Origin of the sequence: Kitasatospora sp. SC0581 (genome assembly GCF_048159585.1) — a bacterium.
In the GTDB taxonomy this organism is placed as follows: Bacteria; Actinomycetota; Actinomycetes; order Streptomycetales; family Streptomycetaceae; genus Kitasatospora.
Map to the genome: position 1 here is coordinate 1 of NZ_JBLRWA010000045.1, position 42,380 is coordinate 42,380.

37 protein-coding genes are annotated in these 42,380 nt (G+C 74.7%); 14 read left to right on the forward strand and 23 right to left on the reverse strand.

Annotation, left to right across the window (positions count from 1 at the left end; genetic code table 11):
• Positions 1 to 253 (forward strand): hypothetical protein (locus ACLWS4_RS35630; RefSeq protein ID WP_416876307.1); only part of this gene is annotated, 253 nt, incomplete at its 5' end.
• Between the two features lie 135 nt (positions 254 to 388).
• On the opposite strand, the gene ACLWS4_RS35635 is transcribed toward ACLWS4_RS35630, so the two are convergent.
• On the reverse strand, positions 389 to 1,393 hold the full coding sequence (locus ACLWS4_RS35635; protein ID WP_049660346.1) for a stage II sporulation protein M: 1,005 nt from the start codon (positions 1,391 to 1,393) through the stop codon (positions 389 to 391).
• Positions 1,394 to 1,713: 320 nt separating this feature from the next.
• Here ACLWS4_RS35635 and ACLWS4_RS35640 point away from each other — a divergent pair, with 320 nt between their 5' ends.
• Positions 1,714 to 2,754, forward strand: a complete 1,041-nt coding sequence (locus ACLWS4_RS35640; RefSeq protein ID WP_416876308.1) for an RDD family protein — start codon at positions 1,714 to 1,716, stop codon at positions 2,752 to 2,754.
• 57 nt (positions 2,755 to 2,811) lie between these two features.
• Here the strand turns inward: ACLWS4_RS35640 and ACLWS4_RS35645 are convergent, their stop codons facing one another.
• Positions 2,812 to 3,450 carry a hypothetical protein gene (locus tag ACLWS4_RS35645; protein ID WP_416876309.1) on the reverse strand — a complete coding sequence of 213 codons (639 nt, stop codon included), beginning with the start codon at positions 3,448 to 3,450 and terminating at the stop codon, positions 2,812 to 2,814.
• A 108-nt stretch (positions 3,451 to 3,558) separates the two neighbouring features.
• On the opposite strand from ACLWS4_RS35645, the gene ACLWS4_RS35650 reads away from it, so the two are divergent.
• Complete coding sequence (locus tag ACLWS4_RS35650) at positions 3,559 to 4,071, forward strand: SigE family RNA polymerase sigma factor (RefSeq protein ID WP_049661338.1); 513 nt, start codon at positions 3,559 to 3,561, stop codon at positions 4,069 to 4,071.
• A complete protein-coding gene (locus ACLWS4_RS35655; RefSeq protein ID WP_416876310.1) occupies positions 4,068 to 5,093 on the forward strand; it encodes a hypothetical protein in 1,026 nt (341 codons plus the stop codon). The genes ACLWS4_RS35650 and ACLWS4_RS35655 overlap by 4 nt, the downstream gene beginning before the upstream one ends.
• Positions 5,094 to 5,165: 72 nt before the next feature.
• On the opposite strand, the gene ahcY is transcribed toward ACLWS4_RS35655, so the two are convergent.
• The 6 genes from ahcY to ACLWS4_RS35685 all read right to left on the reverse strand — a co-directional run bounded on the left by ahcY (position 5,166) and on the right by ACLWS4_RS35685 (position 11,611).
• Entirely contained in the window at positions 5,166 to 6,614 is a 1,449-nt protein-coding gene (gene ahcY, locus ACLWS4_RS35660; protein ID WP_049659437.1) for an adenosylhomocysteinase, read from the reverse strand.
• Positions 6,615 to 6,970: 356 nt separating this feature from the next.
• Entirely contained in the window at positions 6,971 to 7,948 is a 978-nt protein-coding gene (locus ACLWS4_RS35665) for a cation diffusion facilitator family transporter (protein WP_416876311.1), read from the reverse strand.
• Positions 7,949 to 8,027: 79 nt separating this feature from the next.
• Positions 8,028 to 9,278, reverse strand: coding sequence for an SIS domain-containing protein (locus ACLWS4_RS35670; RefSeq protein WP_375877529.1), 1,251 nt, complete (start codon positions 9,276 to 9,278; stop codon positions 8,028 to 8,030).
• 104 nt (positions 9,279 to 9,382) lie between these two features.
• The gene (locus ACLWS4_RS35675) at positions 9,383 to 9,565 is read right to left on the reverse strand and encodes a Trm112 family protein (protein WP_049659271.1); all 183 of its coding nucleotides are present in this window, start codon (positions 9,563 to 9,565) and stop codon (positions 9,383 to 9,385) included.
• Between the two features lie 144 nt (positions 9,566 to 9,709).
• On the reverse strand, positions 9,710 to 11,095 hold the full coding sequence (locus tag ACLWS4_RS35680; protein WP_416876312.1) for a phosphomannomutase/phosphoglucomutase: 1,386 nt from the start codon (positions 11,093 to 11,095) through the stop codon (positions 9,710 to 9,712).
• A gap of 150 nt (positions 11,096 to 11,245) precedes the next feature.
• Positions 11,246 to 11,611: a DUF3499 domain-containing protein gene (locus ACLWS4_RS35685; RefSeq protein WP_049659269.1), complete on the reverse strand. Its 366-nt coding sequence runs from the start codon at positions 11,609 to 11,611 to the stop codon at positions 11,246 to 11,248.
• Between the two features lie 164 nt (positions 11,612 to 11,775).
• Here ACLWS4_RS35685 and ACLWS4_RS35690 point away from each other — a divergent pair, with 164 nt between their 5' ends.
• Positions 11,776 to 12,228 carry a metallopeptidase family protein gene (locus ACLWS4_RS35690; RefSeq protein WP_049659268.1) on the forward strand — a complete coding sequence of 151 codons (453 nt, stop codon included), beginning with the start codon at positions 11,776 to 11,778 and terminating at the stop codon, positions 12,226 to 12,228.
• Between the two features lie 51 nt (positions 12,229 to 12,279).
• Here the strand turns inward: ACLWS4_RS35690 and ACLWS4_RS35695 are convergent, their stop codons facing one another.
• From ACLWS4_RS35695 to ACLWS4_RS35705, 3 genes are all read right to left on the reverse strand, one after another.
• The gene (locus tag ACLWS4_RS35695; RefSeq protein ID WP_416876313.1) at positions 12,280 to 14,043 is read right to left on the reverse strand and encodes a DUF5719 family protein; all 1,764 of its coding nucleotides are present in this window, start codon (positions 14,041 to 14,043) and stop codon (positions 12,280 to 12,282) included.
• A gap of 6 nt (positions 14,044 to 14,049) precedes the next feature.
• Positions 14,050 to 17,907, reverse strand: a complete 3,858-nt coding sequence (locus ACLWS4_RS35700) for a glycosyltransferase (RefSeq protein ID WP_416876314.1) — start codon at positions 17,905 to 17,907, stop codon at positions 14,050 to 14,052.
• A 225-nt stretch (positions 17,908 to 18,132) separates the two neighbouring features.
• On the reverse strand, positions 18,133 to 18,405 hold the full coding sequence (locus ACLWS4_RS35705) for a WhiB family transcriptional regulator (RefSeq protein ID WP_030062195.1): 273 nt from the start codon (positions 18,403 to 18,405) through the stop codon (positions 18,133 to 18,135).
• Between the two features lie 623 nt (positions 18,406 to 19,028).
• Between ACLWS4_RS35705 and ACLWS4_RS35710 the strand changes: the two genes are divergently transcribed.
• The 3 genes from ACLWS4_RS35710 to ACLWS4_RS35720 are packed head-to-tail and all read left to right on the forward strand — an operon-like array spanning position 19,029 to position 21,999.
• A complete protein-coding gene (locus ACLWS4_RS35710; RefSeq protein ID WP_234348590.1) occupies positions 19,029 to 19,709 on the forward strand; it encodes a cysteine dioxygenase in 681 nt (226 codons plus the stop codon).
• Positions 19,710 to 19,750: 41 nt separating this feature from the next.
• Positions 19,751 to 20,710, forward strand: a complete 960-nt coding sequence (gene cofD, locus ACLWS4_RS35715) for a 2-phospho-L-lactate transferase (protein WP_416876315.1) — start codon at positions 19,751 to 19,753, stop codon at positions 20,708 to 20,710.
• A complete protein-coding gene (locus ACLWS4_RS35720; protein WP_388052208.1) occupies positions 20,707 to 21,999 on the forward strand; it encodes a coenzyme F420-0:L-glutamate ligase in 1,293 nt (430 codons plus the stop codon). Before cofD ends, ACLWS4_RS35720 begins: the two co-directional genes overlap by 4 nt.
• A 15-nt stretch (positions 22,000 to 22,014) precedes the next feature.
• Here ACLWS4_RS35720 and ACLWS4_RS35725 read toward each other — a convergent pair whose 3' ends face one another.
• Both ACLWS4_RS35725 and ACLWS4_RS35730 read right to left on the reverse strand, forming a co-directional pair.
• The gene (locus ACLWS4_RS35725; protein WP_117488087.1) at positions 22,015 to 22,926 is read right to left on the reverse strand and encodes a DNA-3-methyladenine glycosylase family protein; all 912 of its coding nucleotides are present in this window, start codon (positions 22,924 to 22,926) and stop codon (positions 22,015 to 22,017) included.
• Positions 22,927 to 23,011: 85 nt separating this feature from the next.
• The gene (locus tag ACLWS4_RS35730; protein WP_416876316.1) at positions 23,012 to 24,139 is read right to left on the reverse strand and encodes a peptidoglycan recognition protein; all 1,128 of its coding nucleotides are present in this window, start codon (positions 24,137 to 24,139) and stop codon (positions 23,012 to 23,014) included.
• Between the two features lie 104 nt (positions 24,140 to 24,243).
• Here ACLWS4_RS35730 and ACLWS4_RS35735 point away from each other — a divergent pair, with 104 nt between their 5' ends.
• From ACLWS4_RS35735 to ACLWS4_RS35745, 3 genes are all read left to right on the forward strand, one after another.
• Complete coding sequence (locus ACLWS4_RS35735; RefSeq protein ID WP_049660500.1) at positions 24,244 to 25,035, forward strand: TIGR03089 family protein; 792 nt, start codon at positions 24,244 to 24,246, stop codon at positions 25,033 to 25,035.
• A gap of 36 nt (positions 25,036 to 25,071) precedes the next feature.
• Positions 25,072 to 26,370, forward strand: a complete 1,299-nt coding sequence (locus ACLWS4_RS35740; protein WP_416876317.1) for an LCP family protein — start codon at positions 25,072 to 25,074, stop codon at positions 26,368 to 26,370.
• A gap of 224 nt (positions 26,371 to 26,594) precedes the next feature.
• Entirely contained in the window at positions 26,595 to 28,211 is a 1,617-nt protein-coding gene (locus ACLWS4_RS35745; protein ID WP_117488092.1) for an LCP family protein, read from the forward strand.
• Here ACLWS4_RS35745 and ACLWS4_RS35750 read toward each other — a convergent pair whose 3' ends face one another.
• The 6 genes from ACLWS4_RS35750 to ssuE all read right to left on the reverse strand — a co-directional run bounded on the left by ACLWS4_RS35750 (position 28,212) and on the right by ssuE (position 36,644).
• Entirely contained in the window at positions 28,212 to 28,826 is a 615-nt protein-coding gene (locus ACLWS4_RS35750; RefSeq protein ID WP_416876318.1) for an acyltransferase, read from the reverse strand.
• 127 nt (positions 28,827 to 28,953) lie between these two features.
• Positions 28,954 to 29,994 carry a glycosyltransferase family 2 protein gene (locus ACLWS4_RS35755; protein WP_049659498.1) on the reverse strand — a complete coding sequence of 347 codons (1,041 nt, stop codon included), beginning with the start codon at positions 29,992 to 29,994 and terminating at the stop codon, positions 28,954 to 28,956.
• 161 nt (positions 29,995 to 30,155) lie between these two features.
• On the reverse strand, positions 30,156 to 32,147 hold the full coding sequence (locus ACLWS4_RS35760; RefSeq protein ID WP_375877536.1) for a hypothetical protein: 1,992 nt from the start codon (positions 32,145 to 32,147) through the stop codon (positions 30,156 to 30,158).
• A 241-nt stretch (positions 32,148 to 32,388) separates the two neighbouring features.
• Complete coding sequence (locus ACLWS4_RS35765; protein WP_416876322.1) at positions 32,389 to 34,959, reverse strand: ABC transporter permease; 2,571 nt, start codon at positions 34,957 to 34,959, stop codon at positions 32,389 to 32,391.
• A gap of 16 nt (positions 34,960 to 34,975) precedes the next feature.
• Positions 34,976 to 35,764 (reverse strand): ABC transporter ATP-binding protein, encoded by a 789-nt coding sequence (locus tag ACLWS4_RS35770; protein ID WP_049658694.1) that lies wholly within the window; start codon positions 35,762 to 35,764, stop codon positions 34,976 to 34,978.
• Between the two features lie 325 nt (positions 35,765 to 36,089).
• On the reverse strand, positions 36,090 to 36,644 hold the full coding sequence (ssuE, locus tag ACLWS4_RS35775; protein WP_049658692.1) for an NADPH-dependent FMN reductase: 555 nt from the start codon (positions 36,642 to 36,644) through the stop codon (positions 36,090 to 36,092).
• 450 nt (positions 36,645 to 37,094) lie between these two features.
• On the opposite strand from ssuE, the gene ACLWS4_RS35780 reads away from it, so the two are divergent.
• A complete protein-coding gene (locus ACLWS4_RS35780; protein ID WP_416876319.1) occupies positions 37,095 to 38,453 on the forward strand; it encodes an LCP family protein in 1,359 nt (452 codons plus the stop codon).
• A gap of 38 nt (positions 38,454 to 38,491) precedes the next feature.
• On the forward strand, positions 38,492 to 38,977 hold the full coding sequence (locus ACLWS4_RS35785; protein ID WP_049650010.1) for a hypothetical protein: 486 nt from the start codon (positions 38,492 to 38,494) through the stop codon (positions 38,975 to 38,977).
• A gap of 31 nt (positions 38,978 to 39,008) precedes the next feature.
• Here ACLWS4_RS35785 and ACLWS4_RS35790 read toward each other — a convergent pair whose 3' ends face one another.
• Together ACLWS4_RS35790 and ACLWS4_RS35795 are read right to left on the reverse strand one after the other, a co-directional pair.
• Complete coding sequence (locus ACLWS4_RS35790) at positions 39,009 to 39,590, reverse strand: hypothetical protein (protein WP_049650011.1); 582 nt, start codon at positions 39,588 to 39,590, stop codon at positions 39,009 to 39,011.
• 295 nt (positions 39,591 to 39,885) lie between these two features.
• Positions 39,886 to 40,380 (reverse strand): peptidylprolyl isomerase, encoded by a 495-nt coding sequence (locus tag ACLWS4_RS35795; protein ID WP_049650012.1) that lies wholly within the window; start codon positions 40,378 to 40,380, stop codon positions 39,886 to 39,888.
• A 214-nt stretch (positions 40,381 to 40,594) separates the two neighbouring features.
• Between ACLWS4_RS35795 and ACLWS4_RS35800 the strand changes: the two genes are divergently transcribed.
• Positions 40,595 to 40,972, forward strand: coding sequence for a MerR family transcriptional regulator (locus ACLWS4_RS35800; protein ID WP_049650041.1), 378 nt, complete (start codon positions 40,595 to 40,597; stop codon positions 40,970 to 40,972).
• A 36-nt stretch (positions 40,973 to 41,008) separates the two neighbouring features.
• On the opposite strand, the gene ACLWS4_RS35805 is transcribed toward ACLWS4_RS35800, so the two are convergent.
• Together ACLWS4_RS35805 and ACLWS4_RS35810 are read right to left on the reverse strand one after the other, a co-directional pair.
• The gene (locus ACLWS4_RS35805; protein ID WP_416876320.1) at positions 41,009 to 41,668 is read right to left on the reverse strand and encodes a class I SAM-dependent DNA methyltransferase; all 660 of its coding nucleotides are present in this window, start codon (positions 41,666 to 41,668) and stop codon (positions 41,009 to 41,011) included.
• A gap of 51 nt (positions 41,669 to 41,719) precedes the next feature.
• The gene (locus tag ACLWS4_RS35810; protein ID WP_416876321.1) at positions 41,720 to 42,226 is read right to left on the reverse strand and encodes a GNAT family N-acetyltransferase; all 507 of its coding nucleotides are present in this window, start codon (positions 42,224 to 42,226) and stop codon (positions 41,720 to 41,722) included.
• Positions 42,227 to 42,380 lie beyond the last annotated feature (154 nt).

Here is a 42,380-nt window from a genome sequence, read left to right on the forward strand (position 1 = left end):
AGGAACGGACGCTTCCTTCGGACCGCCTTCCAGCGGACCCTCCGGGCTTCGTTCTTTCGTGTTTCCAGCTTACCAGACGTTTTCCGCTCCGTTTACCGGCGCTTCATTCATCCGATTCCCGCTGGGGGGATTTCCTGCGAACTTCGTTCCGAAGCCTATCAAGGCTTTCGGAGTGATCCGTCCGTGGGATTTTGCTTCGTCAGAGGACGCGTATTCCGTGGAACACGCTCGCCTCGATTCGGCGGTGTCGTAGACACTAACGCCCGGGACCGACCGTTGTCCAGTCAGTCCCAACCGTTCAAACCTACTAGCCCACCCTCACCACGTCAATGGTTTTGGCCGGACGAGTAGAAGACTAGCAGGTCAGAGACCTGTCGATCACATCGGCTCAGGCCGCGACGGGCTGGAGGTCCGCCCGGTCGGCCGCGTCCAGATCGCCGAACTCCCCGTCCCCGGCGGCCCGCCGGCCCAGCACCAGGGCATAGAGGAGGAAGGCCGCCTCGGCCAGCACACCGATGGAGATGCGGGCCCAGGTCGGCAGGCCGGACGGGGTCACGAAGGCTTCGAGGACGCCGGAGACCGCCAGGACCGTCGCCAGGCCGATCGACATGCCGATGATCGCGCGGCCCTGTTCCGCCAGGGCCACCGAGCGGGTGCGCGGGCCGGGGTCGATGACGGTCCAGCCGAGGCGCAGCCCGAGGCCGCCGGCCACGAAGACCGCGGTCAGCTCCAGCAGGCCGTGCGGGATGAGCAGGCCGAGGAAGACGTCGAGGCGACCGGCGGAGGCCATCAGCCCGACGCCGATGCCGAGGTTGAGCACGTTGGTCCACATCACGTAGAGCACCGGAATGCCCAACGCGATCCCGAACAGCAGGCACTGCACGGCGATCCAGGCGTTGTTCGTCCAGACCTGTGCCGCGAAGGAGCTGGCCGGCCGGTCCGAGTAGTACGTCTCGTACTGGCCGCCGGGGCGGGTCAGCTCCTGGAGGTGTTCGGGCGCGACCAGGCTGTTGCGGACCTCGGGGTGGGTGGCCATCCACCAGGCGAGCAGTGCGGTGGCGACCATCGAGACCACCGCCACCGGCACCCACCAGCGGCGCGAGCGGTAGAGCGCGGCCGGGAAGCTCACCGTGTAGTAGCGGGCGACGTCCTGCCAGCCGTTGGTCCGGGCGCCGGTCACCGCGCTGCGGGCGCGGGAGACCAGGCCGGTCAGCCGGCTCACCAGGGCCGGGTCCGGCGCGGCGGCCTGGACCTTGGCGAGGTGTCCGGTGGCGCGCTGGTAGAGCGTGACCAGCTCGTCGGCCTCCTCCCCGCCGAGCCGGCGCCGGCGGGCGAGGGCGTCCAGTCGGGCCCACTCCCCCTGGTGGGTGGCGACGAAGACGTCCAGGTCCATTTCGGCGGCTCCATAGATCGGCGGCGGGCGCGGACGTGCGTGCGCGGGCGGGTCCGCGGGCGGGCGGGTCCGGGCTGGCGGGTCCGGGCGGACACGCGCGGCCCAGCATGCCAGCAGCGGCCGCCGCCCCGGCCGTCGGGATCTCACTTCCCGTGCGCCCACCGGGCCCCGTATGTTTGCGGCTGCGGATCAGACTGCGGAGAGCGCGTCACGGGGAGCCGGTCCGGGGTGGTTCCCTCCCCCGGCACCGCCGCCCTCCCAGGCGCCGGATCCCCATGGGCGAGCCGTACCGGCTCCAAGAACGTGAACGGACAGGTGTCTTGAGCGACCTGGTGACGGGTGAGGCGGTCGTCCTCGGCCTGCAGACGGCGAAGCTTCCGAGCAGGGCCCTGGCGATCGTGATCGACCTGCTGGTGGAGTTCGCCGCCCTGCTGGTGTTCACGCTGCTGCTGAGCCTCGCGCTGATCGGGCTCGACGGCGCGGCCCTGGCCGCCACGATGATCGGCCTGATGGTGTTCTTCCTGGTCGCCGTGCCCGTGATGGTCGAGACCCTCACCCGCGGCCGCTCGCTCGGCAAGGCCGCGCTCGGCCTGCGCGTGGTGCGCACCGACGGCGGGCCTGTGCGCTTCCGGCACTCGCTGGTGCGCGGGCTGGTCGGCTTCTTCGAGATGATCGTGCTGACCGGCGCCCCGGCCGTGATCACCTCGGCGGTGCACTCGGACGGCAAGCGGCTCGGCGACATCTTCGCCGGGACGGTGGTCGTCCGCGAGCGCACCCCGGGTGCGGGCGGCTCCGCCACCCCGCTGCCGCCGGTGCACCCGCACCTGCTCCAGTCGATGGGCCACGAGCTGGTCGCGATGGACCTGTCCGCGGTACCTGAGCCGCTCTGGCTGGCCGTCCGCCAACTGCTCGGCCGGACGAGCCAGTTGGACCCGGCGGTGATGCACCGGATGTCCACCCGGCTGGCGGAGGACCTGTCCGCCCTGATCGGCCACCCGATCGCGCCGGGGCTGCACCCGGCGGCGTACCTGGGCGCGGTGCTCACCGAGCGCCAGCGGCGGGAGTGGACGCGGGCCCAGCAGCAGCTGTGGGCGGCCGGGCCGATACCCGGCCGACCGGTACCCGCCCAGGTGCCCGCCCAGGTGCCCGCTCCCCGCCCGGCCTCCGGTCCGCTCCCCGCGCCGGCTCCGACCGGCCCGGCCGACGGACGGCCCGTCCGGGTCCTCGGCCTGCCGACCCAGCAGCCCGCGCCCACGGCTCCCCCGGCCCCCGCCGCAGCCCCGGCAGCCGCACCGACCGCCCCGACGGCCCCGTCCTTCGACAAGCCCGCCGCCGGCAGCGGCTTCGCCCCGCCCGCCTGAGGCGAACCGCCCTGGCCGCAGCAGCCCTGCCGCACGGGCCCCGGCCGCGAAGGCCCGCTACTCCTCCTCCGCCCCCACCCGCCAGGCGTTCGGCGGCGACTCCAGCTCCTCCAGCTCGATCCCCTCCGCCGCCAGCACCACGTCGCCCGCCAGGTGCACGACCTGCTGCTCGCCCGTCTCCAGGTCCGCCACCTGGTACCGCTCGACCAGCAGCGGCCCCGAATCCGTCTCGTGGGTGTCGACGCCCTCCAGCAGCCACCCCTGGTCGAGGGTGCGCGGCGCCAGCACCGGCTCGGTGAAGGCCACCAGCCGCACCCGCGCGCTCGCCCCCTCCCGCAGCCGCAGCAGCCGGGCGGTGGCGACCAGGAAGCCCGGCGAGCGGCCGGTGAAGGCGTGCGCCCGGTCGTGGCCCTCCGCCGCGAGCTCGCCGCCGGGGTCGGCCGCGTCGGTCCGGACCCAGGCCACCCCGTCCACCGCCCCGCCGCGCACCTGCCAGCCGCCGGCCCGCAGCTCCAGCCGCAGCGGCCGGGCGCGCGAGTCCAGCGTCAGGTCGGTGCTGCCGAGCACCCGGCCGTCCGGCGCGTAGGTCTTGGAGACGTACCGCCACCCGGCCGCCCCGGGGGCGCAACTGAAGCGTTCCTCCCCGAGCGGGACGTGGTCGTGCGGGTCGTGGAGCGAGTACCGGCCGTTGGGCATGCCGGAAAGCCTACGTGCGCGGTTCGCGTGCAACGTTCCGGCCGGTGCCCGCATTAGAGGGGCGGACGGCGCGCCGGTGCGCCGCCACCACGACGAGAGGGGGTGCGGATGGCGAAGCAGACGCGCGACGTGGAGTTCACGGAGTACGTGGCCTCCAGGAGCGGCTGGCTGCGCAAGGTCGCCTATCTGCTGTGCGGGGACTGGCACCGGGCCGACGACCTGGTGCAGGAGTGCGCGACCAAGCTGTACGTGAACTGGTCGCGGGCCGGCCGGGTCGAGAACCTGGACGGCTACGCCCGCAGGGTGCTGGTCAACACCTTCCTCGCCGAGCAGCGCTCGTCCTGGTGGCGGCGGACGTCACGGACCGCGGCGCCGGTGGACGTGGCGTCGGTGGCCGCCGACCTCGACGCCCGGCTCGACCTGCGCAAGGCGCTGGCCGCGCTGCCGCCCAAGCAGCGGGCCACCGTGGTGCTCCGGTACTACTGCGACCTCACGGTCGATCAGACCGCCGATGCGATGAGCTGCTCCTCGGGCAACGTGAAGAGCCAGACCTCACGGGCGCTCGCCACCCTCCGGACGACGCTCTCCCCCCGTCCCACCACCGCCGAGAGGACGTCATGAGGTCGCACGAGCAGCGTGATCTGACCGCCCGGCTGAGCGCCCTCGCCGAGGCCCCGGCGCCGCCCGCCGCACTCGACACCTCGGCGGTGATCGCCCGCGGCCGGGTCCGGCTGCGCCGCCGCCGGCAGGCCCTGGTCGGTGTGGTGGCCGGGTCGACCGCCGCCGTCCTGGCCGGCGTCCTGCTGCTGCGCCCGGCCGGGGCGCCGCCCGCGCCGGCCGTCCCCGCGCCCACCGCCCCGGTCTCGCTCGCGCCGTCACCGACGGCCGCACCGACCCCGGCGGCGAAGACCGGTCCGCTGAGCGCCGAGGCCCGCTTCGGCTGGCTGCCGTCGTGGCTGGCCCGGCCGGCCGTCGGCTACGCGAACAGCGACAGCCGTTCCGTCGCCACCGCGGCCACCACCACCGCCGTCCTCAACGCGACCCCCGCCCTGAAGCTGGAGCTGCTGCGCGGCCCCGGCGAGTCCCCCGCCCCCGGACAGCACATCGCCCCCGCGCCCCCGGTCGCCGGCCGGGAGGCCCAGTGGCTGCTCACCGACGCGTCGGGATCCCTGGGCGGGCTGCGCTGGCTGACCGCCTCCGGCCGCTGGGCCCAGCTGACCGCCACCCTGTGGCTGGACGCGAAGGTCCAGGACGACCTGCTCCGGGTCGCGGCCGGCGCCGAGTTCGGCGACCGGGACGTCCCGTTCCCGGTGCGCCCGACCGGCCTGCCCGCCGACCTCGGGCTGCGGAACGCCGAGGTCCACCGGCCCACCAGGGACTCCGAGCCCCCGTGGAGCGCCATCCTGTCGTACACCGTCGGCGACAAGTGGCTGAGCGTCACGGTCCAGCCGGACGGCTTCGGGAAGTTCGCGGACGGCCGGCCGAACGGCGGCACCCCGGTGTGCCGGGTCGAGAAGGGCGTCCAGCTCTGCGCCAACGGCACCGCGGCGGGGCTCCCGTCCGTCCAGGGGGCCGGCGGACTGGCGGGTCTGCTCGAGCGGTTCGAGGTGCTCGGCGCGGACGAGGCCTCCTGGACCCGCTGAACCGCCCCGGCGGAACGCCGACGGCCGGCGCCCCCGGAGGGGAGGGCGCCGGCCGTCGGATCCGCTGATCGGTCAGTAGCGGTACTGCTCCGACTTGAACGGGCCCTCGACCGGGACGCCGATGTAGTCGGCCTGCTCCTGGCTCAGGGTGGTCAGCTTCACGCCCAGCGCGTCGAGGTGCAGGCGGGCGACCTTCTCGTCCAGGTGCTTCGGCAGCACGTAGACGCCGATCGGGTACTGCTCGGTCTTCGTGAACAGCTCGATCTGGGCGATCGTCTGGTTGGCGAAGGAGTTGGACATCACGAAGGACGGGTGGCCGGTCGCGTTGCCCAGGTTCAGCAGGCGGCCCTCGGAGAGGACGATGATGGTGCGGCCGTCGGCCTTGCGCCACTCGTGGACCTGCGGCTTGACCTCGGTCTTCACGACGCCGTCGAGCTTGGCCAGGCCGGCCATGTCGATCTCGTTGTCGAAGTGGCCGATGTTGCCGACGATGGCCTGGTGCTTCATCCGGGCCATGTGCGAGGCCATGATGATGTCCTTGTTGCCGGTCGTGGTGATGAAGATGTCGGCGATCTCCACGACCTCCTCCAGGGTGGTGACCTGGTAGCCGTCCATCGCCGCCTGCAGCGCGCAGATCGGGTCGATCTCGGTGACGATCACGCGGGCGCCCTGGCCGCGCAGCGACTCGGCGCAGCCCTTGCCGACGTCGCCGTAGCCGCAGACGACCGCGACCTTGCCGCCGATCAGGACGTCGGTGGCGCGGTTGATGCCGTCGATCAGCGAGTGGCGGCAGCCGTACTTGTTGTCGAACTTCGACTTGGTGACCGAGTCGTTGACGTTGATGGCCGGGAACAGCAGCTGGCCGTCACGGTGCATCTCGTACAGGCGGTGGACACCGGTGGTGGTCTCCTCGGTCACGCCCTTGATCGTGGAGGCGACCTCGGTCCACTTGTTCGGGGTGTCCTTGAGGGTGCGGTTGAGCAGCTCCAGGATGATCCGGAACTCGTCGTTGTCCGCGGTGGACGGGTCCGGCGCGACGCCGGCCTTCTCGAACTCGACGCCCTTGTGGATCAGCAGGGTGGCGTCGCCGCCGTCGTCCAGGATCATGTTCGGGGTCTTGCCGTCAGGCCAGGTCAGGGCCTGCTCGGTGCACCACCAGTACTCCTCCAGGGTCTCGCCCTTCCAGGCGAAGACCGGCACGCCCTGCGGGTTCTCCGGGGTGCCCTCCGGGCCGACGGCGATGGCGGCGGCCGCGTGGTCCTGGGTGGAGAAGATGTTGCAGGAGCACCAGCGGACCTCGGCACCGAGCGCCGTCAGGGTCTCGATCAGCACGGCGGTCTGGATGGTCATGTGCAGCGAGCCGGTGATGCGGGCGCCGGCCAGCGGCTGCGCCTCGGCGTACTCGGCGCGGATCGCCATCAGACCGGGCATCTCGTGCTCGGCCAGCTGGATCTCCTTGCGGCCGAACGGCGCCAGGGAAAGGTCGGCGACCTTGAAGTCACCGGTGATGTCGGTCGACATGCGTCTGCTCCTCGCTGATGGGGGTGGGGCCATAGGTCCGGGCGTGCGTCGCGTGCGTCAGGCCGTACGGGTGCACGGCCACGCCGGGACCGCCGGGTCCGTGGTGGTGGACCGGCTTCCCGTTGCGCAGCACAAACCGTCGGAGGACCTCTCTCCCTCGACCGGCGCGCGCCCCGCGGGGTGCGGACCGCCGATCGACCGCCATCAGCAGCGACGTTCTGGCTCTGGTGACGAATCTACACCGATGGCCCCGCCGGCCGTCCGCCGATGACCGATTTCGGCCCCCGGTCCGACCCGCTCTCAAGCCGGGCCCCAGGACGGGCCGGTGTGCGGGACAGGTCGGTGCGCGGGAGGGGTCAGTGCGCGCCGCCCGGGCCGGGGCCGCCGGGCGTGGCGGCCGGGTCGTCGCCCGCCGCGGCCTTCTCGGCGCTGTACACGTCGGGCTCCAGGTAGATCGCCCGGGCGATCGGGACGACCGCGCGGACCCGCGACTCGGCGGCGTCGATCGCCTCCGCGACCCGGGCGGCGCTGTCCTCCGCGTTGACGGCGATCTTGGCCGCGACCAGCAGCTCCTCCGGACCGAGGTGCAGGGTGCGCATGTGGATCACCCGGGTGACCGCCTCGCCGTCCACCAGCGCCTCCCGGATCCGGCGCACCGAGTCCTTGTCGGCCGACTCGCCGAGCAGCAGCGACTTGGTCTCCAGGGCGAGCACCACGGCGATCACCACCAGCAGGAGGCCGATGCACAGGGTGCCGATGCCGTCCCAGACGCCGTCGCCGGTGATCACGGTGAGCCCGACGCCGAACAGCGCGAGCACCAGGCCGATCAGCGCGCCGGTGTCCTCCAGCAGCACCACCGGCAGCTCCGGCGCCTTGGCGGTGCGGATGAACTGGGTCCAGCTCTGCTTGCCCTTGGCCTTCTCCGACTCCCGCATCGCGGTCAGGAAGGACCAGCCCTCCATGCCGATGGCGAAGACCAGCACGCCGACCGCCCAGCCCCAGGCGTCCAGCGCCTCCGGGTGGCTGATCTTGTGCCAGCCCTCGTAGACCGCGAACAGGCCGCCGACGCTGAACAGCACGATGGCCACCAGGAAGCCGTACACGTAGCGCTCGCGGCCGTACCCGAAGGGGTGCTCCTCGTCGGCCGCCCGGCGCGCCCGCTTGCCGCCGATCAGCAGCAGCACCTGGTTGCCGGAGTCGGCCACCGAGTGCACGCCCTCGGCCAGCATCGAGGAGGAGCCGGTGAAGCCGAAGGCGGTGAACTTGGCCACGGCGATCGCCAGGTTCGCGGACAGCGCCGCGATCAGTGCCTTGGTACCGCCTTCGGTGCTCATGCTTCCAGGTCCTCACGGGTCGGTCGGCGTCGTCGAGCGCTTACCGTACCGGCCCCGGGGGCCCGATCGGCCGACCGTCTCAGGACTGCGCGGCGGCGAGCCCCAGGTAGACGGCGGCGAAGTCGGTCAGCGCGACCAGGTCGGCCAGCGCGTGCAGCGCGTCCGGCCGGGTGCTCGCGTACTCGGTCAGCCGGACGTCGTGCGCGGCGGCCAGCCGGTGCGCCCGGGAGACGCCGAAGCTGCGCGGCCCGGCGTCCTCCTCCGGCACCTCGGCCGGGCCGTCCTGCTCGTCCGGCGCCGCCGGGCCGGCCGCGCCGGGGGCGTGCCGCAGCAGCAGGACCTGGAGGTGCAGCGGGTCCGGCTCCTCGACCCGGTCGCGGAAGAAGTCGTCCGGATCGGCGCCCGCGCCCAACTGCCCGGTGAACATGCCGCGGTGGGCGGTGAGCACCTGCGGCAGCGGCCCGGCCAGCGCCGGACGCCCGGCCCGGTCGGCCAGCTGGGCGGCGAACCGGGTGGCGGCCGCCCCGGCGATCGGGCCCTCGGCCCACAGCAGCGGGACCGTCCCGGCCAGCCGGGCGGCCAGGCCCTTCGCCGGGTTGGTGTACGCGGCGGCGTCCGGGCGGCAGCGCACCGCGGCGGCGTCCAGCAGGTCGGCGAGGGCCGGCAGCGCGTCGTACGGGAGCTGGGTGAGGCCGATCTTCTGGGCGAGCGCCAGCAGCGGGGCGAGGTGGGACCAGAGCGCCGCCGGGTCCTCGGCCGGCAGGTCCGGCTCGACGGCCGTCACGGGCGCGAGGTCCTCGGGCAGCACCGAGGCCACGAACGGCAGCGGCAGCGCGCGCACCTGCAGCGCGGCCTCGGCCAGCGCGCTGCCGGCCGGGGCGGTCACCACGATCGCGCAGCCGCGCGCGTACGCCTGCTCGGCGAGGGCGACCAGGCCCTGCTCGCCGCCGTCGGCGGAGCTGATCACCAGCAGGTCCAGCGGGCCGGCCCAGCCGGGCAGCTGCCAGCCGAGCCCGGCGGTGAAGGCGGGCGGGGCGCCGGCCCGGTCGGCGCGCGGGGCGGCGGCCTCGGTCGGCGGCAGCGGGGTGACCAGGGAGCTCGTACCGGCCAGCGCCGAGAGCATCTCGGCGGCGGTCAGCGCGCTGCCGTGCCCGGCGACCAGGACGGCACGCGGGCGGCCGTCCGGACGCAGCCGGTCGAGGCCGGCCGCCTCGGCCTGCCGCAGCGCGGTGCGGACCCGCGCACCGGCGCCGGCCAGGGCCAGCAGGGCGCGGTCGTGGTCGGCGCGCTGGAGGGCGGCCGGGTCGTCGAGCAGGGTGTCGTCGAGCATGCGGCGAACCTCCGGCTGCGGTCCTGGACGGGCGGTCGGGGCGGTCGGGGCGGCTTCGTCCCGGGGCTTCCGCCCGGGCTTCGTCCCGGGCGTCGCCCCCAGGATCAGGCCGGGCGGCGGGCCTCGTCCACCAGGAGGACCGGAATGCCCTCGCGGACCGGGTACGCGAGGCCGCAGTCCGCGCCGGTGCAGACCAGCTCGGGCTGCTCCTCGGTGCCGCCCTCGACGAGCGCGGCCCGGCACTGCGGGCAGACCAGGATCTCCAGCAGGAAGGATTCGAGCTTCATGGGGCTCTCCAAGGTTCGGGGGTGGCACGGAGGTGCCCCGGCCGATAGGAAACCCTACCGGCCGGGGCACCGGGGCCCGTGTTCAGGCGCTCCGCGCGGGCGCGAGCCCGGTCGGGGGCTCGGGCGGGGCGTCGGGCGAGGGGCTCAGCCGCGGACGACGGCGAGCACGCCGTCGCGCAGCTCGGCCATCTTCGCCGGGTCCTTGGCCTCGACGTTCAGGCGCAGCAGCGGCTCGGTGTTGGAGGCGCGCAGGTTGAACCACCAGTCCGGGCCGGCCACGGTCAGGCCGTCCAGCTCGTCCACCGTGGCGCCCTCCCCGCCCGCGTAGGCGGCGCGGACGGCGGCGGTGCTGGCGGCCTGGTCGGCCACGGTGCTGTTGATCTCGCCGGAGGCGGCGTAGCGGTCGTACTCGGCGGTGAGCCCGGACAGCGCGGACGGCTGCCCGCCGAGCGCGGCCAGCACGTGCAGCGCGGCCAGCATGCCGGTGTCGGCGCGCCAGAAGTCGCGGAAGTAGTAGTGCGCGGAGTGCTCGCCGCCGAAGACGGCGTCGGTCTCGGCCATCTCCTGCTTGATGAAGGAGTGGCCGACCCGGGTGCGCACCGGCTTGGCGCCGAGCTCGCGGACCACCTCGGGGACGGTCCAGGAGGTGATCAGGTTGTGGATGACGGTCGGCTCGGCCTCGCCGGCGGCCCGGGCGCGGGCGATCTCGCGGACGGCGACCAGGGCGGTGATCGCCGACGGGGAGACCGGCTCGCCGCGCTCGTCCACGACGAAGCAGCGGTCGGCGTCGCCGTCGAAGGCGAGGCCCACGTCGGCGCCGACCTCGCGGACCTTGGCCTGGAGGTCGACCAGGTTCTTCGGGTCGAGCGGGTTGGCCTCGTGGTTCGGGAAGGTGCCGTCCAGCTCGAAGTACATCGGGACGAGCTCGATCGGCAGGCCGTCGAAGACGGTCGGCACGGTGTGGCCGCCCATGCCGTTGCCGGCGTCCACCACGACCTTGAGCGGGCGGATCGCGGTGAGGTCGACCAGGCCCAGCAGGTGGTCGGCGTAGCCGCGCAGGGTGTCCTGGGCGGACAGCGCGCCCGGCTTCACGTCCCTGGCCGGGACGGTGACGGTGTCGTCCTCGGCGGTCCAGGACTCGACCAGCTCGCGGATCTCGGACAGGCCGGTGTCCTGGCCGACCGGGGCCGCGCCGGCCCGGCACAGCTTGATGCCGTTGTACTGGGCCGGGTTGTGGCTGGCGGTGAACATCGCGCCGGGCAGGTCGAGCTTGCCGCTGGCGTAGTACAGCTGGTCGGTGGAGCACAGCCCGATCTGCACCACGTCGGCGCCGTAGGCCGCGGCGCCCTCGGCGAAGGCCAGGCTCAGCGACGGCGAGGAGGGCCGCATGTCGTGCCCGACCACGATCGCGGTCGCGCCGGTGACCTGCACGAATGCGGCACCGAAGGCCCGGGACAGGCTCTCGTCCCACTGGTCCGGGACAACGCCTCGGACGTCGTACGCCTTCACGAGCTGCTTGAGGTCGCGCACTGCGGCTCCACCCTGGTTTTAGGACTGATCACGAAACGTCGGGGCCACCGCGCGTCGGTCGACGGGCGCGGTGACGGTAGACGGGCAGCGTACCCGGGCCGGACGAACGCCCCGTGCCAGGACCGGGGACGCCCCGTACCGGGAGGGGTGTCAGTTGTCGGGCGAGCGCAGCACCCGGAGGTGGCCGCGGCGGCCGCCCTCGGTGGACTCGCCCTCGAAGCCGCGGCCCTGACGGGGGGTCTGCGGGCGGGCGGCCTCGCGCACGGCGTTGGCCAGCGCCTCCAGGTCGTCGCTGCTGCGGCGCAGCGGCCCGGCCTCGGCGGCGAGCCGGACGACCTCCCAGCCGCGCGGGGCGGTGAGCCGCTCGGCGTGCTCGGCGCACAGGTCGTAGCAGTGCGGCTCGGCGTAGGTGGCGAGCGGCCCGAGGACGGCGGTGGAGTCCGCGTAGACGTACGTCAGCGTCGCGACGGCCGGCCGGCCGCACGCGGTCCGCGAACAACGACGTACAGAGCTCACGAGGGTGGACGGTACCGCACTCCCCGCCGGGGAGCGAAGACCGCCTGCCCGGAGGGGGTGCCGTGTCGCCCCGCGGGCGCCGGGTCCGCGTATCCGACGCCCCGTGCGATTCCCGGTCGGAGTGGTCCACTTCCGACCGTCCAAGGACTACCCTCGGCAGTGATATGGACAGCTCCGCACCGCAGTCATCGACAGGCCCGGCGCGCCGCCCCCGGCACCGCGACCGGCACGGGCGGGGCCTGCGCGGCCCGCTGGCGCCGCCCCAGGTGCCGATCTCGCTCACCCGCTCCGAACTGTTCGACGACTACGTGCGCGAGTCGGTGGAGCGCCTCGAACGGCGTTGGCCGCAGTTGATCGAGGTGGAGTTCGCCGTCCAGGAGGTGCCGCTGCACGAGCCGGACGGCGCCGACGCCGAGGACGGCGTGCCGCTGGGGCGGGTGTCGCCGGGCCAGCAGGGGCGCAAGAGCCAGATCGTGGTGTACCGGCGGCCGGTGGAGATCCGGGCGAAGACCCGGGAGGACCGCGCGGCGCTGGTGCACGAGATCCTGATCGAACAGGTCGCGGAGCTGCTCGGGCTGTCGCCGGACGCCATCGACCCGCGCTACGACGAGGACTGAGACGGGTCGGGGCCCGCGCCGGGTGTCCGGCGCGGGCCCCGCTCGGCGCGCTCAGCGCAGGACGACACCCGGGTCCTGGCCGGCCTGCGGGACCTTGACGGTGCTGCGGTCGTCGCGCATCGCCTGGACGGTGAACATCGGCACGTCCTTGGCCGGCAGGGAGAGCATCCGGGCGGCCACCACCGGGCCGCCGGAGACGGTCTCCACGGTGAGCGCGAAGACGCCGTTCAGCCCGGCGGGCTCGGGCGCCGGGAGGGCGACCGTGCCGCCGGCCGGCAGCTGGACCTCCTTGGTGGCCGGGGTGCCGCCGCCGCTGCCGGCCGAGGCGGTGACCCGGACGGTGGCGGCCTCGCCGCTGGAGGTCAGGTAGAGCGTGGAGGCGCCGGCCCGGTTGTCGGCGACGGTGGCGCGGGCGCCGACCGGGTCGCTGCCGGTCAGCCAGGCCGCGTCGGTCTTGCCGTTGGCCGCCGCCCGGTCGACCCGCAGCCCGGCCACGACCGGGGTGCGGTGCTTGTCGTCGCTGGGCGACAGCCGCAGCCCGGCGACCTCGTCCCGGGTGAGCTTGCCGAGGTCGACGGCGGCCACCATGCCCGCCTTGACGTGGATCGACTCGTTGCCGGCCGGGCTGAACCAGCCGTTCTTGCCGGACAGCTGGATCTTCAGGTCGGCGTCGTCCTCCGGCGGCGCCCAGACCACCAGGCGGGCGGAGGCGGTGTCGGCGGGCAGGCCGGGCATCACCTGGACCGGGGCCGGGGCGTCCGAGGCGGGGACCCAGTCGGCGCCCTTGCCGCCGTCGGCGGCGTGCAGCGCGGCACCGACCCGCCCGGAGCGCACCACCACGTGCACCGCGAGGTCGGCGACCGCGCCCTTGGTGAGGGTCGACAGCAGGACGGCCTGGGAGCTGCCGGGCGAGACGGTGATCCCGTTGGCGGCGTCGTTGTCGATCAGGCCCTTGTCGCCGTACAGCTTGATGTCCACCACCGCGGCGGCGGACTCGGTGTTGACCAGGCTGAGGTAGTCGACCCGGTCGGCGGCGGTGCTGGCCCCGGCGAACCAGAAGCTGGTCGCGGCCGGGGTGCAGGTGAGGCCGGACAGGCCGAGGCCGCGCTGCTCGGTGACCACCGTGGTCTGGGTGACGGTGAAGCCGGGGGCGAGGGCGCCGGTGGCGACGGCCCCGGTGCCGGGCGCGGCGTCGCCGTTGGCGGCCGGGCCGGTGGCCGGGGTGCCGGGCTTGGGCACGGTCAGCCGGGCGTCGGCGGGCGCCGCGTTCTTGTCCTGGACCGGGGCGCCCGGGGCGCCCGAGCCGGTCGGGGCCGGGGTGGCGGCGGCCGGGGCCGCGGGGGCGGTGGTCGGCTGGGCGGCGGGCACGGCGGGCGCGGCCGCGTCGGAGAGCCAGCCGGCCCCGCCGGTGGCGGAGCCCGTCCCGGGCGGGGTGTAGGCGGTGAGCGTGGTCGAGCCGGTCAGGCCCTGGACCGGCTGCGGGCAGACCACCGAGGTCCGCTCGACCTGCGCGGTGGTCGCGGCGGCTCCGGTGCCGGCCTTGGCCGGGGCGGCCGGCGGGCGCACCTGGGCGATCCCGAACACCGCCGCGAGCACCACGGCCGCGGCGAGCAGGGACTGGGTGGTCTTCGCCGCCCCGCCGGACCCGGCTGCTCCGGCCCCCTCGGCTCCTCCGGCTCGCCCGGCGAGCGGGCCGCGGCCGCGGCCGGGGCGGGACGTCCGGGCCGGGCCGGACGGCTCCGCCGCGACGGCGGGCCCGGCCGGCTCGGCGGCCTCGCCGGCGCCGGACTTCTTCCTGAATGCGGGCTTCTTCATCGCGGGTCAGCTCCCCGATCCGTGCTGGTGCGGGTACCGGCCGGGGCCGTTGGGGTCGTTCGGGTCGTACGGGGCCTCGCCCTGGGGCTGGCCGGGCAGCCAGGGCTGCTGCTGCTCGGGCTGCTGCCCGCCGTCGTAGCCGTGGACCTCGTAGTACGGCTGCTGCTCGGGCTGGTACGGCTGCTCGTAGCCCTGCTGCCGGCCGTACCCGTGGGCGTCGTACCCCTGGGTGTCGTAGCCCTGGCCGCCGTACGGCGCGGCGACCGGCTGCTGGGCCGCGTACTGGTCGTAGCTGTACGGGTCGGCCTGCTGGTACGCCTGGTACGGGTCCGTGTACTGCTCGGCGTCCTGGATGGCGGCGGCCGCCTGGACGGCGCCGGTCACCGGCTCGGAGCTCGGCTGGGCCGGGATCGCGCCCGGCCGGTCGTACACCCCGGACTCCTCGGCACCGCCCTCGGCGCCCTCCGCGCCCTCGCCGCGCTCGGCCATCCGGCGGGCCCGGCGGCTGCCGGGGGCGGGGGCCTGCGCCTGGGCGGCGGCGGCCAGCGCGGCGGTGGCGACGGCCTCCTCCGGCAGGTCGTCGTCCTTGTGGCTGCGGCGGCCGGGCAGGGCCAGCACCAGGATGGTGAGGCCGAGCAGCACCTGGGCCCAGATCCAGCCGGTGTGGGCGGCGCCGCCCTCGCGGGTGACGGCCAGCTTGCCGCCGGCGGCCGGGAGCTTGAAGCCCTGCGCCCAGCCGTCGACCGTGGTGGGCTCCAGCGCGGTGCCGTTGACGGTGGCCTTCCACTCCGGGGCGGCGGACTCGGCGAGCCGCAGCACCCGGCCGTCCGGGCCGGCCGGGACGGTGGCGGACAGGTCGCGGGCCCCGGACGGGACGACCACCGGGGTGGCCCCCGGGGCGGTGATCACCGCGCGGACCGCGGGGGTGCCGTTGACCTGCCAGAGCGCGGCGGCGCCGTCCTGGTTGGCCTTGACCAGGCCGGGGGTGGTGTCCAGGACGTCCTTGAAGGCGTCGATCACCGGCTGCTGGACCAGCACGTAGGCGATGCCATAGCCGGCCAGGGCACTCGCCTGGTCGGCGCCGGAGCCGGCCAGCAGGCTGCCGACCATCTTGTTCAGGCCGTCCTGGGTGCCGGTCGCCGGGTCGACGGTGGACTCGGCCTGGCCGAGCGTCAGACCGGCGCCGCGCAGCACGGTGTAGCGGACCGCGCCGCCGCCCTTCTCCCCGGTGACGACCAGGGTGCGGGCCCGGTCGGTGGTGCCGGCCTCCTCGGCGATGAACGCGGGGACCTGGTCGGCCTGGCCGCGGTGCAGCGGCCCGCCGGCGCCGGTCAGCGCCCACCACAGGCCGGTGCCCAGCGGGGCCAGCACGGCCGAGGCCACCACCAGGGCGGCCACCGGCTGGCGCCAGCCGAAGGCGATCCCGGCGACGCGGGCGTTGGCGCCGTCGGCGCCGATCGCGGCGGCGGCGAGCAGGGCGAGCCCGGCGATCAGGGTCGCCGGGCCGGTCCAGGCGGGCACCGCCGGACCGCCGGAGGCCGGGGTGACGGAGGTGCCCGCCACCACGACCGAGAAGACCAGGCCGGCGCCGGCCGCGCCCCAGGCGACGAGCACCGCACGGCGGCGGTCGGCGCGCAGCAGCGCGGCCAGGGCGGCCAGCACGACACCCGCCGAGAGCCAGACCGGCGGCACCCCGGCGCCGCCCGGGTTGACCAGCAGCAGGCCGGCCGCGCTCGCGCCGGTGCCGTGCAGACCGGGCAGCCCGGCCTCCAGCAGCAGCCACTGCGGGTGCGACAGCACCTTGAGCGACCACGGGGCCAGCACCGCGACCGGCACCGCCAGGATCACCAGGACGCGCAGGCCGAGCGGCCGCAGGGCCGCACCGCCGGAGCCGAAGGCGCTGCCGCGCAGCACCCCGACGACCAGCATCGCCAGGCAGAGCGGCACCGCGAGCGCCCACGTTATCGGGACGAAGGCGGTGGCCAGGGTGAGCAGCAGGACGGTCATCCAGACCGGGCGCCAGCCCGGGCGGGCGCCCTTGGCGGCGCTCTCGGCGCGGATGCCGAGGCCGGCCGCGATGGCCGCGGCGCGGGCCAGCGGCGGCAGCAGCACGGCGAGCACGGCGGTGCCGATCCGGCCCTGGGCGAGCGCGCCGGTCGCGGCGGGCAGCAGCGCGTAGGTGGCGCTGGCCCAGGCGCGGACCAGCTTGGAGTCCAGCAGCGGCCGGGACACCAGGTAGGCGCTGACCGCGGAGAGCGGGACGGAGAGCACCACAAGCAGGGTGAGCGCGAGGTCGGCGTGGTCGAACAGGATCCAGGAGAGCACCGCGAGCACGCCGAGGTACGGCGGTGCGGCGGCGGTGGACCCGGTGCCGACCGGGTGCCAGGCGTCCGCGTACATCGACCAGAGGCCGCCGGCCCCGTCGGCCGCCGGCAGCAGGGCGCCGCCGAACAGCTCGCCGCTGCCGAGCAGGCCGCAGCAGGCGATCAGGGCGAACACCAGCAGGGCCGCGAACAGCACCGGCGCCGGGCGCCGGGCGAGCTTCTTGAGCAGGGCGAACTGCTCGACGACCAGGTCCTCGGCGTCCTCGTCGCCGCCGGCCTCGGCCGAGCCGTGCCGGCCGGTGTCGTCGCCGCCCCCTATCCCGAGCGAGCCGACGACGCCCTCGACCGCCAGCCGGGTGGTGGCGCCGGGGGCCGGGAAGAGCGTGCGGTCGTCCAGGGCGTCCGCCGACCGGGACTTGGCGCGGCGTTTACGCCCGGCCAACAGCCGTGGGAAGCGGACGAGTTCGTGGCCGAGGCCGGCGAGTTCGTCGAAGGCCTGGCGCGGGTCCTTGCCGAGCAGGTTGGTGACGGCCCGCAGCAGGGTGCCGAGCACCAGCCGCAGCAGGACGTAGGGGAAGAGCGCGCCCTTGCAGTTGGTGAGCAGGGTGTAGACGGCGCCGGCCTTGTCCATCCGGTGCGGATGGGCGGGGCCGCAGTCGATCGCCCGGCGCTCGCGGGCGGCCGCCTCGGCGTGCCGCAGCACGGCGTCGGGGGCGACCACCACGCGGTGGCCGGCGGCGTTGACCCGCCAGCAGAAGTCGGTGTCGTCCCGCATCAGCGGGAGGGCCCGGTCGAAGCCGCCGAGCTCCTCGAAGACGTCCCGGCGCACCAGCATGCCGGCGCTGGAGACGGCGAGCACCGGGCGGACCTGGTCGTGCTGGCCCTGGTCCTGCTCGCGGCGGTCGAGGCCGGTCCAGCGGCGGCCGGAGCGGGCGATGGTGACGCCGACCTCGAGGAGCTGGCGGCGGTCGTACCAGCTGCGCAGCTTGGGGCCGACCACGGCGGCGCTGGGGGTGGAGTCGGCGACCTGGAGCAGTCGGCGCAGGGCGTCGGTCTGCGGCTCGCAGTCGTCGTGCAGCAGCCAGAGCCACTCGACCGGCCGGGTCTCGCGCGGGCCGCCGCGGCCGAGGTCGTCCTCCTGGGCGAGCGGGTCGCCGAAGTCGTCCCAGCCGCCGGTGACCGGGTCGTAGCCGGAGGGGTCGAGCCGGTACGGGAGGTCCTCCGGGCGCAGGGGCGCGCTGCCCGCCACGGCCTCGTGGACGGCGGTGCCGAAGCCGGCCCGGCGGCCGAGGACCAGCGGTCCGCTCTCGGGCAGCCAGTCGGCGAGGGTGTCCGCGAGCAGTTGCGGAGAGTTGTCGGTGGATCCGGTGTCGACCGCGAGGACGCGCTGGACCTGGCGGTCCTGACCGAGCAGGCCGGCCATGGCCCGCGGGAGCCAGCGGGCGCCGTCGTGCGAGACGATCACGGCGGTGACCAGGTGGCGCGGATAGGCGGGCGGCCGGGAAGCGGTGGAGCCGCTCTGGTGGCTGTAGACGGTCATCGCGTGCGCGGGCCCCAGTTCTCGGTGGACACAGCCGGTGAACGGCAACCGGATGGCGCACCACACTAACGGCTCCGGGTGGCCGCTTCGTCCGGGGTGTGCGTGCGGGGACGGTGAAGGGGCCCCGGGAACACGAAAGCGCCCCACCACCGCGGTGAGGCGCCCGTACAGCTGTGCGGTTGTCCGTCGCTGTCGAAGGGTCAGCGGGGGGCGGGGGCCGCCCGGTCAGACCGCGCTCTTCTTGAGCCGACGGCGCTCGCGCTCGGAGAGGCCGCCCCAGATGCCGAAACGCTCGTCATTGGCGAGGGCGTACTCCAGGCACTCGGAACGGACCTCGCAGGCGAGGCAGACCTTCTTGGCCTCGCGGGTCGAGCCGCCCTTCTCGGGGAAGAAGGACTCGGGGTCGGTCTGGGCGCACAACGCGCGCTCCTGCCAGCCGAGTTCCTCCTCGTCCTCCGCGATGCCGTCCCCGATCAACAGCTCAAAGAGCTCGCTCATGTGGCGCGCCTCCTCTGCCCCTACTTGGCGTCCCCGTGGTTGCCGTTGCCTCGTGCGGCTGACGACACGAGTGAAATTACAGTTGCGTCACTCTGGCCCAGTCAAGCCGAGCTCTGGTATTGGGGCTGGGATTCACTCCCTGGCACCAAGCCGTTACGAATAGTGTACATATCCGGACACATCGGACCTTCCACCTCAAGGTCCTGAACGGTGCCGAACCATCCGCAACCATTCACCGGGTGACGCTCGGTCACCGTCACAGGCCGGTCATCGGCCTGCCTTCCCGGCGATCTTCCCATCGAAACATAGAGAGTGATGAATCACCCCATCAGGGAAAGATCCGGACCTAACCCACTCGAATGCCGCATCCTTCGGTTTGACACCGCCCCTGCGGATGCGGTGTCCTTGCTCCTATGTCAGAGTTCGCCAGCCCCCGGAGCGGTTCCACGCTCCGCCGTGCCGTGAACTCTTGTTGTCGCCTCTGTTCCTGCTGTATCTAGGCGCCCGCGTCCCACCGCGCGCCGCCCCCAGGAAGCACAGAGGCCGCCCGCGATTCCCGTCCCAGGACATCCCGGATCCGGCCGATCCCGACGAACCGGCCGACCCTTCCGAGGACGACTCCCGTGCGCATGATCCGCATCCGCAAGCGGAACCGCGACCGCAACAAGCTCTCCCGCCGTGGCCCCGCCACCGTCCGCACCGGCACCCCCGCCGACGCCCGGACCCGCCAGTGGGCCGACGGCCTCAGCGACGTCTCCATCGCCGGCGACCCGCTCGCCTTCCCGCACCTGGCGCGCACCGACCTGCCCGCCCACCCCACCACCGTCGCCGAGTACGCCCGGCTGGTGCGCGAGATCGCCGCCGACCGCTCCCGCTGGGAGCCGCTGGTCCGCTACGACGCGCTGACCCGCTGGTACGCCCGGCTGGAGACCGGCCCCGGCTACGAGGTCTGGCTGCTCAGCTGGCTGCCCGGGCAGTCCAGCGGCTTCCACGACCACGGCGAGTCCTCCGGCGTGATGAGCGTCGTCCGGGGCGAGCTGATCGAGCGCTCCCTCACCCTCCCCCAGCCCTCGGCCGGGGGCGACCCCAGCGGCGCGATCGCCCGCACCCTGCGGCCCGGCGGGCAGCGGGTGTTCTCCTCCGGCTACCTGCACGAGGTCGTCAACGGCGCGCTCGAACCCGCCGTCTCCATCCACCTCTACGCCCCCGGCCTGACCGAGATGAACCAGTACGGCGCCACCGCCGTCCCCGAGCAGCACCAGGAGCAGCACACCGGGCGGCAGGCGCAGGCCGGGTCGCACTGATCACGGCTGACGGAAAGTCGGACCGTGGCAGGATGAACCCCATGCGCATCGTGGCACTGGCAGGCGGAATCGGCGGGGCGCGCTTCCTGCGCGGACTCCTCGCGGCGGTCGGACCGCAGGACGAGATCACCGTCATCGGCAACACCGGCGACGACATCCACCTCTACGGCCTCAAGGTCTGCCCCGACCTCGACACCGTGATGTACACCCTCGGCGGCGGCATCCACGAGGAACAGGGCTGGGGCCGGACCGACGAGACCTGGTCCATCAAGGCCGAGATGAAGGAGTACGGCGTCGGCCCCGAGTGGTTCGGGCTCGGCGACCGCGACTTCGCCACCCACCTCGTGCGCAGCCAGATGCTCACCGCCGGGTACAGCCTCAGCCAGGTCACCGAGGCGCTGTGCGTGCGCTGGAAGCCGGGCGTGCGGCTGCTGCCGATGAGCGACGACCGGGTCGAGACCCACGTGCGGATCACCGACGAGCAGGGCACCCGGGCGGTCCACTTCCAGGAGTACTGGGTCCGGCTGCACGCCGAGGTGGACGCCGAGGCGATCGTCCCGGTCGGCGCGGACACCGCCAAGCCCGCGCCCGGTGTGCTGGAGGCGATCGCCGAGGCGGACGTCATCCTCTTCCCGCCGTCCAACCCGGTGGTCTCGATCGGCACCATCCTCGCCGTCCCCGGCATCCGGGAGGCGGTCGCCGCCGCGCCCGCGCCGGTGGTCGGGCTCTCCCCGATCATCGGCGGGGCGCCGGTGCGCGGTATGGCCGACAAGGTGCTCGCCGCCGTCGGCGTCGAGGCCACGGCGGAGGCGGTCGCGCTCGACTACGGCGCGGCGCTCGTCGACGGATGGCTGGTGGACACCGTGGACGAGGCCTCGGTGGCCGCCGTCGAGGCCGCCGGGATCGCCTGCCGGGCCGTCCCGCTGCTGATGACCGACGTCGAGGCCACCGCCAAGATGGCGCGGGCGGCGCTCGCGCTGGCCGAGCAGGTGCGCAAGTGACGCTGGAGGTCCTCGGCGTCGAGGGGCTGCCCGAGGTCGCGGCCGGGGCGGACCTCGGCGAGCTCATCGCCAAGGCGGGGACGTACCAGGACGGCGACATCCTGCTGGTCACCTCGAAGATCGTCAGCAAGGCCGAGGGCAGGCTGCTGCACGCCGCCGACCGCGAGGCCGCGATCGACGCCGAGACCGTCCGGGTGGTCGCCCGGCGCGGGCCGGTCCGGATCGTGGAGAACCGCAACGGCCTCGTCATGGCCGCCGCCGGGGTCGACGCCTCCAACACCGCCCCCGGCACCGTGCTGCTGCTGCCCGAGGACCCGGACGCCTCCGCCCGGGCGCTGCGGGCCCGGCTCCAGCGGCTGACCGGCCGCCGGCTCGCCGTCGTCGTCACCGACACCTTCGGCCGGCCCTGGCGCAACGGGCTGACCGACGTGGCGATCGGCGCCGCCGGCCTCTCCGTCCTGGAGGACCACCGCGGCCGCACCGACAGCCACGGCAACCGGCTGGAGATGACCGTCACCGCGACGGCCGACGAACTCGCCGCCGCCGCCGACCTGGTGAAGGGCAAGGCCAGTGGCGTCCCGGTCGCCGTCGTGCGCGGACTCGGACACCTCGTCACCGCCGAGGACGGTGAGGGCGCCCGGCCGCTGGTCCGGCCCGCCGTCGACGACATGTTCCGGCTCGGCACCTCCGAGGCGCTGCGGCAGGCCGTCACCCTGCGGCGCACCGTCCGCTCCTTCACCACCGAGCCGGTCGACCCGGCCGCCGTCCGCCGCGCCGTCGCCGCCGCCGTCACCGCGCCCGCCCCGCACCACACCACGCCCTGGCGGTTCGTGCTGCTGGAGTCGGCGGACACCCGGGTCCGGCTGCTCGACGCGATGCTCGCCGCCTGGCAGCGCGACCTGCGCGAACTCGACGGCTGGGACGAGGCGAAGATCGCCCGGCGCACCGCCCGCGGCGACGTCCTGCGCGACGCCCCGTACCTGGTGGTGCCCTGCCTGGTGACGGACGGCTCGCACGACTACCCGGACCCGCGCCGGGCCGCCGCCGAACGGGAGATGTTCACCGTCGCCGCCGGCGCCGCCGTGCAGAACCTGCTGGTCGCGCTCACCGGCGAGGGGTACGGCTCCGCCTGGGTCTCGTCCACCATGTTCTGCCGCGACACCGTGCGGGAGGCGCTGGACCTCCCGCAGGGGTGGGACCCGATGGGCGCCGTCGCCGTCGGCCGGCCGGCGGAGGCGCCGAAGGTCCGTCCGGAACGCGACGCGGGGGCCTTCATCACCGTCCGGTAGCGGCAGCCGCCGGGGTCAGCGGTGGCGGTGGTCGTTGGGAGTCAGCCGGGGGCCGTAGCGGGGGGCGTGGGCGGCCGTGGCCAGCAGGAGGCGGCAGACCCGGTGGCGCTGGGGGCGGTAGGGCTCCAGGAGCGCGAGCATCTGGGCGTCGTCGCTGCGGGGGCGGCCGGCCAGCGCCCAGCCGACCAGGTCGGGCAGGTGGAAGTCCCCGACCGAGACCGCGTCCGGGTCGCCGTTGCTGCGCTGCAGCGTCTCGGCGGCCGTCCAGGGCCCGATGCCGGGGACGGCGGTGAGGCGGGCGAAGGCCTCCTCGTGGCCCATGGCCGAGGCCTCCTCAAGTCGCGGCGCCAGGCGGACGGCGCGCACGACCGTGCCCGAGCGCTTCGGGTCCACGCCCGCCCGGTGCCACTCCCAGCTCGGCACCAGTGCCCACTCGCGGGCCGACGGCGCCACCCGCATGCCCTCGGCCGGGCCCGGCGCCGGGGTGCCGAAGTCCCGCAGCAGGAGGCGCCAGGCGCGGTACGCCTCGTCGGTGGTGACCTTCTGCTCCAGGATCGCCGGGACCAGCGACTCCAGCACCAGGCCCGTCCTGGTCAGTCGGACCCCGGCGGTACGGCGCTGGGCGTCCCGCAGCGGGCCGGGCGGCAGGACCAGCGCCTCCGGGGCGTCCTCGGCACCGAGCAGGGCGGGGAGGCGGTCGAGGAGCCACTCCGCGCCGGGGCCCCAGGCGCTCGCCTCGACCTCGCCGGCGGCCGGACGCGGCAGCACCCGCAGGGTGCCGATGCCGCCCGGGGTGCGGGAGGCGCGCCAGACGGCGCCGTCGCCGGTGCTGCGGTACGCCGGGTCGGCGGGGCCGCGGCGCAGCGGGAGCAGGGTGCGGGCGACGTCCAGCGGGAAGCCCGGGCGCCAGCGCCGTACCGCTTCCACCGCCGTCGCCTCCCGGGTCGCCTCCGGACATGAACGATACGCGGGGGGTCGGACAGCGCGGGAGGGACGGCGGAGGGCCCCGGGGTCAGCGGGTCTGGAGGCGGGCCGCCGCGGCGCGCAGGGCGGGGAGGCGGGCGTAGAGGGCGTTGCCGGGGCACTCGGTGTCGAAGGCGTCGCGGTGGCCGGAGACGGCGTCGAAGTCGACGGTGCTGCCCTTGGGGTAGCGGCTGGCGTCCGAGGAGGAGGTGAGGCGGGCGCGGCCGTCGGCGGGGCGGGCGGCGAGGCCGAGCTTCCAGGCGGCGAGGGCGGCGAGGCTGTCGAGGAGGGGGCGGGACGGCTGGTCGCCGGTGTAGGTGCCGAGGGCGGCGACGCCGGCGGAGTCGGTGTTGAAGCCGAGGGTGTGGGCGCCGTGGACGGGCTGGTCGACGCCGCCGGCCCGGCCCTCGTAGACGGTGCCGCAGCGGTCGACCAGGAAGTTGTAGCCGATGTCCCGCCAGCCGTTGGTCTTCACGTGGTACTGGTAGATCGCCCGGACCACCCGGGGCGCGTCGGCGCAGGCGTAGTCGGTGGTGGTGGCGGTGTGGTGGACGAAGACCTCGCGGACCGGGCCGGTGTACTCGAATTCCGGGTCGCGCAGCGACTCGTCGGCGCCCCAGCCGGCCCGGGTGACGATCCTCGGGCGCGGGGCCTGTCCCTTGGCCGGCCCGGCGGGCGGCGCGGTCGGCGGTTCCGCGGGCAGGGTCCGTACGGCGGCCGGGGCGGCGCCGTGTCCCGGGTCGACCAGGTCGAGCCGCAGTCCGGGCGGTGCTCCGGCGGGCCCGGGCCGGAACTCGACGGCGACGCCGTCGCTGCGGCCGGTCCAGAGCGGGGCGGTGGCGCCGTGCGCCGTGTGGTCGGGGCCGTCCTCGGCGTCGGCCTCCAGCCGGTGCCAGCCGCTCCAGCGGCCGGTGGCGGCGTCCCGGGTGCGGACCCGGAGCACCGCGCCGGCGAGTGCGTCCGCCGGGCCGTCCCAGCCGAGGCCGAGGAGTTCGAACGGTGCGGTGCCGCGCGGGGCGAGGCCGGTCCCGGCGGGCAGCGGGAGCGTGGTGGTGGAGCCGCCGCCGGCGAAGTCGTGGCGGCGCGGGGCGGACGAGGGGGTCGCACCGGCGGCGGGCTGGAGCAGGAGGGCGGCGGTGCAGCCGGCGAGCAGGGCGGCCGGAAGTGAGAGGCGCATAAACCGGATCGTCGCCGCAAACCGGACCGCCCGCCACGCCGCTCCGCGCCCGTTCGGCCGCCCCTCCCGACCTCCCACCCGAAGGCCGTAGGCTGGGGCGCACCATGACTGCGCCCTTCGCTGCCGACGCCCGCACCCCCGTCGAGCTGCTGCACGCATTCCTGCGCGGCGGCACGCCTTCGGTCGATCCCGCGGCCCCTCTGGTCACCTTCTACGACGACGCCACCGGCGAACGGGTGGAGCTGTCCGCCCGGACCTTCGACAACTGGGTGGCCAAGACGGCCAACCTCCTCCAGGACGAGCTGAACGCCGGCCCCGGCGACCGGGCGGCGCTGCTGCTGCCCGCCCACTGGCAGAGCGCCGTCTGGCTGCTGGCCTGCTGGTCGGTCGGGGTGACGGCGGTGCCGGGCGGCGACCCGGCCGCCGCCGACCTGGTGGTCAGCGGCCCGGACGGGCTGGAGGCCGCCCAGGCCTGCGAGGGCGAGCGGGTCGCGCTCGCCCTGCGTCCGCTCGGCGGCCGCTTCCCGCAGCGCCCGGACGGCTTCCTCGACTACGCCGCCGAGGTGCCCGGCCAGGGCGACCGCTTCGCCCCGTACTCCCCCGTCGCCCCGGAGGGGCCGGCGCTGGAGACCGCGGTGGACGGGCTGCCGCTGAAGCTGACGGGCGAGCAGACCGTGGCGCTGGCCCGGGAGGGGGCGGCACGGCTCGGCCTGAAGCCCGGCGACCGCGTGCTGTCCACCCTCTCGTACGACGACTGGACCGGTCTGGAGGCCGGTCTGCTGGCGCCGCTGGCGGCCGGCGCCTCGGTGGTGCTCTGCCGCAACTCGCAGGCGCTGGACGCCGGGCAGTGGGAGAAGCGGACCGAATCCGAACGGGTGACACTGCGCCTCGGCTAACCCCCGGCCCGGGCCCGGCGGGTAGGGATCGCTGCCATGGCCGAGGACGACACCGAGCACCCCCCGACCGCCACTCCCCCGACGAACGGCGCGGCCCAGGACGGCCCGCCCACGGACACCCCTCCGGACGGGAGCGGACGCCCGCGCAGGCGCCGGCGGTGGCTGATGATCACCGCCGGCGCCTGCGCGTTCCTGCTGGTCGCCACCGGGGTGCTGCTCTGGATCGCCTACCGCACGCTGGACGGCAACATCCGCGCGGACTCGGCCACCGACCGGCTGCTCGCCAAACTGGAGGCCGAGCGGCCGAACCGCACCGCCGGGGCGCGGGGCGCCGAGAACCTCCTGCTGATCGGCAGTGACGACCGCTCCGGCGCGAACGGCTCGTACGGCGGCGAGCCGGGCAGCCAGCGCTCGGACACCACGATCCTGCTGCACCTGGCCGCCGACCGCAGGCACGCGACGGCCGTCTCCGTGCCGCGGGACGTCATGGTCACCGTCCCCGCCTGCGAGAAGCCGGACGGCACCCGCAGCAGGCCCGCGCTGATGCAGTTCAACTGGGCCTTCGAGACGGGCGGTCCGGCCTGCTCGATCCGGGCCGTCGAGCAGTTGAGCGGCATCCGGATCGACCACTACGTGATCCTCGACTTCAGCGGCTTCAAGACGATGGTGGACGCGATCGGCGGGGTCGAGGTGTGCGTGCCGCAGCCGATCCACGACAAGGACGCCAAGCTCGACCTGGCCGCCGGCCGGCGGACCCTGCACGGCGAGCAGGCCCTCGGCTACGTCCGGGCCCGGGAGAGCCTGGGCGACGGCAGCGACACCCAGCGCATGGGCCGTCAGCAGCAGTTCCTGGCCGCGCTGATCCGCAAGGTGCAGTCGCAGGGCGTGCTGCTGAACCCGGCAAAGCTGTGGCCGGTGCTGGACGCCGCGACCTCCTCGGTCCGGGCGGACGGCGCGCTGTCCTCGCTCGGTGCGCTGTACGACCTCACCCAGGACCTGCGCGGCATCCCCTCGGCGGACGTGGTCTTCCTGACCGCGCCGCGCCGCCCGTACCGCTACGACTCGGACCGGGACGAGTTCGTGCAGCCGCAGACCGGCCAGCTGTTCGCGGCGCTGCGGGACGACCGGCCGGTCGCCGTCCGGGCGCCCGGGTCCACGCCGTCCCCGGGACCGGTCCCGGGGGCGGGCCGCTCGCCGGCGGCGGGGCCGGGGGCGGGCGCCGGGAGCCAGCCGACGGCCGAGGTGGCGGCGCTGGCGAACGCGTCACCCTCGGCGGGCGCCGCGCCCACCTTCGAGGGACGCACCGCCGACGTGGACGCCTGCGCCCAGCACTGAGCCGGACGCCCCTGCCGACCCCGGCCGCCCCGGGCCGGCCGCACCGACCGATCCGGACGCTTCCGCAATTGGTCGGCCACGTACGGTATTTACCTCCGCATTGCCGGAACATGGCGGAGATCACACCGGGAACGACTCCCGCGTTCGGCTCGTCTACTGTGTCCGGATCGGCCCGTCCGTACGGGCGGTCCACAGCCGTGACCGGTCGAAGGTAGGGAACCCCCGTGCACGAGGAGCAACCGGAAACCGGACGGTACCGGGTGGACCCGGCCCCCGGCGTCCCCCGGCAGCGCCGCGGGGCCGCCGCACCGACCGCCGAGGAGCCCGCCGCACCGGCCCCGGAGGGCCGCCGGGACACCCGTCGGCGGGCCGCCGCGCTCGCCAGGCGCAGCCGGCGCCGACGGGCCCTCAAGTGGACGGCCGGGGCGGGCGCCCTGGTGATGGTCGCGGGCTGCGGCGGGGCGTACTACCTGTACCGGCACTTCAACGACAACCTGACCTCGGTCAAGGTCCAGCTGGGCGACGAGTCCGAGCGCCCGCCGGCCGCCGGGGACGCGCTGAACGTCCTGGTGATCGGCACGGACAGCCGGGAGGGCCTCGGCCGGGAGTACGGCGACGAGGGCAGCACCGGGCACGCCGACACCACCCTGCTGTTCCACATCGCCAAGGACCGCACCAACGCGACGGTGATCAGCCTCCCGCGCGACCTGATGCTGCCGATCCCGGAGTGCCAGAGCACCCAGGGGAAGAAGATCCCCGGCTCGGCGCGGGAGGAGTTCAACAACAGCCTCGGCCAGGCCGGGCGCGACGCGGGCTGCACCTGGAAGACCGTCGAGAAGAACACCGGGATCCGGGTCGACCACTTCGTGCAGGTCAACTTCGAGGCGGTGAAGAGCCTGTCCACCGCCGTCGGCGGGGTCGAGGTCTGCGCGGCCAAGGACATCAACGACTCCGGCTCCCACCTCAAGATGACCAAGGGCCGGCACGTGGTCCAGGGCGAGGAGGCGCTGGCCTTCGTCCGCACCCGGCACGCGGTCGGCCAGGGCGGCGACCTCACCCGGATCCCGCTCCAGCAGCAGTTCATCAGCTCGATGATCCGCAAGATCAAGAGCGACGACACCCTGACCAGCCCGACCAAGCTCTACAAGCTCGCGGACGCCGCCACCAAGGCGCTCACCGTGGACTCCGGCATCGGCAGCGTGGACAAGCTCAAGGACCTCGCGCTGGACATCAGCAGGGTCGACACCAAGAACATCACCTTCACCACCGCGCCCGTCCTGGACGACCCCAAGGACGAGAACCGGGTGATCCTCAAGCAGCCGGACGCCGGGCAGCTGTTCGCGATGGTCGCGGCCGACCGCTCGCTGACCGAGACCGCCGCCCCGCCCGCCCCCGAGGCACCGGCCGCCGACGCCTCGGCGGCCCCGGCCGCCCCGGCCCCCGCCACGCCGGCCGCCACCCTCCCGGCGATCCACCTCAAGACCGCCCAGCTGACGGTCCGCAACGGCAGCGGCAAGCGCGGACAGTCCGGGCCGACCGTGGAGAAGCTCCGGGCGAAGGGCTTCGACCGGGCCGCGGTGGGCAGCGACGCACCGCCCGCCGACACCACCACGGTGTCCTACCCGAGCGGCATGGAGGCCGAGGCCGGCGCCCTGGCCGCCGCCCTCGGCCTGCCCGGCGACGCCGTCCGGCCGGCCGAGAAGTCCGACCCGAAGAGCGGGCTGCTGCTGGTGCTCGGCAAGGACGTGCTGACCGCCCCCGCCACCCCGGCGGTGCCCACCGAGGCGCCCGAGGACCTCCAGCGGGTGCAGGCGGACGACACCGACGTCTGCGCCAAGTAACTACAGCGGTACGAGGGTTCCGTCCCGCTCGCGGTAGCGCTCGGCGGTCCGGGGGCACTGCCAGCCGCCGTCCCCGGCGGGCCGCAGCGGCTCGCCGGCCCGGCCCACCCAGCCGATCCGGCGGGCCGGGACACCGGCGACCAGGGCGAAGTCCGGGACGTCCCGGTGCACCACGGCGCCGGCCGCGACCAGGGCCCAGCGGCCGACCGTCACCCCGGCGACCAGCACCGCCCGGCCGCCGATCGAGCAGCCATGACGGAGCGTCACCCCTTCGGCACGCCAGTCGAGTTGGCCCTTGGGGCGGCCGTCGGGGGTGACCGCGCGCGGGTACCGGTCGTTGGTGAGGACGGCGGCCGGGCCGATGAACACCCCGTCCTCGACCACCGCCGGCTCGTACACCAGCGCGTGGTTCTGCACCTTGACCCGGTCCCCGATCCGGACGCCGGGGCCGACGTACGCGCCGCGGCCGATCACGCAGTCCGCGCCGACCACCGCGTCCTCGCGGACCTGGGCGAGGTGCCAGACCGTCGTCCCGGCGCCGATCGCGGCCCGTTCGTCGACGTCCGCGCTCGGCTCGATCCGGGCCGCGCCCGACCCGTCCTCAACTGTCGCCATGCGCACCGACGATAGCGGTGCCGGGAAGGGTGCCGGACGGGTCCCGGACGGGTTCCGGGCGGTGCCGCCGAGGAGGCGTCGAGAAGGCGCCGGGGCGGCTGCCGAAACGAATCGGCGGATCCGCGGATCAGCCGGTCTTCGAGAGCACGTCCTTGGCGGCCGGGCCGACGCTGGCGATCACTCTCCGGGCCAGCGAGCGCGGTGAGGTCAGGAAGCCGAAGCCCCAGCTGAGGTGCATGGTCGCGAAGGCCACCGGCAGCAGCGCCTTGGCCTTGAACGACAGGCCGCGCCCCTCGACCGCCGCGCCGCCGAGGATGCCCAGCAGGTACGCGCCGGGCACCGCGAGGAAGGCCGGGTGGACGGCGGCGCCGAGCCCCAGCCCGAGCAGGACCGCCGCCAGCGCGGCCGGCGGGGCGAGGTAGCGCAGGTTGACCGAGCCCCGGTGGTAGCGGGTGACCACCCGGCGCCAGCGGCCGTAGTCCTTGTACTGCTTGGCCAGCGCCCGCACCGAGGGGCGGGGCCGGTACGTCACCTTGAGCTGCGGGGTGAACCAGACCAGGCCGCCGTCCTGGCGGATCCGGTAGTTCAGCTCCCAGTCCTGGGCGCGGATGAACTCCTCGTTGTAGCCGCCGAGCTTCTCCAGCACCTCGCGCCGGAACACCCCGAGGTAGACGGTGTCCGCCGGGCCGGCCAGGCCGCCGGTGTGGAAGGCGGCGTTCCCGACGCCGATCTTGGAGGTCATCGCGGCGGCGACCGCGTTCTCCCACTCGGTCTCGCCCTCGGCGTGCATGATGCCGCCGACGTTGGCCGCGTCCATCTCGCCGAGCAGCCGGACCGCCGTGGTGATGTAGCCGGGGGTGAGCAGGCCGTGGCCGTCCACGCGCACGACTATCGGGTGCCGGGAGCCCCGGATCGCGGCGTTCAGCCCGGCCGGCGTCCGGCCGGTGGGGTTCGCCACCGTCCGCACCCGCGGGTCCTCGGCCACCAGCTCGGCCGCGATCTCCGCGGTGCGGTCGGTGGAGGGGCCGAGGGCGATCACCACCTCCATCGGCCCGGGGTACTCCTGGTCCAGGATGCGCCGGACCGCCGTGCGCAGGTGACGTTCCTCGTTGAGCACCGGCATGATCACGGAAACAGCCGGCAGCTCCTCAGCAGCCTTGGTGTTCATCGGGGCCAACCGTACCGGTGCGGACGTGTCCTCGTCTTGTCCCGGTCCGGGCTGCCGGGGACGCCTCGCGGTGCCGCGCCGGTGCTGTGATCAAGAACACCGTACTCCCCCTTACGCGCAGGCCGGAAGCGGTGTGGATCCGGTGGCGGTCCGGGGTGGGTTCAGAGTGCGTAGTGGGCGACGGTGAACACCGCGTAGCCGGTCAGCGCGAGCCGGTTCACCAGGTGCTGGGGGCCGCCCAGCCGGTCCGGCAGGGCCTGTGCCGGGCGCAGGTCGGGGCGGTGGGCGGCGGTGGCGACGGTCCGGGCCACCGCGCCCGGGTCGTACCGGCCGCCGAAGAGGGCGGCCAGCCAGACCGCCGGGCGGCTGAAGAAGGAGAACTCCCGCCCGCCGTGCAGCCGGATGGTGAGCAGGTTCCGGTGCGCCGCCGCCGCCGAGATCTCCGCCCACCGGTAGCAGCGGGTGCGCAGCGCGGTGGCCACCCGCAGGCCGTTGCGGTCGGCGACCAGCTGCCAGGACAGCGTCTGGGCGCAGGCCAGGATCGCCAGCGAGCCGATCCACAGCGGGCGCAGCAGCCCCTCCCACCAGCCGTCGTCGTCGAGCAGCACCACGGCGGCGGCGACCACCAGCGCGGCCACCGGTCCGGCGGCCGCGCGCAGCGGCAGCGGCATCTCCCAGCGGCGGGCGGCCAGCGGCTCGGTGTCCGGACCGGCCGCGGGGGCGGCGGCGACGGTCTCGGCGGTCAGCGCGGCGACGGCCAGGTCGCGCTCGCGATAGCGCCCGGAGCGCCGGCCGACGCGGGGGGGCCGGGCGGCGGGGGCGACCACGGCCGCCACCCAGTGCGGGTCGCCGTCCAGCAGGCCGGGGCGGACGAGGAGCTGGTGGTCGGGCCCGTCCGGGCCGCCGTACAGCACGGCGGGCACGCTGCGGCCGGCCCGGGCCAGCCACTCGGCGGCCTCGGCCGGGGTCGCCCGGTCGAACAGCTCCCAGTGCTCCTCCTCGTCCTCGTCGTGGTCGAGCACCGGGTCGGGGTAGTCGGCGTCCTCGTCCTCGGTCTCCAGGTGTTCGGGCACCCAGGCCGGGGCCGCGCCGTCCGGGGCGGCGTTCCGGGCCCAGCGGTAGCGGTCGCGCTCGACCAGCCGCCAGAGCCCGGGGCCGTCCGGCGGGCCGTCCAGCGGCAGCACCAGCAGGTCGCCGCGGGCGTCGGCGCGCACCCGGACGGCGAGCGCGGGGCCGGCGCCGGCGAAGGCGGGCCTGCCCCGGCGGGCGCTCGCGACGGCGGCCGAGCCGAGCAGCACCAGGCCGGGCAGGGCGATCAGGCCGCCGGCGGCCAGCTGGCCGGAGACGTCGTAGTCGTCGCCCAGGGCGCGCACCGAGTCGCCGTCCACCAGCAGCGGGACGGGCTCGCCGGGCTGGGGCCGGCGCTGCCACCAGACGTCCAGGGCGGCGGTGCGCTCGGGGCCGCCGCCGGGCGGCTGGAAGCGGACGGTCAGCGCGCCGTCCCGGTCGCTCCCGTCTGCGGTGCCGGTCACCCGGGTGGCCCGCTCGGCGGCGCCGTCCGCCCGGGCCTGCGCCCAGAGGCCGTACACCGGGAAGGCCGCGGCGACCACCAGCAGCAGGACGCCGAGGGCGCGGCGCAGCACGGGCGGGCCGTCCCGGTGGACGGGCGAGGGCCCGCCGGCGGCGCTCCAGGGATAGGGGACGGGCGGGGCCATCAGCTCGTCCAGCTGCTGGCGGGCGCGGCGGCGGCCGGACTCGGCGCCGAGCAGGACGGCGGTGAGCAGCACGTGCAGCAGCACCGCCGACCAGCGGGCGACCGGGGTGACCAGGCCCTCCGGGAGGTACCAGAGCAGCGCCAGGACGACCGGCGGGACGAGCACCCGGACCCGGGCCCTGGTGGCCAGCAGGACGATCTCGGCCAGCACCGACCAGCCGGCCAGCCCCGAGCCCCAGGTGTCCCGGCAGACGTTCTGGACGTTGCACCGGCCCACGTCCGGCTCCACCGCGCCGGCCAGGACCACGAACGCGAGCGGCACCAGCGCGAGCCAGCGGCCGTCCAGCCGCCAGGCGGTCCGGGCGGCGCGCCAGCGGGCGGCGGCCGCGCTGGTGAGGGGCGCTGCGCTGGGCAGGGGCGGGGCGTCCGAGGGGAGCATCGGACGATCATCCCAGCACCCGGGAAACGGACGGTACGCCCGCCGGACCGGCCCGGACCTGCGGGGGCGGGGCACGGCGCAGGGGCCGGGCGCTGTGCGCACCCGGCCCCTGTCCCCCGTGCCCCCCGGTCCCCCGTGGGTCCCCCCGTTTCCCCCGTTCCCCCGTTCCCCCGTTCCCCCGTTCCCCCACGGGTCCCCCCGTGTCCCCCGTGGTCCGGGCCCGGCGCCCCCCGGCGCCGGGTTAGTCCGTCGCGATGGCCGCGAGGACGTTCATGCGTCCGGCCCGGAAGGCCGGGACGAGTGCGGCGAACAGGCCGATCAGCACCGAGGCGACCAGCGTGACCGCCACCGTGACGGTCGGGACGGAGAGCGTCCCGAGGCCCTGGTCCCGCAGCACCCGCTGGGCGGTGACGCCCCAGCCGAGGCCCAGTCCGGTGCCGAGGACGGCGCCGAACACCGCGATCACCACGGACTCCAGCCGGATCATCCGGCGCAGCTGGCGGCGGGAGAGCCCGATCGCCCGCAGCAGGCCGATCTCGCGGGTCCGCTCGACCACCGACAGCGCCAGGGTGTTGACCACGCCGAGCACCGCGACCGTGATCGAGAGGGCGACCAGCCCGTAGATCAGGTAGAGCAGGGTGTTGATCTGGGACTGGGCGAGCTCCTTGTAGCCGGCCCGGTCCTTGATGGTGAGCTGCGGGTACTCCTTCAGCCCGTCCTCCAGCGCGGTCAGCGTCCGGTCGACGTCGGCGCCCTGGGAGGCCTTGGCGAAGAAGGTCCACACCGGCGGCTGCTCGGCGGCCGGGACGACCTTCTCCATGGTGTCCATGGCCACGAAGGAGCCGTCGCCGAACAGCTCGCCCTTGCCGAAGACCGCGCCGACCGGCACCGTCTGGGTGCGGCCCTGGCCGTAGTCGACGGTGACCTGGTCGCCGACCTTCAGGCCGTGGTCCTTGGCGAAGGCGGCGCCGATCCCCAGCGAGCCGCGCTGGAGCGAGTCCACCGCACCGGAGTCGACGGTCGGCCGGAAGTCGGTGCCGAAGAAGGACGGCGGCACGGCGGTCAGCGGGGTCTTGGCCTTCTGCCCGTCCAGCAGCTGGACCCTGGCGGCGAAGAACCGCTGGGTGGTGACGTGGTCGATGCCCGGGGTCTTCCGGACCGCGTCCATCATCTCGGGGGTGATCGCGGTACGGCCGCCGGAGACGATGTAGTCCGCGCCCACCGACTTGTCGATCTGCGCGCTGGTCGAGGTGACGGCCGAGGAGCTGAACACCGCGGAGGCGATCACCAGCGCCAGGCCGATCATCAGCGCGGCGGCGGTGGCGCCGGTACGACGCGGGTTGCGCATCGCGTTGCGCTGGGCGAGCCTGCCGGACGGGCCGAACAGCGCCGGCAGCAGCGCGCCGAGCACCCGGACGACGGCCGAGGCCAGCAGCGGGCCGAGCACCACGAAGCCGATCAGGGTGAGCACCACGCCGAGGCCCAGGTACCGGCCGCCGGTGGCCGCCTTCTCCGCCCCCGCGCCGAGCACCAGCACCGCGCCGCCGCCCGCCGTCAGCAGCAGGCCGAGGCCGGTGCGGACGAGGTTGGCCCGGGCCTCCGCCGGGGTGCCGTGGTCGCGCAGCGCGGCCATCGGCGAGATCCGGCTCGCCCGGCGGGCCGGGAACCAGGCCGCGACCAGGGTGACCACGATGCCCAGCGCGTACCCGGCGACGAACACGTCCGGCCCGATCTGCAGGTCGGCCGCCTCCAGGTCCATGCCGATCGCCGTCATCAGCTTGATCAGGCCGACCGCCACGCCCAGGCCGGCCGCGACCCCGAGGGTCGAGCCGAGCACGCCCAGGATCAGCGCCTCGACCAGCACCGAGCGGTTGACCTGCCGCCGGCTGCCGCCGATGGCGCGCAGCAGGCCGATCTCCCGGGTGCGCTGGGCGACCAGCATCGAGAAGGTGTTGACGATCAGGAAGGCGCCGACGATCGCCGAGACGAAGGCGAAGCCGAGCATCGCGTACTTCATGAAGCCGAGGCCCTTGCCGACCTGCTCGCTGCGGTCGGCCTTCTGCTCGGCCGCCGTCTTCACCTGGTACCCGCCGCCGAGCTGGGCCAGCGCGTCGGCCTTGAGCCGGTCGTCGCCGCGGCTGCCGTCGCCGTACGCCTCGACGGTGCTGAAGGCCGGCCCGCCGAGCAGCGCCTGCTGGGCGGTCGGGGTGTCCAGGAAGCCGAGCGCCGCGCCCGGGTTGGTGGTGGTGAAGGTGCCGATGCCGACGATGGTGAAGTCGTGCCGGCCGAGGGGGTTCTCGACCCTGAGCGTGTCACCGAGGGCGAGCTTGGCCTTCTTCACGGTGTCCGCGTCCAGCAGCAGCTCGGTCGGGCCGCGCGGCGTGTGGCCGGAGGTGACCTTCAGCGGGTTGCCCGGGGTGTCGGTCCAGTTGCCGAGCAGGGTGGGCGCGCCGGTGGTCGGGCCGACCAGCTTGTTGGTGGCCGGGTTGATCATGACGGCGTTCTCGACCAGGACCTGGCCGACGGCGCTCTTCACCCCGGGCAGCGCGGCGACCTGCCGCTCCAGCGCGACCGGGACGGTCGGCGGCTTGACGGCGGCCTGCTGCTCCTCGTCCTCGGCCGGCTTGGGCGGCTGGACCGAGACGTCGGAGGAGGTCGCGGCGAAGAGCTTGTCGAAGGTGCCGGTGGCGGTGTTGGAGAACACCAGGGTGCCGGAGACGAAGGCCACCGACAGCACGACGGCGATGAGCGAGAGCGCCATCCGGCCCTTGTGGGCGAGGAAGCTCCGCAGTGAGGTCTTGAGCAGCATGATGGTGTCGTCCCGCCGCTCAGCTGGTGCGCTTGCCGTCGAAACGGCGCATGCGTTCGAGGACGGAGTCGGCGGTGGGCGCGTACATCTCGTCCACGATCACGCCGTCGGCGAGGAAGAGCACGCGGTCCGCGTAGCCGGCGGCGACCGGGTCGTGGGTGACCATCACGATGGTCTGGCCCAGCTCGTCCACCGAGCGGCGCAGGAAGGTCAGCACCTCGGCGCCGGACCGGGAGTCCAGGTTCCCGGTGGGCTCGTCGCCGAAGATGATCTCGGGGCGGGCGGCCAGTGCCCGGGCCACCGCGACGCGCTGCTGCTGGCCGCCGGAGAGCTGGGCGGGGCGGTGCTTGAGCCGGCCGGACAGGCCGACCGTCTCCACCACCTGGTCCAGCCAGGCCTGGTCGGGCCTGCGCCCGGCGATGTCCATCGGGAGCGTGATGTTCTCCAGCGCGTTCAGTGTCGGGAGCAGGTTGAAGGCCTGGAAGATGAAGCCGATCTTGTCGCGCCGGAGCCTGGTGAGCTGCTTGTCCTTCAGGCCGGTGATCTCGGTGTCGCCGATCCGGATCTGCCCGGAGGTGACCGTGTCGAGGCCCGCCAGGCAGTGCATCAGGGTGGACTTGCCGGAGCCCGACGGCCCCATGATCGCGGTGAACCGGCCGCGCTGGATGTCGACGTCGACCGCGTCGAGCGCGGTCACCCTGGTCTCGCCCGAGCCGTACGCCTTGGTGACCTGACGGGCCGACGCGGCGACGGCGGGCGCCCCGCCGGGAAGCTGGGGGTCGTACACGGCTGCTGCTGCCGTCGTCACTGGGACACTCCTAAGGAAGATGCGCTCACCCGTTGGCCCCCAGCCTCACGGGCCCGCCCGCCGCGCGACATGGCGCGGGCGGTAGTCCTCGACCGGGAGTTGTCTCCACCCTCCCGGTGGACCTGGCCACCGGACCCGGCGCAACCGGGCCGCTTCCTGGCGGGTGGGGATGTGTGAACCACGTTAGGAGTCGGCGGCGGAGCGCTCGTCATCCGCCGGAATGAAGCCTCTCAACCAAGGTTCTACGGGCCACGGAGCGGCTCCCCCTAGGGGTCGCCACGGCCCGTCTCGGGGACGCCCCGTACGGGCCGGCGGCGACGGTCCGTCAGCTCGTCAGCGCGGGTGCGGCCAGCCGCTCCAGGGCCGTGGCGAAGCCGTCCACGACCGGGGCCAGCAGCGTTTCGGTCTCGCGCTCCACCAGGGTCGTCCCGTCCTCCCGGGCGGTGATGTGGCGGTCGAGCACGAACCAGCCCTGGGTGATGTGGCCGGCGCCCATCGAGCTGAGCACCGGGCGCAGCGCGTAGTCCACCGCGAGGACGTGCGCGGGCGAGCCGCCGGTGGCGAGCGGCAGGACGGCCTTGCCGGCCAGGGCGTACTGCGGGAGCACGTCCAGCAGGGCCTTCAGCAGGCCCGAGTAGGCGGCCTTGTAGACGGGGGTGCCGACGACCACGCCGTCGGCGCGGGCGAACAGCTCGGTGACGGCGACGATCTCGGGGTGGTCGAAGTCGCCCGACAGCAGCGCGTGCGCGGGCAGGCTGCGGGCCTCGAAGGGGACGACGTGGTGGCCGCGCTCCGCCAGCCGCGCGTCGACGTGGCGCAGCAGGCGGGTGGTGCGGGAGGTGGCGGACGGGGAGCCGGAAACGGACAGGACGACGGCCATGGGTTTCACCTCTGGCTGGAAGCGGGGCGGCGCGGTGCGGCGGAGTGCGGCGGCGGGGGAAGGCGCCGCGGTGGGGGCCGGTACCGGGGGCGGTGCGGGAACGGTGCGGGGGGGGGCGTTGCGGGGCACCGGGGCGCTACGTCGGCGGACGTGCGGGGCCTGCGGGGAGTACGGGGACCCGACGGGCGCGTGTCAGCCGCGACAGAGCGAACAGGCCACACCGCGCCGCAGGTCGACGTGCCGCCGACGCGTGAGTGCCCAACGCTGATCCATGCCTGGAATGCAAACACGCTGTGTTCGAGCTGGTCAAGAAACGTTTCAGCCGCTGGAACGGCGGGTGTCCGGATGTTTCGGCGGAACGATTCGGGGCGTGCATCAAAACTGCTACAAGAGGCCTGGTGGGCCCCCCGGGGGGAGTCAGCCCGACCGGGGTCGGGCATCCTCGTCGGCATGAACACGTGGCAGGAGGGCCGCCCGGGGGGCGGCGGGAACCCGTACGGCGGCAGCGGTGGAGGCGGCTCGGCCGAGCCGCCGCTGCCGTCCTCGCTGAACCCGCGCGGGCCGGGGGCGGCCGCGCCACGGCAGCCGCGACAGCCCGGGGGGCAGCCGGGGCAACCGGGGCAGTCCCGGCTGGGCGGCGTCCCGCCGCAGGGGGCCGGCGCACCCGGCGCCCGTCCCGGCGGCCCGGGGCGCCCCGGTGGTCCCGGCGGCCCGGGCGGGCCCGGCGGTCCCGGCGGGCAGGGGGGCCAGGGTGGTCAGGGCCGCCCCGGCGGCCCCGGCGGCCCCGGCGGCACCCGCCCGCCCGGTGCCCAGGCCCGGCGCTGGCCGCGGCGGCGGATCGTGAAGTGGTCGGTCTTCGGCCTGCTGATCGCCGTCATGGTGACCGCCGTCTCCACCTGGTTCTGGGCGGACTCCAAGCTCAACCACGAGAACGTGCTCGCCGACTACCCCGGCCGCCCCGCCGCGGGCAAGGGCACCAACTGGCTGATCGTCGGCTCCGACAGCCGCCAGGGCCTCACCGACTCCGAGCAGGACGACCTGCACACCGGGCACGACACCGAGGGCAAGCGCAGCGACTCGATGATGATCCTGCACGTCGGGGACAACGGGAACACCCTGATAAGCATCCCGCGCGACTCCTGGGTGCCGATCCCCGAGCACCCGGGCAGCAACGGCAAGCCGGTCAAGGGCACCACCGCGAAGATCAACTCGGCCTTCGGCAACGGCGGCGGCCGTCTCCTGGTCCAGACCGTCGAGCAGAACACCGGCATACGGATCGACCACTACGCCGAGATCGGCTTCGGCGGTTTCGTCGGCATCGTCGACTCGATCGGCGGCGTCGAGATGAAGATCGACCAGGACGTCAAGGACAAGGACTCCGGGCTCGACCTCAAGGCCGGCGACCAGACCCTCACCGGCAAGCAGGCCCTGGCCTTCGTCCGCCAGCGCCACCAGATGGCCGACCAGGACCTCGGCCGGATGCGCAACCAGCAGAAGTTCCTCGGCGCCCTCGCCCACCAGGCCGCCTCCCCGGGCAACCTGATGAACCCGTTCACCTTCTACCCGCTGGTCGACTCCGCGCTCGGCACCCTGATCGTCGACGAGGACTGCGGGCTGACCGACCTCGGCTCGCTCTTCCTCGCCATGAAGGACGTCAACGGCGGCAGCGGCAAGTCGCTGACCGTGCCGATCGGCAACCCGGACTACCGGACCAAGACCGGCGAGTCCGCCGTGCTCTGGGACGCCGGCAAGTCCAAGCAGGTCTTCGACGCCTTCAAGAACGACACCGCGGTGCCGGAGTTCAAGTAGTCGGCCACTTCGCGTGACCACTCCACCACAATGAGTGGATGCCACTCGTCACCGCACTGATCCGCCGCCGTCGCCACCGCCTCCTGGGCCGCCTGGTCCAGGAGGCGCTCGCGCTGTACGGGATGGAGGTGCCCGCCGCCTGCGAGATCGGGCCCGGGCTGATGGTCTTCCACCGCGGCTTCGGCACCGTGCTGCACCCGTACACCACCCTCGGCGCCGGCGTGACGCTCTACAACGGCGTGACCATCGGCCGGGCCGACCCGTGGGTGCCGCAGGAGGAGAGCGCGATGCGGCGGGTGGTGGTCGAGGACGGGGCGGTGCTGTGCGCGGGCGCCAAGGTGGTGTGCAAGGAGGGCGTGCTGACCGTCGGCGCGGGCACCGTCGTCGGGGCCAACGCGGTGCTCACCCGCTCGACCGGCCCCGGCGAGATCTGGGCCGGCGCACCGGCGCGCAAGGTGGGGACGCGGGCGGGCGACTGGGGGCCCGCGGCGGCGCCGGCCCGGCCCGCTCCGAGCCCCGCCTGAACCCGCGGGGGTACGGGACGTGCCATGCGGCCTAGACGTACGGCAGCAGCCCGGTGCCGCACTCCGGGAAGCGGACCAGCCACTCCCCCTCGCCGCCGGCCGCCTCCTCGGTCGCGCCCGAGAAGCCGTAGTGGATCGGCTGCCCGTCGCCGCCCAGCCACCGCGCGTGAGTCAGCTGCACCGACAGCGAGGCCGGGCGGTGCGCGGCGGCGGCCGCCGACACGGGCGGCGCGGGCTGCTCCAGCACCAGCTCGTGCTCGGTCTCGCCCGGCCGGAAGGTCACCACGGTCTCGGTGCCCGGGCGGCGCGGGAAGGCGCCCGCCGGGTCCGTCCAGTACGCGGCGACCATCACCGCGAGGGTGCCCTCCAGGCTGCCGGTGTCCGGCCGCACGTACTCCTCGTCCGCGATCCAGCGGGAGTGGTGGCGGACCTCCTCCGGACCCCACCGCTCGTCCCAGCGCACCCAGTAGCCCGCCACCCGCTTGACGGTCATGCCCTCGCGGGCGACCCGGACGGCGAACCGCGCCGGGCCGACCGGCTCGCAGCCGGCCAGGGAGACCACCGTCACCTGTTCGTAGGTCACCTCGCCGTCGTCGGCGCCCTGCTCCATCATCGGTCAACCACCTTGCCGCAGAGTCGAGTTCGGCCGCGGCTGGGGCCGCGTCCGAATCGAGCGTAGGGCTCCGGCGCAGGCAGGCCGCACGATTGCCCGGTTCCGGCCCGGACGGCCGCGCTCCGGGCTACCCTGCCCGCCGCACGGCGGCGCCCGGCGCGAAAAGGGGGCGGGAACCGGGCGGCGTCCGGGCGCGGGCGCGGGTACGGGGGCGGACGCGAAACCGCCCCGGAGCGGGAGATCGGAAGATCCGACGTCCCGCTCCGGGGCGGTGCGTGCCAGGTGGCGGCGGTGCTTAGGCGACCACGCCGGACTTGGCGATGGTGATCTTGGCCGAGGTGCGGCCGCTCTGCGAGCCGAGGCCCTCGATCTTCTTGACCAGGTCCATGCCCTCGAGGACCTCGCCGAAGACGACGTGCTTGCCGTCCAGCCAGTCGGTGACGATGGTGGTGATGAAGAACTGCGAGCCGTTGGTGTTGCGGCCGGCGTTGGCCATCGACAGCAGACCCGGGCGGTCGTGCTTGATCTTGAAGTTCTCGTCGGCGAACTTCTCGCCGTAGATGCTCTTGCCGCCGGTGCCGTTGTGGTTGGTGAAGTCACCACCCTGGAGCATGAAGGCCGGGATCACGCGGTGGAAGCCGGAGCCCTCGTAGCCGAAGCCGTTCTGGCCGGTGGCCAGCTCGCGGAAGTTCTGGGCGGTCTTGGGGACGACGTCGTCGTAGAGCTTGAAGACGATCCGGCCGGCCGCCTCGCCGTTGATCTCGATGTCGAAGAAAACGTTGGAAGACATGCAGGGATCATGGCACGATCGCCTGTTCCTCGCGCGTCACCCCCGGTCGGGCCGGGCCGGACACCGCTGTGTTATCCGGTTCCGCCCCCCGCGCCGGGACCGGGAAGCTACCATCGATGTCAGGTTTCCGGGCGGCCCGATCCGCGACGGCGGACGGCGACGGCGGACGGCGACGGCGGCACGGCACGGCACGGGACGGGACGGGGTGGACGGCATGCGGATCGGCGAACTGGCCCGGCGGACGGGTGTGAGCGAGCGCTCGCTGCGCTACTACGAGCAGCAGGGCCTGCTGGCCGCCCGCCGCACCGAGGGCGGCCACCGGGAGTACCCGGAGGCCGCCGTCGACCGGGTGGTGCACATCCAGGAGCTGTTCGCGGCCGGACTGCACAGCCGGACCATCTACAAGATCCTCCCCTGCATGCGGGACTCCGACGGCAGCCCGAACGAGATCGCCACCCCGCTCCTGGTCGAGGAGCTCACCGCGGAGCGCCAGCGGATCGACCGGACGATCGACGACCTGCTCCGCTCCCGCGAGGTGCTGGACGAGGTGATCGCGACCGCCTCCGGGCAGCCGTCGGCCCCGGCCGCCTGACGTGCGGCCGTCGGCGCCCGGCATCCGGCCTCCGGTTCAGCCCCCGGCCACCGGCTTGCGGGCCAGCAGGTAGGCCTGCGGGGTCCTCTCGTCGCCCTCCGGCTCCCGGACCGTACGGGAGGTGACCGGCAGGCCGGCCTCCCGGGCCAGCTCCTCGACGTGCTCCGGCCGCAGCCGGCGGAAGTCCAGCGACACCGGCTGCCCGAACGGCCGCTCCAGGTGCAGGGGCCGGTCGCCGACCTGGAAGGCGAGCATCAGGTGGCCGCCGGGGGCGAGCACCCGGGCGAACTCGGCGAACACCTCGGGGAGCCGCTCCGCCGGGGTGTGGATGATCGAGTACCAGGCCACCACGCCGGTCAACTCCCCGTCCCGGAAGGGGAGGTCGAACATCGAGCCGACGCTGAACGGCACCTCCGGGTGGGCCTTCCGGGCCAGCTCGACCATCCGCGGCGAGAGGTCGATCCCGTGCACGTCCACGCCGAGGCCGTGCAGGGGCCCGGTCATCCGGCCCGGGCCGCAGCCGACTTCGGCCGTCCTGCCGTCCGGCCGCTCGGCGCGGACCAGGTCGGCGAAGAGCGCCAGCATCGCCCGGTCCATCGGCATGCGGTCCAGCGCGTCCCGGAAGCGGTCGGTGTACTCGGTGGCGACGGCGTCGTAGAACGCCCTGGTCTCGGTGAGGAAGCCCGGCTCGGTCATGGCCCCGGACCCTACCCGGCGGCCGCCGGCCCGCGGCAGGCCGTGGCGGTCCTACAACTCCCGTTCGGCGACGGCCTGGTCGCCGCTGAGCTCGCCGGTCGGGCGGAAGCCGAGGCGGGCGTAGAACTCCGCCGGGCCGTCCGGGCCCGGGTGGTAGGTGACGGTGGCGCGGGTGCCGCCGCGGCGGCGGATCTCGGCGCAGACCTGCTCGACGGCGAAGCGGCCGTACCCGCCGCGCTGCTGCCCGGCGTCGACCAGCAGCCGCCACAGGCCGGAGCGGGGGCGGTCGCCGGGGTGGTCGGGGTGGAAGACGATGTCGAAGAAGGCCATCACGAAGCCGACCGGCCGCCCGTCCTCCAGGATCAGCCGGGGCCAGGCCGTCTCCCCGTACGCGTACGCCTCGGCCAGCGACTTCACCACCGGCGCCACCAGGTGCTCCTGGTCGGGGCGGACCCGCAGGGCGAGGGCGGCGTCGATGTTCTCGGGGGTGATCGGGGCCAGGCTGAGCGTGGCGGGCGGTGCGGACGGCGTGGTCGTCGCGGCGGGCGTGGAGGACATGGCGGGCAGCCTACGGAGCACGGCCGCCCGCCGTCGCACGGTTTTCCGGCCCCCGACCGCGGACGGGCGGTCGGGGGCCGGGACCGGCCGTCGGTGCGTGTGTGTGCGCGTTACGGGAGGTTGCGGGCCATCACGATCCGCTGGACCTGGTTGG

What these genes read in the sequence shown, in the direction of transcription:
- ACLWS4_RS35635 (WP_049660346.1), bottom strand. Translation starts at nt 1,393, where the DNA reads ATGGACCTGGACGTCTTCGTCGCCACCCACCAGGGGGAGTGGGCCCGA.
- ACLWS4_RS35645 (WP_416876309.1), bottom strand. Translation starts at nt 3,450, where the DNA reads ATGCCCAACGGCCGGTACTCGCTCCACGACCCGCACGACCACGTCCCG.
- ACLWS4_RS35650 (WP_049661338.1), top strand. Translation starts at nt 3,559, where the DNA reads ATGGCGAAGCAGACGCGCGACGTGGAGTTCACGGAGTACGTGGCCTCC.
- ACLWS4_RS35655 (WP_416876310.1), top strand. Translation starts at nt 4,068, where the DNA reads ATGAGGTCGCACGAGCAGCGTGATCTGACCGCCCGGCTGAGCGCCCTC.
- ahcY (WP_049659437.1), bottom strand. Translation starts at nt 6,614, where the DNA reads ATGTCGACCGACATCACCGGTGACTTCAAGGTCGCCGACCTTTCCCTG.
- ACLWS4_RS35665 (WP_416876311.1), bottom strand. Translation starts at nt 7,948, where the DNA reads ATGAGCACCGAAGGCGGTACCAAGGCACTGATCGCGGCGCTGTCCGCG.
- ACLWS4_RS35670 (WP_375877529.1), bottom strand. Translation starts at nt 9,278, where the DNA reads ATGCTCGACGACACCCTGCTCGACGACCCGGCCGCCCTCCAGCGCGCC.
- ACLWS4_RS35675 (WP_049659271.1), bottom strand. Translation starts at nt 9,565, where the DNA reads ATGAAGCTCGAATCCTTCCTGCTGGAGATCCTGGTCTGCCCGCAGTGC.
- ACLWS4_RS35690 (WP_049659268.1), top strand. Translation starts at nt 11,776, where the DNA reads ATGGACAGCTCCGCACCGCAGTCATCGACAGGCCCGGCGCGCCGCCCC.
- ACLWS4_RS35695 (WP_416876313.1), bottom strand. Translation starts at nt 14,043, where the DNA reads ATGAAGAAGCCCGCATTCAGGAAGAAGTCCGGCGCCGGCGAGGCCGCC.
- ACLWS4_RS35700 (WP_416876314.1), bottom strand. Translation starts at nt 17,907, where the DNA reads ATGACCGTCTACAGCCACCAGAGCGGCTCCACCGCTTCCCGGCCGCCC.
- ACLWS4_RS35705 (WP_030062195.1), bottom strand. Translation starts at nt 18,405, where the DNA reads ATGAGCGAGCTCTTTGAGCTGTTGATCGGGGACGGCATCGCGGAGGAC.
- cofD (WP_416876315.1), top strand. Translation starts at nt 19,751, where the DNA reads ATGCGCATCGTGGCACTGGCAGGCGGAATCGGCGGGGCGCGCTTCCTG.
- ACLWS4_RS35730 (WP_416876316.1), bottom strand. Translation starts at nt 24,139, where the DNA reads ATGCGCCTCTCACTTCCGGCCGCCCTGCTCGCCGGCTGCACCGCCGCC.
- ACLWS4_RS35735 (WP_049660500.1), top strand. Translation starts at nt 24,244, where the DNA reads ATGACTGCGCCCTTCGCTGCCGACGCCCGCACCCCCGTCGAGCTGCTG.
- ACLWS4_RS35740 (WP_416876317.1), top strand. Translation starts at nt 25,072, where the DNA reads ATGGCCGAGGACGACACCGAGCACCCCCCGACCGCCACTCCCCCGACG.
- ACLWS4_RS35750 (WP_416876318.1), bottom strand. Translation starts at nt 28,826, where the DNA reads ATGGCGACAGTTGAGGACGGGTCGGGCGCGGCCCGGATCGAGCCGAGC.
- ACLWS4_RS35755 (WP_049659498.1), bottom strand. Translation starts at nt 29,994, where the DNA reads ATGAACACCAAGGCTGCTGAGGAGCTGCCGGCTGTTTCCGTGATCATG.
- ACLWS4_RS35760 (WP_375877536.1), bottom strand. Translation starts at nt 32,147, where the DNA reads ATGCTCCCCTCGGACGCCCCGCCCCTGCCCAGCGCAGCGCCCCTCACC.
- ssuE (WP_049658692.1), bottom strand. Translation starts at nt 36,644, where the DNA reads ATGGCCGTCGTCCTGTCCGTTTCCGGCTCCCCGTCCGCCACCTCCCGC.
- ACLWS4_RS35780 (WP_416876319.1), top strand. Translation starts at nt 37,095, where the DNA reads ATGAACACGTGGCAGGAGGGCCGCCCGGGGGGCGGCGGGAACCCGTAC.
- ACLWS4_RS35785 (WP_049650010.1), top strand. Translation starts at nt 38,492, where the DNA reads ATGCCACTCGTCACCGCACTGATCCGCCGCCGTCGCCACCGCCTCCTG.
- ACLWS4_RS35790 (WP_049650011.1), bottom strand. Translation starts at nt 39,590, where the DNA reads ATGATGGAGCAGGGCGCCGACGACGGCGAGGTGACCTACGAACAGGTG.
- ACLWS4_RS35795 (WP_049650012.1), bottom strand. Translation starts at nt 40,380, where the DNA reads ATGTCTTCCAACGTTTTCTTCGACATCGAGATCAACGGCGAGGCGGCC.
- ACLWS4_RS35800 (WP_049650041.1), top strand. Translation starts at nt 40,595, where the DNA reads ATGCGGATCGGCGAACTGGCCCGGCGGACGGGTGTGAGCGAGCGCTCG.
- ACLWS4_RS35805 (WP_416876320.1), bottom strand. Translation starts at nt 41,668, where the DNA reads ATGACCGAGCCGGGCTTCCTCACCGAGACCAGGGCGTTCTACGACGCC.
- ACLWS4_RS35810 (WP_416876321.1), bottom strand. Translation starts at nt 42,226, where the DNA reads ATGTCCTCCACGCCCGCCGCGACGACCACGCCGTCCGCACCGCCCGCC.